At 64.5% G+C, this 57,671-nt stretch carries 48 protein-coding genes and 1 tRNA gene (2 of these 49 cut by a window edge); 24 read left to right on the top strand and 25 right to left on the bottom strand.

Annotation, left to right across the window (positions count from 1 at the left end):
• The 7 genes from GVM20_RS04010 to GVM20_RS03980 all read left to right on the top strand — a co-directional run.
• On the top strand, window positions 1–233 hold the end of the coding sequence (locus GVM20_RS04010) for a helix-turn-helix domain-containing protein (protein WP_166546013.1). 442 nt of this gene lie to the left of the window's left edge; the window shows 233 of its 675 coding nt (coding positions 443–675); its start codon lies off the left edge, out of view; it ends in the stop codon at window positions 231–233.
• A 267-nt stretch (window positions 234–500) separates the two neighbouring features.
• Window positions 501–1,421, top strand: a complete 921-nt coding sequence (locus GVM20_RS04005; protein WP_166546012.1) for a GGDEF domain-containing protein — start codon at window positions 501–503, stop codon at window positions 1,419–1,421.
• A gap of 43 nt (window positions 1,422–1,464) precedes the next feature.
• Window positions 1,465–2,652, top strand: a complete 1,188-nt coding sequence (purT, locus tag GVM20_RS04000; RefSeq protein WP_166546011.1) for a formate-dependent phosphoribosylglycinamide formyltransferase — start codon at window positions 1,465–1,467, stop codon at window positions 2,650–2,652.
• Between the two features lie 10 nt (window positions 2,653–2,662).
• Window positions 2,663–3,670 (top strand): NAD(P)H-dependent flavin oxidoreductase, encoded by a 1,008-nt coding sequence (locus tag GVM20_RS03995; protein WP_166546010.1) that lies wholly within the window; start codon window positions 2,663–2,665, stop codon window positions 3,668–3,670.
• A 1-nt stretch (window position 3,671) separates the two neighbouring features.
• Window positions 3,672–4,538, top strand: a complete 867-nt coding sequence (gene purU, locus GVM20_RS03990) for a formyltetrahydrofolate deformylase (protein ID WP_166546009.1) — start codon at window positions 3,672–3,674, stop codon at window positions 4,536–4,538.
• A gap of 21 nt (window positions 4,539–4,559) precedes the next feature.
• Window positions 4,560–5,828 carry a serine hydrolase domain-containing protein gene (locus GVM20_RS03985; RefSeq protein WP_166546008.1) on the top strand — a complete coding sequence of 423 codons (1,269 nt, stop codon included), beginning with the start codon at window positions 4,560–4,562 and terminating at the stop codon, window positions 5,826–5,828.
• Window positions 5,829–5,878: 50 nt separating this feature from the next.
• Entirely contained in the window at window positions 5,879–6,280 is a 402-nt protein-coding gene (locus GVM20_RS03980) for a VOC family protein (protein WP_166546007.1), read from the top strand.
• 27 nt (window positions 6,281–6,307) lie between these two features.
• Here the strand turns inward: GVM20_RS03980 and GVM20_RS03975 are convergent, their stop codons facing one another.
• Genes GVM20_RS03975 through GVM20_RS03965 form a run of 3 tightly spaced genes read right to left on the bottom strand, consistent with a single transcriptional unit; the run spans window position 6,308 to window position 10,096 of the window.
• A complete protein-coding gene (locus GVM20_RS03975; RefSeq protein WP_166546006.1) occupies window positions 6,308–6,763 on the bottom strand; it encodes a protein tyrosine phosphatase family protein in 456 nt (151 codons plus the stop codon).
• 3 nt (window positions 6,764–6,766) lie between these two features.
• Window positions 6,767–7,876, bottom strand: coding sequence for a WD40/YVTN/BNR-like repeat-containing protein (locus GVM20_RS03970; RefSeq protein WP_166546005.1), 1,110 nt, complete (start codon window positions 7,874–7,876; stop codon window positions 6,767–6,769).
• A 42-nt stretch (window positions 7,877–7,918) separates the two neighbouring features.
• Window positions 7,919–10,096: a PQQ-dependent dehydrogenase, methanol/ethanol family gene (locus GVM20_RS03965; RefSeq protein ID WP_166546004.1), complete on the bottom strand. Its 2,178-nt coding sequence runs from the start codon at window positions 10,094–10,096 to the stop codon at window positions 7,919–7,921.
• 117 nt (window positions 10,097–10,213) lie between these two features.
• Between GVM20_RS03965 and GVM20_RS03960 the strand changes: the two genes are divergently transcribed.
• Window positions 10,214–11,095 carry a dienelactone hydrolase family protein gene (locus tag GVM20_RS03960; protein WP_166546003.1) on the top strand — a complete coding sequence of 294 codons (882 nt, stop codon included), beginning with the start codon at window positions 10,214–10,216 and terminating at the stop codon, window positions 11,093–11,095.
• 55 nt (window positions 11,096–11,150) lie between these two features.
• On the opposite strand, the gene GVM20_RS03955 is transcribed toward GVM20_RS03960, so the two are convergent.
• Window positions 11,151–12,116: a complex I NDUFA9 subunit family protein gene (locus GVM20_RS03955; protein WP_166546002.1), complete on the bottom strand. Its 966-nt coding sequence runs from the start codon at window positions 12,114–12,116 to the stop codon at window positions 11,151–11,153.
• Between the two features lie 261 nt (window positions 12,117–12,377).
• On the opposite strand from GVM20_RS03955, the gene GVM20_RS03950 reads away from it, so the two are divergent.
• A tRNA-Leu gene (locus GVM20_RS03950) sits at window positions 12,378–12,464 on the top strand.
• Between the two features lie 178 nt (window positions 12,465–12,642).
• Here GVM20_RS03950 and GVM20_RS03945 read toward each other — a convergent pair.
• The gene (locus tag GVM20_RS03945; RefSeq protein ID WP_166546001.1) at window positions 12,643–13,416 is read right to left on the bottom strand and encodes a TetR family transcriptional regulator; all 774 of its coding nucleotides are present in this window, start codon (window positions 13,414–13,416) and stop codon (window positions 12,643–12,645) included.
• Between the two features lie 196 nt (window positions 13,417–13,612).
• On the opposite strand from GVM20_RS03945, the gene GVM20_RS03940 reads away from it, so the two are divergent.
• From GVM20_RS03940 to GVM20_RS03905, 8 genes are all read left to right on the top strand, one after another.
• A complete protein-coding gene (locus GVM20_RS03940; RefSeq protein WP_166546000.1) occupies window positions 13,613–15,685 on the top strand; it encodes a TonB-dependent receptor in 2,073 nt (690 codons plus the stop codon).
• Window positions 15,686–15,702: 17 nt separating this feature from the next.
• Window positions 15,703–17,073 (top strand): aromatic ring-hydroxylating oxygenase subunit alpha, encoded by a 1,371-nt coding sequence (locus GVM20_RS03935; protein ID WP_166545999.1) that lies wholly within the window; start codon window positions 15,703–15,705, stop codon window positions 17,071–17,073.
• Window positions 17,074–17,090: 17 nt separating this feature from the next.
• The gene (locus GVM20_RS03930) at window positions 17,091–17,882 is read left to right on the top strand and encodes a ThuA domain-containing protein (protein WP_166545998.1); all 792 of its coding nucleotides are present in this window, start codon (window positions 17,091–17,093) and stop codon (window positions 17,880–17,882) included.
• Window positions 17,879–18,409 carry a VOC family protein gene (locus tag GVM20_RS03925; RefSeq protein ID WP_166545997.1) on the top strand — a complete coding sequence of 177 codons (531 nt, stop codon included), beginning with the start codon at window positions 17,879–17,881 and terminating at the stop codon, window positions 18,407–18,409. Before GVM20_RS03930 ends, GVM20_RS03925 begins: the two co-directional genes overlap by 4 nt.
• Complete coding sequence (locus GVM20_RS03920) at window positions 18,406–19,152, top strand: SDR family NAD(P)-dependent oxidoreductase (protein WP_353653098.1); 747 nt, start codon at window positions 18,406–18,408, stop codon at window positions 19,150–19,152. The genes GVM20_RS03925 and GVM20_RS03920 overlap by 4 nt, the downstream gene beginning before the upstream one ends.
• Window positions 19,153–19,167: 15 nt before the next feature.
• On the top strand, window positions 19,168–19,839 hold the full coding sequence (locus tag GVM20_RS03915) for a glutathione S-transferase family protein (protein WP_166545995.1): 672 nt from the start codon (window positions 19,168–19,170) through the stop codon (window positions 19,837–19,839).
• Entirely contained in the window at window positions 19,832–20,209 is a 378-nt protein-coding gene (locus GVM20_RS03910; RefSeq protein WP_166545994.1) for a Rieske (2Fe-2S) protein, read from the top strand. Before GVM20_RS03915 ends, GVM20_RS03910 begins: the two co-directional genes overlap by 8 nt.
• 228 nt (window positions 20,210–20,437) lie before the next feature.
• Window positions 20,438–20,755, top strand: coding sequence for a ribonuclease HI (locus GVM20_RS03905; RefSeq protein ID WP_234031832.1), 318 nt, complete (start codon window positions 20,438–20,440; stop codon window positions 20,753–20,755).
• A 137-nt stretch (window positions 20,756–20,892) separates the two neighbouring features.
• Here the strand turns inward: GVM20_RS03905 and GVM20_RS03900 are convergent, their stop codons facing one another.
• From GVM20_RS03900 to hisD, 12 genes are all read right to left on the bottom strand, one after another.
• On the bottom strand, window positions 20,893–21,690 hold the full coding sequence (locus GVM20_RS03900; protein WP_166545993.1) for an alpha/beta fold hydrolase: 798 nt from the start codon (window positions 21,688–21,690) through the stop codon (window positions 20,893–20,895).
• Between the two features lie 35 nt (window positions 21,691–21,725).
• On the bottom strand, window positions 21,726–23,201 hold the full coding sequence (locus GVM20_RS03895) for a WS/DGAT/MGAT family O-acyltransferase (protein WP_166545992.1): 1,476 nt from the start codon (window positions 23,199–23,201) through the stop codon (window positions 21,726–21,728).
• A 127-nt stretch (window positions 23,202–23,328) separates the two neighbouring features.
• Window positions 23,329–24,318: a DUF2891 domain-containing protein gene (locus tag GVM20_RS03890; RefSeq protein ID WP_166545991.1), complete on the bottom strand. Its 990-nt coding sequence runs from the start codon at window positions 24,316–24,318 to the stop codon at window positions 23,329–23,331.
• Window positions 24,309–25,259: a DUF979 domain-containing protein gene (locus tag GVM20_RS03885; protein WP_166545990.1), complete on the bottom strand. Its 951-nt coding sequence runs from the start codon at window positions 25,257–25,259 to the stop codon at window positions 24,309–24,311. Before GVM20_RS03885 ends, GVM20_RS03890 begins: the two co-directional genes overlap by 10 nt.
• On the bottom strand, window positions 25,256–25,927 hold the full coding sequence (locus tag GVM20_RS03880; protein ID WP_166545989.1) for a DUF969 domain-containing protein: 672 nt from the start codon (window positions 25,925–25,927) through the stop codon (window positions 25,256–25,258). Before GVM20_RS03880 ends, GVM20_RS03885 begins: the two co-directional genes overlap by 4 nt.
• Entirely contained in the window at window positions 25,924–29,493 is a 3,570-nt protein-coding gene (locus GVM20_RS03875) for a hydantoinase B/oxoprolinase family protein (protein ID WP_166545988.1), read from the bottom strand. The genes GVM20_RS03880 and GVM20_RS03875 overlap by 4 nt, the downstream gene beginning before the upstream one ends.
• A 72-nt stretch (window positions 29,494–29,565) precedes the next feature.
• Window positions 29,566–30,795: an MFS transporter gene (locus tag GVM20_RS03870; RefSeq protein WP_166545987.1), complete on the bottom strand. Its 1,230-nt coding sequence runs from the start codon at window positions 30,793–30,795 to the stop codon at window positions 29,566–29,568.
• Window positions 30,792–31,562, bottom strand: a complete 771-nt coding sequence (locus GVM20_RS03865) for an HpcH/HpaI aldolase family protein (protein ID WP_166545986.1) — start codon at window positions 31,560–31,562, stop codon at window positions 30,792–30,794. The genes GVM20_RS03870 and GVM20_RS03865 overlap by 4 nt, the downstream gene beginning before the upstream one ends.
• Before the next feature lie 4 nt (window positions 31,563–31,566).
• The gene (locus GVM20_RS03860; RefSeq protein ID WP_166545985.1) at window positions 31,567–32,721 is read right to left on the bottom strand and encodes a cobalamin-independent methionine synthase II family protein; all 1,155 of its coding nucleotides are present in this window, start codon (window positions 32,719–32,721) and stop codon (window positions 31,567–31,569) included.
• Window positions 32,703–33,473: an alpha/beta fold hydrolase gene (locus GVM20_RS03855; protein WP_166545984.1), complete on the bottom strand. Its 771-nt coding sequence runs from the start codon at window positions 33,471–33,473 to the stop codon at window positions 32,703–32,705. The genes GVM20_RS03860 and GVM20_RS03855 overlap by 19 nt, the downstream gene beginning before the upstream one ends.
• Window positions 33,470–34,513 carry a LacI family DNA-binding transcriptional regulator gene (locus GVM20_RS03850; RefSeq protein ID WP_166545983.1) on the bottom strand — a complete coding sequence of 348 codons (1,044 nt, stop codon included), beginning with the start codon at window positions 34,511–34,513 and terminating at the stop codon, window positions 33,470–33,472. Before GVM20_RS03850 ends, GVM20_RS03855 begins: the two co-directional genes overlap by 4 nt.
• Window positions 34,491–35,780, bottom strand: coding sequence for a histidinol dehydrogenase (hisD, locus tag GVM20_RS03845; protein ID WP_166545982.1), 1,290 nt, complete (start codon window positions 35,778–35,780; stop codon window positions 34,491–34,493). The genes GVM20_RS03850 and hisD overlap by 23 nt, the downstream gene beginning before the upstream one ends.
• Before the next feature lie 255 nt (window positions 35,781–36,035).
• Here hisD and GVM20_RS03840 point away from each other — a divergent pair, with 255 nt between their 5' ends.
• The gene (locus GVM20_RS03840; protein WP_166545981.1) at window positions 36,036–38,678 is read left to right on the top strand and encodes a TonB-dependent receptor; all 2,643 of its coding nucleotides are present in this window, start codon (window positions 36,036–36,038) and stop codon (window positions 38,676–38,678) included.
• Window positions 38,679–38,750: 72 nt separating this feature from the next.
• Here GVM20_RS03840 and GVM20_RS03835 read toward each other — a convergent pair whose 3' ends face one another.
• The 4 genes from GVM20_RS03835 to GVM20_RS16505 are packed head-to-tail and all read right to left on the bottom strand — an operon-like array spanning window position 38,751 to window position 42,556.
• The gene (locus GVM20_RS03835) at window positions 38,751–39,809 is read right to left on the bottom strand and encodes an ester cyclase (protein ID WP_166545980.1); all 1,059 of its coding nucleotides are present in this window, start codon (window positions 39,807–39,809) and stop codon (window positions 38,751–38,753) included.
• Window positions 39,810–39,833: 24 nt separating this feature from the next.
• Complete coding sequence (locus GVM20_RS03830; protein ID WP_166545979.1) at window positions 39,834–40,559, bottom strand: SDR family NAD(P)-dependent oxidoreductase; 726 nt, start codon at window positions 40,557–40,559, stop codon at window positions 39,834–39,836.
• A gap of 3 nt (window positions 40,560–40,562) precedes the next feature.
• Complete coding sequence (locus GVM20_RS03825; protein ID WP_166545978.1) at window positions 40,563–41,540, bottom strand: cupin domain-containing protein; 978 nt, start codon at window positions 41,538–41,540, stop codon at window positions 40,563–40,565.
• Window positions 41,537–42,556, bottom strand: coding sequence for an ester cyclase (locus GVM20_RS16505; RefSeq protein ID WP_166545977.1), 1,020 nt, complete (start codon window positions 42,554–42,556; stop codon window positions 41,537–41,539). The genes GVM20_RS03825 and GVM20_RS16505 overlap by 4 nt, the downstream gene beginning before the upstream one ends.
• A 228-nt stretch (window positions 42,557–42,784) precedes the next feature.
• Between GVM20_RS16505 and GVM20_RS03815 the strand changes: the two genes are divergently transcribed.
• Window positions 42,785–44,155, top strand: a complete 1,371-nt coding sequence (locus GVM20_RS03815) for an L-serine ammonia-lyase (protein ID WP_166545976.1) — start codon at window positions 42,785–42,787, stop codon at window positions 44,153–44,155.
• Between the two features lie 64 nt (window positions 44,156–44,219).
• Window positions 44,220–44,636: an integron gene (locus tag GVM20_RS03810; RefSeq protein ID WP_166545975.1), complete on the top strand. Its 417-nt coding sequence runs from the start codon at window positions 44,220–44,222 to the stop codon at window positions 44,634–44,636.
• On the opposite strand, the gene gltX is transcribed toward GVM20_RS03810, so the two are convergent.
• From gltX to rpoB, 4 genes are all read right to left on the bottom strand, one after another.
• Window positions 44,633–45,991: a glutamate--tRNA ligase gene (gene gltX, locus GVM20_RS03805; protein WP_166545974.1), complete on the bottom strand. Its 1,359-nt coding sequence runs from the start codon at window positions 45,989–45,991 to the stop codon at window positions 44,633–44,635. The two genes, GVM20_RS03810 and gltX, sit on opposite strands and share 4 nt — an antisense overlap.
• Before the next feature lie 40 nt (window positions 45,992–46,031).
• A complete protein-coding gene (locus GVM20_RS03800; RefSeq protein ID WP_166545973.1) occupies window positions 46,032–46,472 on the bottom strand; it encodes a DNA-directed RNA polymerase subunit beta' in 441 nt (146 codons plus the stop codon).
• A gap of 165 nt (window positions 46,473–46,637) precedes the next feature.
• Window positions 46,638–50,942, bottom strand: coding sequence for a DNA-directed RNA polymerase subunit beta' (gene rpoC / locus GVM20_RS03795; RefSeq protein WP_166545972.1), 4,305 nt, complete (start codon window positions 50,940–50,942; stop codon window positions 46,638–46,640).
• A gap of 76 nt (window positions 50,943–51,018) precedes the next feature.
• Window positions 51,019–55,218, bottom strand: a complete 4,200-nt coding sequence (gene rpoB / locus GVM20_RS03790) for a DNA-directed RNA polymerase subunit beta (RefSeq protein ID WP_166545971.1) — start codon at window positions 55,216–55,218, stop codon at window positions 51,019–51,021.
• A 651-nt stretch (window positions 55,219–55,869) separates the two neighbouring features.
• Between rpoB and GVM20_RS03785 the strand changes: the two genes are divergently transcribed.
• From GVM20_RS03785 to rplJ, 4 genes are all read left to right on the top strand, one after another.
• Window positions 55,870–56,007, top strand: a complete 138-nt coding sequence (locus GVM20_RS03785; RefSeq protein WP_166545970.1) for a hypothetical protein — start codon at window positions 55,870–55,872, stop codon at window positions 56,005–56,007.
• Window positions 56,008–56,030: 23 nt separating this feature from the next.
• On the top strand, window positions 56,031–56,585 hold the full coding sequence (locus tag GVM20_RS03780; protein ID WP_166545969.1) for a DUF2975 domain-containing protein: 555 nt from the start codon (window positions 56,031–56,033) through the stop codon (window positions 56,583–56,585).
• Complete coding sequence (locus tag GVM20_RS03775) at window positions 56,585–56,821, top strand: helix-turn-helix domain-containing protein (RefSeq protein WP_160759531.1); 237 nt, start codon at window positions 56,585–56,587, stop codon at window positions 56,819–56,821. Before GVM20_RS03780 ends, GVM20_RS03775 begins: the two co-directional genes overlap by 1 nt.
• A 407-nt stretch (window positions 56,822–57,228) precedes the next feature.
• Window positions 57,229–57,671, top strand: the 5' portion of a protein-coding gene (gene rplJ / locus GVM20_RS03770; RefSeq protein ID WP_166545968.1) for a 50S ribosomal protein L10. It continues 70 nt past the right edge of the window; 443 of the gene's 513 nt are visible here — the first part of the coding sequence; its start codon is at window positions 57,229–57,231; the stop codon falls past the right edge of the window.

The raw sequence follows: 57,671 nt of genomic DNA, 5'->3' as shown, positions 1-57,671 counted from the left end.
CCGCGCTCGGGGTCAGTAAGCCGACCGTCTGGGCATGGGAGAAGGGCAAGGCCCGCCCCCTGCCCGAACGTCTGGATGCGATTGCCGCCGCGCTCGGCGTCGCGCCCGACATGCTCGCCCCCGGCCCGGGCAGCGATGGTGAGATCGGCGCCGTGATCGCCGAATGCCGCGAGCGGATTGCCACAGCTTGTGGAACCTCCCCCCAATCCGTCAGGATCATGATCGAACTGTAAGCAGTTCCGGGCACCTGAGGCTAGAAGTCGTTACCTACTGCGGCCAATACGTATTGGATAGACTGCCCCAATTGCAAAATATGGTAAACGAAACCCGGAGGTGATTCGTTTTTTAGTCTAGTATACTTACTTAGCTAACAATAATATGAGTCTTTTTCGGGAAAACAGGGGAATGTTTTCACCTAATCGAATCGCGTTAGTTACCAAGTAAATCTGACTAGGAGCGAGTTGGCGAATCTTTCGTTGGACCGCTGGGGCACTGTCGGCATGAAAATTGGTTTGAGTGACGTCGAAGGCCATGTCTTGCATGGCCTGCTGGAGGAAACTTCCGGCGATATTGTTATCCGGCTCGACCGGCACGGGTTCATCATTCACGCATCGGCCAATATTGCCGACCTGGGGCTCGATTTATCCGGCGCGTTGCTGCTGCCGCACATCACTGACCTGGCTGATCGCAATCATGCCGCTTTTCTGGGTGAGCATGTCAACGCGGCGCTCGCCGGACGCACGCAGGCCGGCTGGACGGAGTTTCCAGTGATCGCCTGCCCCGAACGCGACACCTGCCGTGAAGCGCATTGCCAGCGCTGGTATGCTCTCAGCCTCAGGCCGATGTGCGACAACACCGGCACGCCCGATGGTGCAATGTGCCTGATGCGATCCGTCCAGCAGGTGCGGAGCCTCGAAGGCGAATTGCACGCCCGCGCGGTCACCGATCCGCTGACGGGGCTCGCGAACCGGCAGGCGTTTTGCGCCAGCTTGCGGCGGCACCTCGCCAAGGGCGGCGGGCAGATGATCGCGGTCTTCGCGGTCGATGCGATGCGGGCGCTGCTGATGCGTTATGGCCAGCGCACGGCGGATGAAGTGTTGTGGGGCTTTGCCAAGTTCCTCGAAACAATGGCGCTTCCGGGGCATGAACTGGCGCAGCTGGATGGCGAGCGCTTCGCGGTGGTGCTGCCCGAAATGACCTCACGCGGCGCGCGCGAATGGGCGGAGGATGTGGTCACTACCTTCGCCGGCCTCGCCGCTCCCGTCTCGGCCAAGGCGCCGCAATTGACCGCCAGCGCTGGCCTTGCGCGGGTCGAATGCACGGTCGACTGGACCTTGCGGGAAGCGGAGCTGGGCCTTGTGCTGGCGCGCGCCGGAGGCGGAGGGAAGGTGGCTGTGGCAGGGTATCGCCGCGCGGCGTGACGCCCGGCTAGACTCGGGCCGGCGGATGGGTAATGCCTCCCGCATGAGCCACATTGCCACCATCCTGCTGCTCGGTTCGGGCGAGCTGGGCCGCGAATTCGTGATTGCCGCCAAGCGCCTCGGCGCGCGGGTGATCGCCTGTGACAGCTATGACAACGCCCCTGCCATGCAGCTGGCAGACGCGCGCGAGGTGTTCTCCATGCTCGACGGCGCTGCGCTGCGGGCAGCGGCGGAAAAGCACCGGCCCGATCTGATCGTCCCCGAAATCGAGGCGATCCGCACCGAGGTGCTCGCCGATCTGGAGGCAGAGGGCTTCACCATCGTCCCCTCCGCCCGCGCGGCGCAGCTGACCATGAACCGCGATGCGATCCGCGATCTGGCCGCGGGCGAATTGGGGCTGGTAACGTCGCAATATGGCTATGCCGAAAGCTTTGCCGAAGCTGAGGAGGTAGCCGCGCGGATCGGCTACCCGCTGGTGATGAAGCCCGTGATGTCCTCATCGGGCAAGGGTCAGAGCAAGGTCGACACGCCCGAGGCGCTGGAGGCCGCTTGGGACTATGCCGTTGCCAATATGCGCGGTGACCGGGCTCGGGTGATCTTGGAACAGTTCATTGCCTTCGACTATGAAATCACCTTGTTGACCGTCCGCCACGCTGGCGGGATCAGCTTCTGCCCGCCCATCGGCCACCGGCAGGAGCGCGGCGATTACCGCGAAAGCTGGCAGCCAGCCGCGATGAGCCCCACCGCACTGGCCGCCGCACAGGACATGGCGGCCAAGGTCACCACCGCGCTGCAAGGCGGCGGACGCGGCTGGGGGCTCTACGGCGTCGAGTTCTTTGTGAAGGGCGAGGAGGTGATCTTCTCCGAACTGTCCCCGCGCCCGCATGACACCGGGATGGTGACGCTGGCCTCACAGGACTTGAACGAGTTCGACCTCCACGCCCGCGCGATCCTCGGCCTGCCCGTTCCCGGTAGCATCACGGCCCGTCCTGCGGCGTCCGCCGTGATCCTGGCGGACCGCGATTGCGATGACTTCGGCTTCGAGGGGCTGGCCGATGCGCTCGCCCTCTCGCCCGATGTGGACGTGCGGATCTTCGGAAAGCCCGTCACCCGGCCTTACCGCCGGATGGGCGTGGCGCTCGCCCGTGCCGCTGGCGCGCCCGCTGCGGTCGAACTTGCCAAGCAAGCCGCCGCAGCCGTGCGGATTGTCTATTCGCCGACAAGCGACTAGGGCGCGCGCCATGACAACCTATCCCCACACCGCCGCCCTGATGCGGCGCGGCACCGACTTCCTCGGCTGCGAGACCGCGATCATGTGCGGCGCAATGAGCTGGGTGAGCGAGCGCAACCTTGTCGCCGCCATCAGCAACGCAGGCGGCTTCGGCGTGATCGCCTGCGGGGCGATGACGCCCGAACTGCTCGACCGCGAGATTGCCGCGACCAAGGCGCTCACATCGAAGCCCTTCGGCGTCAACCTCATCACCATGCACCCCGGCCTGTTCGATCTGATCGCGGTGTGCCGCAAGCACGGCGTGACCCATGTGGTGCTGGCGGGCGGCATCCCGCCCAAGGGCAGCGTCGAGGCGATCAAGGAGGGCGGCGCCAAGGTCATTTGCTTCGCCCCCACGCTAGCGCTCGCCAAGAAGCTGCTGCGCTCCGGCGCGGATGCGATGGTGATTGAGGGCATGGAAGCGGGTGGCCATATCGGCCCGGTCTCCACCTCCGTGCTGGCGCAGGAAATCCTTCCCGAACTCGCGGCCGAGCATCTGATCTTCGTCGCCGGCGGCATCGGCCGCGGCGAGGCGATTGCCAGCTATCTCGAAATGGGCGCGGCGGGCGTCCAGCTCGGCACCCGCTTCGCCTGCGCCACCGAAAGCATCGCGCATCCCGATTTCAAGAAGGCCTTCTTCCGCGCCTCGGCCCGTGAAGCCGTCGCCAGCGTGCAGGTCGATCCGCGCCTGCCGGTGATCCCCGTGCGCGCGCTGAAGAACAAGGGCACCGAGGAATTCACCGCCAAGCAGCGCGAAGTCGCCGCTCTGCTCGACGCGGGCGAAGTCGACATGGGCGAAGCGCAGCTCCAGATCGAGCATTTCTGGGCCGGTGCCCTGCGCCGCGCGGTGATCGAGGGCGATGTCGAAAACGGCTCTGTCATGGCCGGGCAATCGGTCGGGATGGTCACCAAGGAAGAACCCGCCGCCGACATCATCGCCGAATTGATGAGCCAGTGCGAGGCGGCGCTCGCGCGGTAAGATGGCCCAACCCCTGATCCTCACCCTCGCCTGTCCCGATCGGCCCGGCATCACCGCGCGGGTCACGGGCTTCTTGTTCGAGCGCAATTGCAACATCCTCGACGCGCAACAGTTCAACGATCGCGTCGGGAACGGGGGCGCCGACCGCTTTTTCATGCGCGTGGTGTTCGACCCGGATGGCTCAACCGCCGAGGGGCTGCGCGCCGATTTCGCCGCGCTGGCGGCGGAATTCGCGATGGACTGGAAGATGGCGACGGAAGACCGCCCGCGCCGCACGATCATCCTGGTCAGCAAGTTCGATCACTGCCTCGTCGATCTGCTCTACCGCTGGCGGACCGGCGAATTGCCCATCGACCCGGTGGCGATCGTCTCCAACCACCCGCGCGAGGCCGCGATCCGGGTGGATATCGGCGATATCCCGTTCCACCACATCCCGGTGACCCCCGACACCAAGCCCGCAGCCGAGGCGCAATTCCGCGCGTTGGCGGACGCGACCGACGCCGAGCTGATCGTGCTCGCGCGCTACATGCAGGTGTTCTCGGACGAGCAATCCGCCCATTTCGCGGGGCGCTGCATCAACATCCACCACTCCTTCCTGCCCGGCTTCAAGGGCGCGCGGCCTTACCATCAGGCCCACGAACGCGGCGTGAAGATCATCGGCGCGACCGCCCATTTCGTCACCGCCGACTTGGACGAAGGCCCGATCATCCATCAGGATGTCGAGCGCATCACCCATGCCGACAGCCCCGAAGATCTGGTGCGCAAGGGCCGCGATATCGAACGCCGGGTGCTTGCCGAAGCGGTGCGGCTGTTTGCGCAGGAACGGGTCTTGATGAACGGCACGCGGACGGTGGTGTTCAGGGGCTAAGTCAATCGGGGGGAGCGGCGTATGATCAAGGCAATTGCAGGGGCGGCGCTGGTGCTGCTGTCGGTGCCTGTGGCCGCGCATGAAACTGCCCCGTTTGCACCCGACTGCGCCGCCATCGCCGCCTTCCTTGACCGCGCTGTGACAGAAGGCCGCACGGTCGGCGCTTCTGCGCTGGTGTGGAAAGACGGCACCGAAGCCTGCTTTGCTACCGCGGGCGATGCTGACCGTGAGGCGGCCCGCCCCATCGCGCGTGACACACTCTTCCAGATCTATTCGATGACCAAACCGGTCACCGGCACCGCGCTGATGCAGCTGTGGGAACAGGGCAGGTTCGGGCTCGACGATCCGCTCGAATGGCACCTGCCGGAATATGCGGCGCTCAAGGTGGCCGATGGGACGAGCCCCGATGGCTTGCCGATCCTGCGCGCGCCCTCACGCAAGGTGACGGTGCGCGATGTGCTGCGCCATACGGCGGGCTTCACCTATGGCCCCGAAGGCCCGCCCGAGAACGCCGCCGACCGGGTGTGGGCCGAGCTTCAGCCGCTGTCCTCCACCAACACGCTTGCGGAGTTCTCGCAGAAAATGGCGCAGGTGCCGCTGCTGTTCGATCCCGGCACGCACTGGAATTACAGCGCGGGCGTGGATGTGCAGGCGCGGCTGGTCGAGGTGCTGTCGGGCCAGCCCTTCGCCGACTATGTCGCGCAGCATGTCTTCCAGCCGCTCGGCATGGCGGACAGCGGGTGGCAGCGCACCGCTGCCGACCGCCAGCGGCTCGCCCGCATCTATGAAGGCGAGAACGGCGCGCTGGCCCCGTGGCCGGATGACAGACTGCTCAACGCCAGTTTCATGGGCCAGCCGATGACGATGGGCGGATCGGGGATCGTCACGACGGTCGATGATTACATGACATTCGCGCGGATGCTGCTGGGCGAAGGCGCGCTGAACGGGGTCCGCATCCTCAAGCCCTCGACCGTCCGGCTGATGGCGAGTGACCAGCTCGATCCGCGCATTGCGCCCGCGAACCGTTCATGGCTGGTGGGCAAGGGCGGCGGCGGGTTCGGCTTCGATGTCTTCGTGCGCACCGCACCGCCGGCAACGCCCGAGGAAAACCGCGGCAGTGTCGGCGAGTTCTATTGGGATGGTTACCCCTCGATGCTGTTCTGGGTCGATCCGGCGCAGAACATGGCGGTGGTCTTCGCGACCCAGAAGCTGCCGTTCGATACCGATCTGCATCGCGATTTCCGGATCGCGGTCTACGGCGCGGACTATACCGGGCCTGCGCGCGACTAGCCCATTTTTCGCAGTGGTCAGCCGCGGGCGGCGCGCGCAATCTGGCGCCCATGATCGTTGAACGCCTTGACCATGTGAACATCATCACCGACCGGCTCGCCGAGACCGCGCGGTTCTATGCCGAGCTGCTCGATTTGGAAGAACGCGACGGCCCGCCGCCGCTCCCGCCGCATCAGGTGCGCTGGATGTACGACGCGAGCGGGCAGGCGATCCTGCACATCAATTCGGTCGATTGCCCGCGCGCCTTTGACCGCGCCGTGATGCCCGGCGCCGAGACCGGGGCGATCCACCATGTCGCGCTGCGCTGCGGGGCGTTTGATGTGGTGAAGGCGCGGCTGGATGCGCGCGGGGCGGAATACCGGGTGAATGATATCCCCTCGATTGGCCTCAGGCAGATTTTTACCGCTGACCCGAACAATGTGCTGCTGGAGTTGAATTTTTTCACCACGTAACTCCCCTCCCCTTGCGGGAGAGGGAGATCACGCCCCGCCCGTCACCAGCGCCCGCCACACCGCAGGCGCTTGCTCGTCCTCCAACGGGTTCCACACCAGTGCCATCCGCGCGCGGGCCTCGGGTTCAGGTACACCCGCCGCGCAGTCGAGCAAATAGAAGAACGCCGTCACCCGCCAGTTCATGATGCAATGCACATGATGCGGGCCGGACTGAGCGGCGAGCGCTTCGGTCAGTGCCGCGACATGGGCAGGCGTCGGCGCGTCGAAGGGCACCGGGATGTGGGTGTAAGCGATCCCCGCAGCCGCCAACAGCGCCGCCTCATCCGCCAGTGCTTCGGGGTGCTCGGCCAGTGCGAGGTTCACCACATGCCGCACGCCAATGGCCGCGAGGCGCGCCGGATCATGCGCTTCAAGCTTGCCCGAGGTGGTGACCCCGTCGGCGCGGCGCTGCCAGTTGCGAATATCCTCGGGATCGCCGCTCATGGCCTAGCCCTTGGGCGGGGCAGGCAGGTCAATCGCCTGCACTTCCGTGCCAATGGCATAGACGCGCACGCCCTTGTCGGTGCTGACGGTCTGGAACTTGTTGGCCGCCCGCGCGATGGGTGCGCGCTCCCAGGTTGTGCCGCCGTCTATCGTGGCAAAGCCCCCCGCGGCCGTGCCGACAAAGCCCCGCTCGGAATCGACGAAGCCGATGCCGAACTGCCGCGCGGCCTTGTCCTGCGCGATTTCGATCTCGCGCCATGTCCGCCCGCGATCATCGCTGCGGATCACCAGCTGGGTGGCGCGTTCGGGATCGTAGCTCTGCACCGTGGCGTAGCCGGTGTCGCCGCCCTCGGGAAAGCTCGCCTTCCAGATCAGCTCATAGGCACGGCCGGAGCGATAGACTTCCTTCCACGTCTGGCCGCCATCTTCGGTGCGCAGCACCAGCCCTTCGGCCTGAACGGGATCGGCATTGGTTGCGGCGAAGACGAGGCCGGTGTTCTCATCGAAGAACTTCACGTCGAGGATCATGCCTGCGTGCGCGCCCATGTCGATCACACTCCACGTGTCGCCCCCGTCGACCGAACGCAGTATCCCCGTCGGCCCGCCCACACGCCCGGCGGCGTGGATAATGGTGCGGGGCCGCAATTCGCCCTGATAGATGCGCTTCACCGGCAGGATGTCGATCGCACAGACGCCCTTGATTGTGGCGTCCCCGGTATCGATCGCTTCCCACGTCACCCCACCATCGCGGGTGCGATAGAGCGGCGTGTCGTCGATGACGCCGGGGTAATAGTCCGTGCCGATATTGCCGATGAAGCCGTTCTGGCGATCCACAAAGCCGACCGCGCGGATGAAGGTCCCGGGGCGGCTGGCGATCTTCTGCCACGTCGCGCCGCCGTCCGTGGTGGCGAACAGATCGCCCGCGCCGGTGCCGTACCAGCCGTGTTCGGCATCGACAAAGCTGACAGAATCGCGCTTCCCGCGATAGGCTTCGGTGGCGAACGTGCGCCATTCGCCCGCAGCCGGAGCAGCAGCGACAGGCGCGGCGTCCTCGGCGGCGAGCGGCATGGCACAGGCAAGTGCGGCGATTGCCGCGGCAGTAAGCAGCTTCATATGGTGCGACCCCTTGTTTGGCTGAGTTTGACTGAGTTTGGCTTAGCGGCGAGCGACCTTTCTTCCCGCTTCTATGGCTTTGTCTGCGTTGGCCCGGCTGATGACATAGGCACGGATCGCTTCGATCTCCTCTTTCGACAAAGAGCCTTTGAAGCTCGCCATACCGTTGTTTTTCAGCACGCCGTCATGCACCACTGCGCTCCACGCGGCCGCGCTTTCGAGCGAGCCGGCGCGGCGCAGGTCGGGCAAGACGGTTGAGCCCACGGCGCCCGGTGCATGGCACACCGCGCAGTAACGGCCATACTTCACTTGACCGACTGCGATCACCTCGGGCGAAGCGGTGCTCGGCGGCGGGTCGAGCGGCAGGTCAGCCAGCGCCGGTTCGGGCGGCAGTTTCGCCGTCCCGCCGATCTTGAACACCAGCAGGCGCGAGATGTTGCGCACCGGAGCCTTGCGGTTGATCAGATCGCCATCGACCGACAGGGCATAGGCCCCGCCCCAACCCGCCAGCACCGCGACATATTGCTCGCCATTGACGGTGTAGGTCACCGGCGGCGCGACCACACCGGTCTGCGCGGCGAAACTCCACAGCTTCTTGCCATTGGCGGCGTCATAGGCGTTGAACTCGCTGCCCGTGGTGCCCTGGAACACAAGGCCGCCGCCGGTCGCCAGCAAGCCGCCGTTCCACGGCCCCGGATGCTCGACCGTCCAGCGCGCCTTCTGCGCCACCGGGTCCCACGCCACCAGCCGACCCTTGAGCGTACCGGCGACCTCCTTCCTGAAGCCCCCGTCAGACGGCAGTTCCCCTGCCAAGCTGAAGCCGACATTGAAGCCACGCGCGCGATCAGGCTTCCAGTTGGCCTCGGGCGCATACATCATCCCCGCTTCGAAGGCCGGAATGTAAACCAGATTCTCGGTCGGGCTATAGGCCATCGGGTGCCAATTGTGCCCGCCCAGCGGCCCCGGCAGCACCAGCGCGGGCTTGCCGGTCTTGTCGATCCGGGTCTCGGGGTTCTCGATCGGGCGGCCGGTCTTGGGATCAATCCCCGTCGCCCAGTTGAGGCCGACATAGGGCTTGGCCGAGATGAACTGCCCCGTCTCGCGGTCGATCACATAGAAGAACCCGTTCTTGGGCGCCTGCATCAGCACTTTGCGGGGCTTCCCGTCGATCTCCATGTCGGCGAGCATGATGTGCTGCGTGGCGGTGAAGTCCCACGTCTCACCCGGCGTGGTCTGGTAGTGCCAGACGTACTCGCCCGTCTTGGGCCGGATCGCGACGATGCTGGAGAGGTAGAGATTGTCCCCCTCCCCCGTCCCGTCCTTGCCGGGGCTGCGATAGGCGCGGTTCCACGGGCTGCCATTGCCGACCCCGATATAGAGGAGATCAAGCTCGGGATCGTAGGCCATCGAATCCCACACCGTCCCACCGCCGCCAATCGCGTCATTGGCGCCGAGCACGTCCATGTTCCACGTTTCCGCGGCCTTCTGGAGATAGGCGGGCTGATCCTTCGCATCCCCGCCTTCGGGCACGGTATAGAACTTCCACAACTGCTCGCCGCTGCCCGCGTCATAGGCCGCGACGAACCCGCGCACGCCGAACTCGGCCCCGCCATTGCCGATGATCACCTTGCCATCGATCACGCGCGGCGCGCCGGTGATGGTGTAGCTCTTGGACTGATCGACCGTGACCTTCTCCCACGCGACCTTGCCCGTCTCGCGGTCGAGCGCGATCAGACGGCCATCCAGCGTGCCGAAGAACAGCTTGTCGCCCCATGCGGCCAGCCCGCGGTTCACGACATCGCAGCAGGCCTTTACGGCGGTTTCGCCCGGAACCTGCGGGTCATACTCCCACAGCTTGGCGCCGGTGGTCGCGTCAAACGCCTTCACCTTGCTCCACGCGGTGGTGAGGTAGAGCTTGCCGTCGATTACCAGCGGGGTCGACTCCTGCCCGCGACCGGTGTCCATATCGGCATACCAGGCAAGACCAAGCTGGCCGACATTCTCGCGGTTCACCCCATCCAGCGGCGAGAAGCGCTGTTCGGAATAGGTGCGCCCATGGCTCACCCAGTTGGCCGAATCGCCATCCGCCCCGATCAGCACAGCGGACGTGATGCGCCCCTCCTCGCCTCCGTCAGCGCCTCCGAAAATCTGGCTGCAATTGGCCAGCGTGCCAGTCGACAGCAATAATGCCGCGCCCAGCGTCCACCGCTTCAGGTCCATCGATCCCACTCTCCCTGTTTTCTTTTGCCACCTATGTTGCCCCCACAATCAGCGCTTGTCCATGCCCGCCGCTCCTGCCTATCTGTCGCCATGGCGGGGGCCGCAGGAGAGAATGCAATGTGCGAAGAAAGCAAGCTGGCCGAATGGGCCAAAGCCACCATCAGCCGCCGCCAGTTCGGCGCTTTGACCGGAGCTGCGGCGCTGGCCGCCTGCGCCTCGGGTGAAGCCGAAAGCGTAGCGCAAAACCCGCTCCCCGGCCTCAAGGAGCGCGGAGTCAATTTCGCCACCGCCGATGGCACGCTGGACGGGTTCTTCGTCCAGCCCGAAAGCGGCAATCACCCCGCGGTCATCCTGTGGCCCGACATTGCCAGCATCCGAGAAGCGAAGCGCAATATCGCCCGCAAGCTGGCGCAGGCAGGCTACGCCGTGCTGGTGGTGAACCCCTATTACCGTGACGTCACCGGCGAACAGTTCGCCGATTTCGCCACCTTCATCGCTGACGGCGGCTTCCAGAAGGTCGGCCCGTGGCGCAAGAAACTGGATGCCGCCGCGATCATGCGGGATGCCACCGCCATCGTTGACTGGCTCGACCGGCAGGAAGGCGTCGATCAGGCGCACGGAATCGGCACGCAGGGCTATTGCATGGGCGGGCCGTTCACGATCTGGAGCGCGGCGGCAGTGCCAGCGCGGATCAAGGCCGCAGCCAGCTTCCACGGCGGCGGGCTGGTGCGGCCTGACAATCCCATGAGCCCGCACAAGCTGCTCGACAAGGTCGATGCCAGCCTGCTGATCGCCGTAGCGCAGGATGATGACGCCGAAGCCCCCGCCGACAAGACCACCTTCGCCGAAGCAGCCGAGGCAGCCAAGGTCGGAGCGGTGGTGACCGTCTATCCGGGCGATCACGGCTGGATGGTGGCCGACAGCCCGGCCTATGACGCCACCGCCGCCGCGCGCGGGGAGGCTGACCTCAAGGCGCTTTACGCCGCCGCGCTGGCCTGAGCCTTTTTGACGGCAGGCGGGAGGGTAACGCCTCCCGCAGCTGCCGCTACTGCCCTCAGCCGGCCTTGCGCACCTTCGCGCGCTCATTGGCCGCGCCGAACCGGCCATGCTTGCGGTAACGCAGCATCCACTTGTCGAGGAACAGGCCAAGCGGCTTGGGTTCGATCCCGAGCTCGGCAAACCCGCGCGCACCCGGCGCGACCGTGCTGCCGGGCTTGAGCAGCGCCCACTGGTCGCGGCTCATCGGCGTGCCAGGCAACGCAGCGAAGGTCGCGCTGAGGCCATCGGGCACGGCGAGGAAAGTCCGCTTGCGCCCTTGGGCTTCGGCAATCCGCTCGTGGATTTCCATCATGCTGAGCTGCTCCGGCCCGCCCAGTTCATAGGTGTAGCCGCCGTGCAGCTCGGGGTGTTCCAGCGCGACCGCAACCGCCTCGGCCACGTCATCGGCATAGACCAGCTGCAATTTTGCCTCCGGCCCGAACACCGGGAGCACCGGCAGCATCTCGATCATCCCGCCGAACAGGTTGAGGAAGTTGTCGTCCTTGCCGAACACGATCGAGGGTCGCAGGATCGTGGCGGTGGGGAATGCAGCGCGCACGCGTTGCTCGCCCAGCGCCTTGCCGCGCGCGTAAGCGGTGGGCGAATTGGCGTCTGCGCCGATCGCGCTGATCTGGACCAAGGCCTTGGCCCCGTTCGCTGCCGCCAGCCGGGCGATGGTGCCAGGCGCCTCACCCATCAGCTTTTCGAGATCGCCGGTGAATGCTCCGACAAGGTTGACCACATGGCTCGCCCCATCGAGCGCGGCGGCGAGATGCTCCTCGCGGGTGATATCACAGGGCATCAACTGCAATTGGCCGAGATTGGCGAGCGGTTTGAGATCCTGCGCCTTGCCGGGTGCGCGGCTGGCGAGCCGGACCCGGGCGCCGCGCGCGAGCAGCGCCTGCGCGACATAATTGCCGATATAGCCGGTGCCGCCGAAAATCGTGACCAGCTGGCCGGAAAGCGGGGAGGAGGTAGGCATGGTTTGGTTGCTCTTCGTGGCCTGAGACAGTGCAGGGCGTTGTGCTGGCCGCGCTTTGCTTCAACGAAGCGGGCGAGGCAAGGGTTCCGGTGACGGGAATCGCCGGAATGGCCAAGCCGCTTTGCGTGCGTTCCGGCAGGCCGAAGCCGCCGGTCAGGCATCGCCAGCACGGCGGGCAAGGTTTGCATTGACAGCACCCCCACCCCCCCGCTAATGGCCCGCGCCTACCCAGCTTCCGGCAGCGATGACCGGATGCACCGTGCCCAGATGGCGGAATTGGTAGACGCACCAGCTTCAGGTGCTGGCGCTCGCAAGGGCGTGGAGGTTCGAGTCCTCTTCTGGGCACCAAAACTCCTGCGGGAGTGGCATCAAGACCTTGAAAAAACCCCAGAAATCTGCCATTTTTGGCTGGATTTTGATGCCGCGTGTTTCACGCTGTTTCAGGCCGTGCCCCGAAGGCGAAGACCCTGCTTTGGCGCCACAGTCGATCCGGAAAAGCTAGACGGTCTGCTGGATAGTTCTCTCGTTACGTGTCGCTATCATTCACCATTCTGGCCGTCTCGGTTTCGCGAGAGGCGGCCCGCATGGTCTGCTTGGCAAATTCCTTGATCTCGTCGATCTCGTCATCGCGGAGCTGCCCACCAAGTCGGCCGTAGGCCATGCCTTCGAGGAGGTAATGCGCAACGTTACCCGCACGCGCCGCGGCAGGGTTTTCAGCATCCCAACCGATCAGCTCACGCGCGATGCTGTGCCATTCTTCGAGAAAGCTGCGGTAGCTGGACATCAGCAGGTCCGCCAACTGCCGCTCTGACCGCGCTGCCAATACCAGCTCTTGATAGGCCTTGAACTCCAGTTCGTTGAGATGCTGCCAGTGAAGGTCGATCATCGTCCCAATCAGATCGCTGTGGTCACGGATGGCCAGCAAGTCTTTCCGGAAAATCTCGAGGCGGCGCGAATGCAGATGCGCCACGACCGAACGCAAAAGGTCGAGTCGCGTCGGGAAATAATACTGCATGCCGCCGCGAGAAATCTTGGCCCGTTCGGCTATGAGCGTCGTCGAAACCTCAGAGTAAGGCATGGCGGCCAGACATTCGATCGCAGAGTTCAAAGCAGCCCTGCGCAAAAGCTCACCCTTCTCCGCCTGCCTTTCGCTACTTCCGCGAACACCCCGTCCCGAGCGCACCTTGCGCACTGGGTTCGGATCGACAGTCATCGAGTTGCTCATCGCGCTCTTGTACTTTGCAAAGATCATCCGGCTCAAGCTGATCGCAACCATCTCGACGGCGATTGCAAGCCCCACCGATGTGTCCTGTCAAAAGCGCTAAAATAAAGCAACGCTGCTTGACACTTCGCAGGACGAGGCAGACAAAAAAGCAGAGCTGCTTAAAAGTGGCCACTGGGGAGGAAAATTCATGATGTCTTCAATGCAACGCATCGCGCGTCTGTGTGCCGCGACCTCACTCGCATCCGCCGTCGTTCTGTCCGCTGCCCCAGCTGTGGCTCAGCAGGCAGCGACGGATGATCAAGCGCAGTCGGAGGACGCGGGGGCGATCGTGGTCACAGCGCAGCGCCGCGAACAAGCGATCAGCGATGTCCCGCAAGCCGTTCAGGCCATCAGCGGTGGGCGGCTTCAAGCTCTCGGGATCGAGCAGATCGATGACGTGATCGCACTTGTTCCAAGTGCGACGATCGGCTCGACCATCTCTGTCGGCTCAAACGTGTTCCAGATCCGCGGCGTTGCCGCAGCCGAGACGGACGGCGATCCGACCATCGGCTTCTATCTCGATAACTTCGCCTTCTCCCTGCCGGGCCGGCCCTACGCGCCCGCGGCCGACTTCTATGACCTGCAACGTGTCGAAGTGCTGCGCGGGCCTTCAGGCACCCTGTACGGTCTTGGCTCGCTTGGCGGCACAATCAAAGTCCTGACCAACGACCCCGAGCTTTACGCGGTCGAAGGCGCTGCGCGCCTGACGGGCAACATCACCGACGGCGGCGATCCTGGTGGAAGCGGCGATGCCATGATCAATATCCCGATTTCGGAAGGCAAAGTCGCACTCCGCGCCGTGGTATCCTATCGCGAAATCGGTGGCTTTGCCGACAATGCCGCGACCGGCGAAGACAATGCGAACGGCGCCAGTTCCTTCAATGGGCGCGTCAAGCTGCGGATGGAGCCGACTGAACGCCTGATGATCCAGCTGGCAGCGTGGCACAATCGCTCCAAGCAGGACTTTTCCAACCGGATCACGACTGCTGATCCGCCGATCCTCGATCAGACCTTCGGCATTGCGGATTCGCGCTACACGCTTCTCACTGCGGACATCGCATATGATCTCGACTTCGCGACCCTGCTGTCGACCACAGGCTGGATCGACAACAATGTCATCGTCAACAATGGCGGCTTTATCCCGGGGATCGGCGATTTCGCCAGTTTCTGGCCGCTACGGACCAAGAATTTCAACGAGGATCTGCGCCTTTCATCCAATGGCTCCGGGCCGCTGACGTGGATCGTGGGCCTCTTTTACCAGAACGGCGAGACAAAGGGCGGACAGAGCGTCAATCTCGACGATTTCCCTGTGGCCGGACAGACAGGGCTTGCGACCTTCAATGACAACCTCCTCGAAAGTGAGGCCTGGGCTGTCTACGGAGAATTCACGTACAGCCTCGCCGACGGTGTCATCGATCTTACCGCAGGGGGACGCTATTTCGAGGAAGAGCGGACCTTCACCGAGAACAGCTCGATCACCTTTATCGAAGGCAATCTGACAATACCCACGGTCGGCATCGACCGCGCCAAGAACAACACCTTCAATCCGCGGTTCAACGTATCGATCAAACCCAACGACGATCTGATGATCTACGGCGAAGTCGCCAAGGGCTTCCGGTCCGGTGCGATCACTTCGAGCTCGATCATTGCGGGCGCGAACGGCGCGCTCGGGACCAACTTCGAGAACAGCTCCCCGCCTGACACGCTCTGGAACTATGAAGCAGGCATCAAGTGGGGGCTGGGCGACGTCGACGTCGCGGTCTCGGCTTACATCTTCGACTGGAACGACGCACAAATCGAGCTGTCGCCCACGCTCCAGTCGATTGTGGTGCCGGTTGGCGATGTGCGCGGCAAAGGGATCGATGCCGAGGTGGCCTGGCGCACACCCCTTCCCGGCCTTTCGCTTCAGGCTTCCGGAAATATCAACGCGACCAAAATCCGCGATGTGATTCCCGAGGTTGGTACGGCCCTGCCATGGCTATCGGAAGGCAATCAGCTGCCCGGCACGTCGAAGCATACCTTCACCCTCTCGGGCAATTATGCCGGAACAATTGGTGACGGCTGGGACCTGATGCTGAGCGGCCGCTATTCCTATCGCTCTCAGCAGCAAAGCGTCTTCAACGGCGTCTTCGCTCCCTGGTTCGGCCTCGGTTTCGCCCGCATTGCAGTCGAGAAGAACGGGCTCGAGATCGGTCTCTTTTCCGACAACATCGGAAACGCCCAGCGACCGATCACCCGGCCCGGCGGGCAAAACCAGGTCCCCTATCCGCGCACCATCGGAATCTCTGTCGAGAAGCGGTTCTGAACCTTCGGGAAGCGAAAATGGCCAAGATTGAAAACGACCTCACCAACGCCTCAAGCGCCGAAGCGCGGGAATGGAAGGCGACCCCTTTTCTTCCGCGCAAGCCGATTGCCGACATCGGTCAGCAACGCATCGACGGCGAACGCTTCCATTCGCGCGAGTTCATGCAGCGCGAATGGGACATGATCTGGACGCGGACCTGGAACATCGGCTGTCATGTGAGCGAACTCGAGGAGCCGGGTGATTTTCGCGTGCACTCGCTGGGCAAAGAGTCGCTGCTCTTTGTGATGGGCCAGGACGAGGTCATCCGGGGCTTTTTCAACGTGTGCCAGCATCGCGGCAACATCCTGTGCCAGACGCGGGAAGGCTTTGTCGATCGCTTCAAGTGCCCGTTCCATGGATGGGAATGGAACCTCGACGGAAGCCTGAAACAGGTCATGCACCCACACCTGTTTGCGCAATTCCGCGATGGCATTCCCGTCGAGGAGCTCGCACTCCCGCAGCTCAAGGTCGATACCTGGGGTGGCTGGGTCTGGTTCAATATGGACGAGAACGCCGGTCCCTTGCGCGAATTTCTGGGGGAAGCGGGGCGCCATCTCGAAAGCTTCCAGCTCGAGCGCTACAACCTCATCGACTACAAGAGCTTTGAGTGGGCCGGAAACTGGAAGCACGCGCACGATGCTTTCAACGAAAGCTACCATTTCGAAGCACTGCATCCGGAATTCCTGGATTTTGCCGAAGGCTTCGACGTGCCGATCGAACTGCTCGGCATCCACAGCCGGATGCTGAACTTCAATCACACAGTCAGCGAACTGCGTCACGAGCGCGACGAAATCACACCGATCCGCAAGGCCATGCTAGGCTTGCCGGAGGGATATGAGGGCCCCGCTCACAAAGCGCATCTTGCGGTGATTGCGGAAAAGCGCGCGCTCGAGGGAAAATCCCATATCGCCTACGAGGCGCTCAATGACGAACAGCTAGCGCATCAGTATCATTACACCTTTTTCCCGGGCACCACGATCACTTCGACCCCGGAAATGTCGATCGTTTTCCGGTACCGGCCCCACGAAACCGACCCCACCTATTGCTACTATGATTTCCTGATCACGCGGCATGACCCGCCCGGTGAGCCGCGGCCTGACTACGAGTATCGACTGTATCGGCACGACGAGCTGCCGCGCTATGCTGATGCCTTTGACGGCACGTTCGATCCGGTGCTTGCCAATGTGCTGCAGCAAGATGGGACGAATATGCCGACCATGCAGCAAGGCACGGCTTCGCGCGGCTTCCGGGGCATGATCCTGGGCGACCAAGAGGTGAGGATCCGGCACTTTCACCAGACCATCGACCGCTACCTGATGGGCAATTTCCCGCGCCACGGCGACCGATGAGCGAAGGGCGACCAAGCATGCGACGCCGAATTCACGTCATCACTGGCGGCAAGTATCACGATTTCGATCTGGCACGGTTCAAACTCTTGCAGCTTATGATGCAGGATGAGCGCGTGCGGGCGAGCTGCGCGGAGGACTTCAGCGGGCTTGAAAGGCTCGATGAATGCTGCGGCGTGATCCTCTACACCTGTGACTTGATGCCGTCAGAAGAACAGGCGCAGGCCCTTGACGCTTTTGTCCGGGATGGCGGGCGGCTGTTGGCGCTTCACGCGGTGAACGCCCACCTCGAATTCACTGATGGTCCCGAAATCGTCACCAGCGGCGTGCGGATTCCTGGCCTGGTCAAATCGACCCCCGAACACGTCGCTCCGACATTCATGGCGCTTTTGGGCAGCCGGTTCGTGACGCATCTCGCTGCGCAAGAGATACATGTCCATGTCGAGGATGACGATCATCCCGTTACCGCCGGGATGAAAGACTTCGTCATCACGGACGAACCCTATGTCGCCATCCCCATCGGTGACATCCGAACCCTTCTGTCGGCGCGCTACAAAGGCCCGACACCAGGCTACGTCACGGAGTTTGTCCCCGATGACCCACCTCGCCCGCAGCTCTATGTGAAGGAACACGGCGAAGGCGCTGTGCTCTATTCTCCGCTGGGCCATGCCTGCGGCAAATATGACATGGTTCCGCTCATGGACGAGGCGCCGAAGGTGACAGGCCCGTGGGAAGACGAGGTCTATCTCGGCATTTTGGAGCGAAGCATCGCATGGCTGTGTGATGCTCCCCGGCACAGCGGTCGGCCATGATCACCGCACCGGGCAATATTCGCCAGCTGGGCTTCGTTGTGCGTGATCTTGATGAGGCGGTCGCGCATTGGCTGGCGCACACCAGTGCGGGGCCCTTCGTTGTGATGCGCGGCCAACGCTTTGAGGGTTGGACGTATCTGGGTGAGCCTCAGGATCAGATACTCGATATCGCCTTTGCGCAGGCGGGACCGATGATGATCGAGTTGATCCAAGCCAAAGGCCCGTGGCCCAATGTCTATGGTGATGCACCACCCACCGAAACATCTGTGCTGCACCACTTCGGTCTGCTGGTCGGTGATATTGATGCAGCCAGTGCGGCCCTCGATGCGCCGATGGTGACGACCGCGCAGATCGATGCCACAGCCGAGCTTCGCTACTTTGACTGCCGGGAGCGCTTTGGCGTGCGCCTTGAGCTGATTTCGGACACGCCATCCGTACAAGCCTTCTTCGAGCTTTCGGAAAGTCTGGCCCGCTCCTGGGACGGGAGCAGCGCGCCAGTGCGCACCTTCGAGGAGGTCGCTGCATGATGAAAGATTCGGAGCACAGCGGCAAAGTTTATGTGGTCACGGGCGCAGCATCCGGGATCGGCGCGGCCACATTGGCCCGGCTCCACGATTGCGGCGCGCAGGTGGTCGCAATTGACCGCAGCCCTGTGAGCGCCCCGGCAAGTCTCGCGCTTTCGTTCGACGTGGCAAGTGAAGATGGATGGCGCGATGCCGCCGCACAGGTGTTGCAGAAATTTGGCCGGATCGACGGACTGATCAACTGCGCCGGCGTTATCAGGATGGGGCCGATCACCAGCATGACCCTCGCAGATTTTCAACTCGTGATGCGGGTCAATGTCGAAGGGACTTTCCTTGGCCTCAAGCATATCATGCCTGTCATGCTCGCTGCCGGGACGGGTTCGATCGTCAATATCTCGTCAACAGCAGGGATAGCCGGTGCTGCCGGGGCCGGTGCCTATTGCGCCAGCAAAGGGGCGGTCAGGATGCTGACGAAATCCGCTGCGCTGGAGGCAATTGCCTACCCTTCGTCCGTACGCGTCAACTCGGTCCATCCGGCAATGACCGAGACACCGATGGTCCAGGACATTGTGCAGCAGTTGGGCGGTGCAGCAGAAATCGAAGATCAGATGCGTAGCCTCCAGCCGTCGGGCGCCTTCATTCCCGTTAAAGCCGTGGTCGATGGGATTGTCTTCCTGCTGTCTGACGCCGCCGCCTTCGTAAACGGCAGTGAATTTGTGATCGACAACGGCTTCACCGCCGCCTGATCCTGAGGAGCCTTCATGATTTTCTATGATTTCGACCTGTTCGCTCCGAGCCCGTGGATCGTCTGGATCTTTGCGAAAGAGAAGGGCGTCACAATGGAACGGCGCATTGTCGATCTGTTCAGCCGGGAGAACCGCCGCGAGCCGTTCCTGTCGCAGGTAAATCCCTTTGGAGAGCTTCCGGCGATCGTGATCGAGGACGGCACAGCGATCACCGAGATTACTCCGATCTGTGAGTACATAGAGGAGCTCCACCCCAACCCCCCGCTTATCGGCGCTACGCCGGTTGAACGCGCTCAGACAAGGATGTGGGTCCGCAGGATCGAACAGAAGATCGCCGAGCCGATGGGCGAAGGCTTTTCGGCTGAGGAGGGGCGCGAATTCTTCGAAAAGGACAAAGCCCTCGAAGGGGTCTTCACCAAGACAGTTCTCCCGCTGGAAGCAGCGGCCGTGCTCAAACGGCGCGCCCACGAAAAAATGATCTGGTTCGACCGCCTGTTTGCGGATGACGGCTGGGTTTGCGGATCCCGTTTCACGCTCGCCGACATCTACCTCTATTGCTTCCTGCAATTTGGCGAAAACCATGATCAGCCCATACCGCCCGAGGCACCTGCGCTACGGCGGTTTTTCGACAGGATGAAAGCAAGGCCGACAGCATGGGTCGGCGTACCGGGTAGCCTGGATGGCTGATCCGGTGATTCAGGATCGGGATCAGGACTGGGCTACAGTCTGCGCGTCGGCGGAACTTGCCGATGAAAAGATGCTGACAGCTCGCATAGGCGAATGGCAGGTTCTTGTCGTGCGATCTGGGGCTGGGCTCAGTGCATTCAATGACTGCTGCCCCCACCAATCGGCGCGCTTGTCAGGGGGGCGGCTGAGGCGGGGTGCCCTTATGTGTCCGCTTCACGGGGCCCGCTTCGATATAACCTCGGGTCGATGTGTGGGTGCAGGCTATGCCCCGCTTCTCAGAATGCCGATCCGCGAACGCGATGGCTATATCGAGGTGGCACCGCCGCAACGATCTCCTGCACCTGATGAAATCCCCAAAGATTCCCAATAAGCAAATGCTTTCCTGATATTTCCGCGACATCTCTCCCGCAATTCGCGGAATACCTTGAGGGATCTGGTCAATCAGATCCCTCTTTTTGTCTTGTTTATGGGTCGGCCAATGGCGCAGTTAGCCAGATGTCTCCGCATGGCGACGATGCCGGTCGGACCGGCAAGCATTTGACCCTTCAGCCCATCTCAGAAGGCTGCCACGAGGTAACGTCGCGTGTCCCAGCGCAGATTGCTCAAGATTTACTTCGACGGCGGCTGCCGACCCAATCCTGGCGCCATGGAGGCGGCCGTTGTCGCGCGCGGCGTAACCCACTTCTACGACGATTTGGGATACGGCACGAACAGTGACGCCGAATGGCTCGCCCTCCGGCTGGCCCTTCAACTCGCGCATTCCCTGGGCGAACCTGAATTTGATCTGGTTGGCGACTCGTTGGAAGTCATCCGGCAGGCAAGTGGTTTATTCCGGTGTCGTTCGATGGCAGCCGCGGACCACCGCGCCAGATATGAGGAATGCGCGGCTGCCGGGCGACCGAGACGTCTGATCTGAACCCCTCGTCAGCAAAATCTGGCAGGTATTGCCCTCGCGAAACGCAATACCCTGCGATGAGGCGTCTGGGACGGCGATGACGTCGCGAAAGCGTGGCAGAATTCTGCCGCTTTCAGCCTTCAGGCAGTCAGGATGGCCTAATCCAGGCTTGTCTTCGGAAACATCCATTGGACCGCCAGCGATGGCGCGAACGGGGTCCAGGCGTTTTCGGGCTGGGCGAGGCGATCGGCAATCGCGATCATCACGCTGGGGTTGACCCCGAGCCCGCAATGGCTGGCGTGGACTTCGATGTTCTCGCTCGGCGTGCGGGTGGGTTTCTGGACCGATCCGCGCCAGTGCACGATCCCGTCGGTCTTGGTGAGGATCGACGTGGTCGGCACCGGCGGCGCCTCATCAAGACGGCGAAAGCGCCCGCCACGCATCGGTTCGGGGTCCTTGCCGTTCAGGAGCTCGAACAATCGCGCGGCGCTGGTGTGATTGCGGTCATCGGAAATCGGGCTGCCGAGGCTGATCACCAGCCGCACGCGATCAGGGTGCAACTTGGCAAGCTCGCGCGCCAGCACCCCGCCAAGGCTCCACCCGACCAGAGACACCTTGCGCCCGCTGTCGTCATTCAGCCGCTTGAGCTGGTTCTCCAGCCGCGTGATCAGCGCATTGTCGACCCGGACATTGCGCCCGCTGTCCCAGCCGTGGGCGTCATAGCCCAGCCCCTTGAGCAGGCGCCGCATCGGCACGGTCGAGGAATTGGACGCCATGAAGCCCGGCAGAACCTGCACCGCGTGCCCATCCCCCTTGGGCAGGTGCGACAGGAGCGGGCGGGTCATGTAGAAGGCACCGAGCTCGAACACGGCGCGGCCTTCGATGAAGGTCCAGATCCGGCTCGGCGGGCGCGGCCGAGGGGCGAATTGTGCGCCGGCCGATGCTGTTGCGGTCATAGTGTTTTCCTTCGCTGTTCGGGACTTTCGGCCAGTCATGCCCGCTTGGCCTTGCCTGCGGCGCGCTTGCGCTTGGCGGGGGCTGCTTCCGGTTTCGGAGCGGCTTTCGCTTGCTGTGTAGCAGCCAGCAGCTCGGCAAAACTATCCTCGATGCATTTCACGTAAAAATCGGGATCGGGCAGCAGCTCGCGGTCAGCAGTGAAGGCGATGGTCGCCTCGTCGCAATAGGATTGCACCACATGACCGAGGCCGAGACCGTCGGTGAGGCACAGCAGGCCCATCATGCTTTCGAGCCGCGCGCCGGCAAAGTGGATCGGCACTGGCGGGCCGGGCACATTGGTCACCACCGTGGTGAACGGCGGCGCCACGCCGCGATTGGCGAGGCCGAGGCGGGTATAAAGCTGCGCGCCCAGCGCCATGAACAGAGCGGGCGAGACCTTGCTCATCTCGGTCATGTTGCGCGCGCCGATGGCGTCCGACATCGCCTTGGAGTTGGCGGTCTGCGAGAAGACGAAGGCGAGGCGCTCAGCCGGGTCTGCGATATGCGTGCCGAGCGGCGCGATCATCGCGGCGACCTGATTGCCCATATCGCCCTTTTCGCCGCCCGAACGGACCGAGATCGGGGCCATCGCGGTCAGGGTCTTCTTGGGCAGATCGTCCTTGGCGAGCAGATATTTGCGCATCGCCCCGCCGATGATCGCGAGGAACACGTCATTGACCTTCGCGCCTTCGGCCAGCGCGCGGATCGCCTTGATATCGGCGAGCTTGAAGCTGCGCCCCTCGACCACCCGGTGTGGGCTGATCTTGCGGTTGAAGCGTGACTTGGGGGCGAGCATGTCGGCGCTGACGGTGAAGTCCTTGACCACCAGTCCCTTGATCGCCTTGGCCAGCCCCGGCGCGGCCTTGGCGGCGACCTCCAGCTGCTTCCATGGGTTGGTGACGGCGTTGAAGTAGCTTTTGCCGAGCAGTTCGATGGGGTTCGGGATGCGCTCGGGCTTCCAGGTATCGGCCTTGTTGGGGGGCGGATCGCCGGGGCGCAGGGTGTGGAGCGCCTCCATCAGATCGATCCCGCTCATCCCGTCAATCGCGGCATGGTGGACCTTGGTCACCATCGCGAAACTGCCGGGCGTGACGCCGGGGACATTGTCGAGCCCCTCGATCACGGTGAATTCCCACGGCGGCCGGTCGAGATCGAGCGGCCGGGCAAAAATCCGCGCGGCCTGGATGCACAGCTGCCGCCAGTCGCCGGGCCTCGGCAGCGCAACATGGCGTACGTGATATTCGAGATCGAAGTCCGGGTCCTCGACCCAGTAGGGGTAATCGAGATCGAACGGCACCCGCACCAGCCGCTGGCGCATCGTGCGGCTCAGCTGCGCACGCGCGCCGATGAATTGCAGGATATCCTTGAAGCGCACGAAGCTGCCGGGCGCGGTCTCCGGATTGTAGACCAGGATCGAACCGATATGCATCGGCGAATTGCGCGTTTCCAGCGCGACGAAGGACGCATCCATCCCCTGCAATTGTCGCAAGGCCCTCTCCCCCTGTTGCCCCCTTATGGCGGGGCTTGTGAGAGAGAGGCTAACAGACGGCAGGCAGCGGTCAACTTGCCGCCCCCGTTAAGACCTTCCGCTACGGGCGTCACCCACCGGGCAGCAGCGCGAGCAAGGCAAAGCTCGCGAGCCAGTGTTCGCCCATGTAGTCGCCCTCGACATGGGGGAGCGCGGCGGCAAGGTGCTGGTCGGCCAGCTGATGGAGCGCCGCGCGCTCCGCCTCTCCCCCCAGCCGAGCGGCAATCGCCGTGAGGCACCAGGCGCGGCTGAGGTTGAGCCCGTCGAGATGCGCGATCTTGCCGTCGCTTCGGTCGGAGACAGTGACCGGGCGGCATTCGCGCGCCAGCCAGCCATTGGTGACCACCAGCGCGTCGAACCACGGAGCAAAGGCGAGATGCGGGCGGACTTCCGCCATCAGCAGCGCGGCGGTGAGGACGGGGGAGAGGAATTCGTCACCCCCCGGCTCCCACCCCGCATAATCGCGGCGATGGCCGAAGGCGCGCTCCGCCCAGTCGTCAATCAGCATGACCAGTTCGGGATCGCGCCCGGTCGCCCAACGCCGCGCAAGCACCAGCGCGAAGGCGGTGTTGAAGTGCGTGCCGACGGTGATCGGATAGGTGAGAATGGCGAGATAATCGCGAAACCGTGCTGCAATAGCGCGCGCCAAAGGCTCAAGCCGCGCGCCCCAATGGTGGCCCTCATGCCGCGCGGCTTCATGATGGAGATATATCAGCCAGCCCCAGCCATAGGGGCGCTCGAACCCGCGCGATGCCGGACGGTCCAGATAGGCAAGTTCCGCCGCCAGTTTCTCCGCGGTGAAAGTAGTGTCTGCCAACGCCTCGATGGCAGTAGCCTCGGGCATATCGGGATAAAGCCGCCGCACAGTCAGCAGCGTCCACCACCCGTGGACGCAGGAATGCCAGTCGAAGCTGCCGAAGAACACCGGATGGGCCGCTTGCGGCAGGCGCAGGTCGTCCGGCCCGGTGAAGACATGATCGTCCTTGTAAGGGAAGGCCCGCGCCACATGGCCCAGCGCCACGCGGGCGAAACGGCGGGCGGTGTCCTCGGTCAGCGCCACAGCCAGAACGCCCCCACATAGATGATCACGATATTGCACAGGAGCAGCGGCACGGCGGTGCCGACCTGCTGGCGGATGACGGCGTTCTGGTCCTTCAGTTCGAGCAGCGCGGCGGGCACGATGTTGAAGTTCGCCGCCATAGGTGTGAGCAGCGTGCCGCAGAACCCGGCCAGCATCCCCACCGCGCCGATCACCGCCGGGTTGCCGCCATATTGCCCGATCAGCAGCGGAATGCCGATCGCGGCGGCCATGACCGGGAAGGCGGCAAAGGCGTTGCCCATGATCATGGTGAAGCCCGCCATGCCGAGCGCAAAGACCACCACGGTCAGGAACACGCTGCCCTCAGGAATGATGCCGCCCGCGATCCCGCCAATGATCTCGCCCACCCCGGCGAGCGCGAACACCGCGCCGAGCGCTGCTAGCATCTGCGGCAGGATCGCCGCCCAGCCGATGGAATCGAGCAGCCGTCGGCCTTCCTCAGCCGGGGCCATGAGCGGCGGTCGCAGCCACACCATCGCTCCCACCAACGCGGCGACGACGCCGATACCGAACAGGATCAGCGTCTCGCGCCGCGCCTCGAACACCCCGGTCTCACCCAGCGGGGTGTAGTTGTAGAGCAGCGTGCCTGCGACCGCCGTCAGCGGCACCACCAGCGCAGGAAGAAACAGCCGGTTGCCAAGTCGCGCGGCATGAGCCTCGCGTTCCTGCGGCGAGGTGGTCGGCGGATCGCTGCGCTTGAGGCCGCCGAGCCCGGCAATGGCCACGAGCGCCAGCACCAGCACGCCGTTGGCAAGATCGGAGAGATGGCTGCCGAGCAAGAAGCTCGCAGAAAGCAGCGCCCAGAAGGCGGCATTGCCCCAGCGCCCGTCCTTGGCGGAAAGCGCCGCCCACACCGCAAAACCCGCGCCTGCCAGCACATAGAGCCACTCGTAAGTGATCACCTCGCCGCCCTCCCCAACCGCCGGTCAAAGGCGAGGATGCGGCCCGCGTGGATCACGAAGGCGCAAATTGCGGTGGGGATCGCCCAGACCGAGAGTTGCAAGGGCGTCAGCGGATAGCCCGCCGCCTCGAACACGCCCTGGATCAGCAGGATCGAGGCAATCGCGAAGAAGATGTCCTCGCCGAAGAACAGCCCGACATTGTCGGTCGCGGCGGCCATGGCTTTCACCTCGTCGCGGGCGTCTTCGGTGAGGTCGCCGTGGGTCTTGACCGCCGCCGCCTCGGCCATCGGCGCGACCAGCGGGCGCACCGCCTGCGGGTGCCCGCCGATGTCCTTCATGCCCAATGCCGAAGCGAGCTGGCGGAAGGCGAGGTAGGCCACCAGCAGCTTGCCCATGGTCGCCCCGCGCATCCCCTCGATCACCGCGCGGGCGCGTTGCTGCAACCCGTAGCGTTCGAGCAACCCGATCACTGGCAGGATGATCCACGTGACCGAGATATAGCGGTTGTCGTTGAAGGCCTTGCCCAGCGCCTCGACAACCGCGACGGGATCGAGCCCCGCCAGCACGCCGGTTGCGAGCGCGGCGCTGACCACCACCAGCAGCGGGTTGAAGCGCAGCGCAAAGCCCAGAACGACGATGGCGATGCCCGCCAGCGGCCAGTAGTTCATTCCTCTGCCCCTCCAAAGCCGCCGCCACCGGGCGTCAGGATCACGAAACTGTCGCCCGGCTGCATTTCCGCCGAGCCGGTGGCACCGAGACTTTCGATGCTGCCGTCAGCGCGCTCGACCCAGTTCTGTCCGGGGAGCGCATCGCCTCCGCCCGCCAGCCCGCGCGGTGCGACCTTGCGGCGGTTGGCCAGCATGTTGGCGCGCATCGGCTCAAGGAAGGTCAGACGCCGCACCACCCCGTCGCCGCCGCGATGCCGCCCTGCCCCGCCCGACCCACGCCGGATCGCGAATTCCTCTAGCCGCACCGGCAGCCGCGTTTCGAGGATTTCGGGATCGGTCAGGCGCGAATTGGTCATGTGGGTCTGCACCGCACTGGTGCCGGGATGGTCCGGCCCCGCGCCCGAACCGCCGCAGATCGTCTCGTAATACTGGTGCGCTTCGTTGCCGAAGGTGAAGTTGTTCATCGTCCCCTGGCTCGGCGCGAGGCGGCCCGTGGCGGCGAACAGCGCGTCGGTGACCACTTGGCTGGTCTCGACATTCCCCGCCACCACCGCCGCACCCGGGCGCGGGTTCAGCATCGAGCCTTCGGGCACGATCAGCGTCACCGGGCGCAGGCACCCGTCATTCATCGGGATCGCGTCGTCGATCAGCGTGCGGAGCACATAGAGCGCGGCGGCGCGGGTGATGGAGCGCGGGGCGTTGAAGTTATCGGGGAGCTGCGCGCTCGTCCCGGTGAAGTCGAACACGGCTGATCGCGCCGCGCGGTCGATGCGGATCGCGACCTTCACCACCGCGCCATTGTCCATCGGATAGGCGAACGCCCCGTCCTCAAGCCCGCCCAGCAAGCGGCGCACGCTTTCCTCGGCATTGCCGAGGACGTGGTCCATGTAAGCGGCCAGCACATCGGCCCCATGCTCGCGCGCCGCAGCCGCCAGCAATTCGGCCCCGCGCGTGCAGGCCGCAAGCTGCGCGCGCAGATCGGAGAGGTTGCGGTCCGGGTTGCGTGCGGGATATTCCGCTGCGGCCAGAATGCGGCGCAGTTCGGCCTCCTGAAAGCGGCCTGCGTCCACCATCAGCAGATTGTCGATCAGCACGCCCTCTTCGGCGATGGTGCGGCTTTCGGGCGGCATGGAGCCGGGCGCGATGCCGCCGATGTCCGCATGGTGGCCTCGCGCGGCGACGAAGGCGTCAGGTTCCGCCCCGTCCTCGCAGTAGAACACCGGCACGATCACCGTGATGTCAGGCAGGTGCGTGCCGCCGCGATAGGGATCGTTGAGCACATAGGCATCCCCGCGCTGGAACCCGCGACCATCCCGCGCTGCGCCTCGGGCCTCGATCACCCGCGCGATGGAATCGCCCATGCTCCCCAGATGCACCGGGATATGCGGCGCATTGGCGATCAGCGCGCCCCCAGCGTCGAATAGCGCGCAGGAGAAATCGAGCCGTTCCTTGATGTTCACCGAGGTCGCGGTCGATTGCAGCACCACGCCCATTTCCTCGGCGATCGCCATGAAGAGGTTGTTGAAGATTTCGAGCCGCACCGGATCGGCCGCAGTCCCGGCGGCGCGGGTGCGGGTGAGCGGGACGCTGCGGGTGAGGATCAGGCTGCCCTCGTGCGCCAGCTGCGCCTGCCAGCCCTCCTCCACCACTGTGGTCGAACCGGGGTCGATGATCAGCAGCGGGCCTTGCGCGACCTCGCCTGCCGCCAAGGCGGTGCGGGCCATGACCGGCCAGTCTCCGGGCCGCAGCGGCGCTGTGGCGGCGGTGGTTTCGGGGATGCCGGAAGCAGCGGCCAGCCCGCCCGCCTGCCCCAGCGCCTCGACACTCAGCGCCTCGACGATGATCGTGCCATCCGCGTCGGAATAGCCGAAGCGCTGGCGGTGGAGCTGGCGGAAGGCGGCATCCATCTGCGCAGGGGCCTCGCAGGGGATTGCGAGCAGGCTGTCGCTCCCGGCAAAGCGCAGGCGTGCGCGGGGCTCCGTGATTATCGCCGCGGCGGCGATACCCTGATCCAGCAGCGCGTGCCGTGCCTCTGCCTCAAGCGCGGCCAGTTCCTCCGCAAAGCTCTCGCCCAAGGGCCGCATCAGGCTGATCTCGCGGATCGCTTTCACCGGCGCCAGACCGATCCCATAGGCTGACAGCATCCCGGCGAGCGGGTGGACCAGCACCGTCTCCATCCCCAACGCGTCAGCCACGCGGCAGGCATGCTGCCCGCCCGCCCCGCCGAAGCAGGCGAGTGCATAGGTCGTCACATCATGCCCGCGCGCGACCGAGATCTTGCGGATCGCGCCAGCCATGTTGTGAACCGCGATGGCGAGGAAACCCTCGGCAATAGCCTCCGGCGAAGTGGGTTCGGGCAGCGTGGCGGCGACCTCCTCCAGCCTTGAGCGGGCGGCCTCAGGGTCGAGCGGTTCATCGCCGCCCGGGCCGAACACCGCGGGGAAAAAGGCGGGGTCGATCCGCCCGAGGAACAGGTTGCAGTCAGTGACCGTCAGCGGCCCGCCCTTGCGGTAGCAGGCAGGGCCGGGGTCTGCGCCCGCGCTCTCGGGGCCGACGCGGAAGCGCGCGCCATCAAAGCGGCAGATCGAACCGCCACCGGCCGCGACCGTATGGATCTGCATCATCGGCGCGGCCACCCTGACGCCCGCGACCACGCTGTCGCCGGTCAGCTCCACCTCGCCCGCGTAATGCGCGACATCGGTGCTGGTGCCGCCCATGTCGAAGCCGATCAGCCGCGTATGGCCGATTGGCGCACAGGCCGCGACCATTCCGACCACGCCGCCCGCCGGGCCGGACAGGATCGCATCCTTCCCCCGAAATGCGCCAACCTCGGCAAGCCCGCCGTTCGATTGCATGAACCGGAGCGCCCCAGCCGCAGGCAGGCTCGCCGCCAGCGCATCGGTGTAGCGCCGCAGCACGGGCGAGAGATAGGCATCGACCACCGTAGTATCTCCGCGCGGGATCAGCCGGATCAGCGGTGCGACCTCGTGGCTGACGCTGACCTGCGCAAAGCCGATTGCGCGAGCAATCTCAGCCAGCCGGGCCTCGTGCGCACGGTGCTGCCAGCCGTGCATCAGCACAATGGCGATCGCATCGAAGCCCTCCGCGCGCAGTTGTGCGAAGGATGCGCGCGCCGCCGCTTCGTCCAGCGGGCGCAGCACGGTGCCATCGACCGCCACGCGCTCGTCGATCTCCACGACCTTGGCGGGGAGCTGCTCGGGCAGCACGATGTGGCGCGCGAAGATGTGGGGCCGCGCCTGCGTGCCGATCCGCAGCGCGTCGGCAAAGCCCTTCGTGATCGCCAGCGCCAGCCGCTCGCCCTTTCGCTCCAGCAGCGCGTTGGTGGCGACCGTGGTGCCGATCCGAAGCTCGGCAATCGCCGCCTCGCCATAACGCGCCATCAACCGCCGCACCGCCTCGCTCGCGGCGTCGGCATAGTGGCCCGGATTTTCCGACAGCAGCTTTGCGGTCACCAGCCGCCCATCGGGCGTGGTGGCAACCACATCGGTAAAGGTGCCGCCACGATCAACGGCGAAGCGCCATGCTGGGGGTTGTGCCAGATTCATGCATCGCTGTGTTGTCCAGCGCTCACGACAAAGCAACTGCGGCGAAGGATTGTGCAGCCCGGCGTGAGGCCGCTAGGTGACCGATCGGCCTGCCGTCTCCGGCAGAACCAGCCAGATCCACGCCGCGAGCAGGAAGCTGACCGAGGCCAACGCCATGACCGGTCCAAGCCCGAAGGCCTCGGCCAGCGGGGCGGTGATGAGCGGCGCGGTCATGCTGATCACGCGGCCCCAATTGTAGATCGAGGCGGCGGTCGAGCGCAGGTGCGGCGGGTAAAGCTCCGACAGCCACGGCCCCCAGATCGCCGAGGCGCTGAGCATCACGCCATAGGCAAAGCCCAGCATCTCCAGCAGCGTGAGTGGCAGCGGCACGAAGAGGTAAACCGGGATGATGGCGGCAGCGAGCACAAAGCCCGCCGCGCCGCTGCGCCGCCCGAGCCGGTCACTGATCCAGCCCCAGATGAGCCCGCCCAGCGCCGCGCCGATGAATTGCCAGCCCAGCACATCGCCAATCACGGTGTCGGGGATGCCGCGTTCGGTCTTGAGATAGGTGCTCGCCCAGCCGGTGAATGCTTGATAGGCAAAGAAATTGAGGCCCGACATGGTCGCCAGCAGCAGTGTCTGGCGGGCGACGCCGGGGCGGAACAGCTCGGCAATGGGGAGCTTCGAAGCGGCGGTCGTGCTTGCGCCGACAGGGCCGCCGAAGGGGAGCAGCTTGCGGTCGTCCGGCACCACCACGAAGGCGAACAACGCCAGAGCGACCGGCACCGCGCCTGCCCACAGCAGCACCTTCCAGTCGGCCCCCGCCCGGAACGCCGCCGCCGAAAGGAAACCGAGCGCCGAGACCGCAACATTGTAGGTGCCCAGCACAAAACCGGCGATCAGCCCGCGCATACTCGCCGGAAACAGGCCCGAATAGATGCCGACCGCAATCGGATACATCGCGCCCATGAAAAAGCCCATCAGCACCCGCTGCCCGACCAGCGTGGCAAAATCGGCCACCACCAGACCCGACAGCAGCATCCCGCCATATCCGATCATCGCAATCACCAGCGCGTTGCGCCGGCCGATGATGTCGGCAACCTGCCCCATGACGACGGCGCCGATGATCGCGCCGATCGCCTGCACCGTGTAGAGCGATCCCGACTGGGTCAGGGTGAGACCCAGATCCTCCTTGATATAGGGCCGCAGAATATCGACGGTGTTCCACGACCAGGCGTAGAAGAAATAGCCGATCAGGAGGAACACCAGCGCGGCGATCCGGCGCGATTGGCTGAGATCCTCGGCGCGTTGCACCACGGTCATGGCGCGAAGCCTGCCGTGCGGGCGAGATTCGCTGCACCTTCGCGCATGAAGCCGTGATCCGATCCCAGCAGGAACAGGCTCGCCCCTTGCGCTTGCCAGTGCGGGACATCGGCAGGCCGGGGCGTGAACATCCCGCAGGCGCGATTTGCGGCACGGCAAGCGGCAAGAATGTGCTCCACAGCCGCGATCACCTTGGGATCGTCGGGCGAGGTGCAGCCGAGCGCAATGGTGAGGTCGATGCGCCCGATGAACAGCGCATCGATGCCGGGGACGGCGGCGATGGCGTCGATGGCATCCAGCGCTTCGAGATCCTCGATCTGGGCGATCACGACGCTGCGCGCGGCGCTGGCGGCAAGGTGATCGGGGATGGTCCGCGTGCCATAGCCAGCCGCGCGGCTCGATCCGGCATAGCCGCGCCGGGCGGGACCGCCGCCGGGGCCATAGTGTACGCTCGCCGCCACCGCCTCGGCCTCCTCGGCCGAGCGGATATGCGGCACCAGCACGCCGTCCGCCCCGCAATCGAGCGCGTTGAGGATTTCGTGCGCGGCGGCGGAGGCGGGGCGCATCAGCACCGGCATTCCGCCCGCCCGCGCGGCCAGAATGCAGGCATCGAGATCGCGGCGGTCAAACGGCGCGTGTTCGGCATCGAGGCACAGGCAATCGAGTCCTGTCCCCGTCAGCACCTCGACCACATGCGGGTGCGGGGTCTTGATGAAGGTGCCCAGCAAAGGCGCGCCGCTGGCGAGGCGGGATTTGAAGCTGTCCATCCGCTTACGCCGCCACGCCGCGCCACAGCCGCTCGCTCGCCAGCGCCGCGCCTTCGGCCAGGGTCTTGAGCTTGGCCCAGACGATGGTGGGATCGACCACGCCGAAGCCTGCGAAGGTCGAAAAGCCGCAGTCCGTCCCTGCGATTACCCGCTCGCGCCCGATGATGTTGGCATAGCGCTCGATCCGCTCGGCGACGACGCGGGGGTGTTCGATGAAGTTGGTGGTGCTGTCGATCACGCCGGGGATAAGGATTTTGTCCTCGGGGATGAGGGCGGCCATTTCGGCGAAATAGGTCCAGTCGGCCTGATGGCGCGGGTTGCTGGTTTCGAACAGCAGACCTGCGGGCTTGGCCTGCATCAGGGTGGGCAGGATCACCCCCATTTCGACATCGCAGCAATGCGGGCCTTCGTAATTGCCCCAGCACACATGCATCCGCACGCGGTCTGCGGGCACATTGCGCAGGGCGTGGTTCAGCGCCTCCACATGGCCGCCGATGAGGCGCAGATATTCCGCGTCCGAGCGATCCTTGTACATCATGTGTCGCCCGAGCCCGAGGTCGGGGCTGTCGAGTTGCAGCAACAGACCCGCTGCGACGATGGCCTCATATTCGGGCCGCATCGCCTCGGCCAATGCCTCAAGATAGGCGTCTTGCGTGGGGTAGTGCTCGTTCGGCTGGAACAGCGCGATCACGCCGGGCGAAGCGCTGTTCATGAAGCCGCCGACGGGCTGGTGCGCTGCCATAGCGGCGGCCATGTGAGCGAGGTCAGCCTCCAGCGGCTCCATCGATTTGACCGTGATTGGCCCCACGCATTTGGGGCGGCGATAGGTGGGCGTGCCGCCGCCCTTGGCCTGCCGTTCGAGGAAGCTCGGGAACATCTCCAAGTCCTTGGGCGGCGTGCGCGGGCTGTCGCCATCAAAGCCGGTGATGCGGTCCTTGATGTAGGTGGCATAGCTGATCTTCGACATCTCGCCGTCCGAAACGAGGTCGATCCCTGCCGCGACCTGCCGCGCCACCACCTCGTCCACCGCCGCACCGATCACCGCATCGAACTGCGCAAGGTCGACGGCCTCACCACGTTCCTGCGCGAAGACGAGGTCGGTGACGTCAGCCGATCGCGGGAGCGAGCCGACATGCGTGGTCAGGATACGGTCGGACATGGCGCGGGGCGTTCCTCTGATGGGGCTGCGGTCAGCGTGGCAAGCCACGGCTTGAGCTTGTGGGCGAGCGCCAGGGGCGCTTCGAGCGGGACCATGTGGCCGGCTGGTTCGATATGCAGTTGGGCATCGGGTATCAGCCCTTGCCAGCGGTGATGCCATGCGGGCGGGCACAGCGCGTCTTCGCTGCCGCCCATCAGGAACACCGGGCAGGTGATCCGGGTCAGGGCTGCGACCCGATCAGCCCGCAGCCGCAACGCCTCGCTCTGGCGGATGAAGACGTCCGATCCCAGGGTCATCCCCATGTCGTAGAGCAGTCGTAGCAGGGTCGTGTCCGTGCGGTTGGCGGGCGCGAGGTAGTTGGGCTTGAGCTCCTCGGTCAGCACCCGCTCCAGCCCGCCGCCGCGCACTTCCGCCTGCTGGACGGGACGATGCGCCGCGCGCTCCGGAAGATCGGCGGTGGCGTTGTACCCGATCAGGGCGAGGCCCGCGATCCGCTCGGGGGCTTGGACCGCCATCTCCACCGCAACAATCGCACCCATCGAAAAGCCGACAGGGACGAGCGGCCCGTCAGTCGCCGCCAGCGCCCGGGCGGCCATGGCGGCGATGGTGTCGTCCTGCGTGGTATCGGCATCCGCCGCCGCACGCCCCGTCGCCGCAGCAAGCGCTGTGCGGATCGCCCCGTCAGCCCCGTCCCACAGCCGCGCATCGCACATGTTGCCGGGGATCAGCAGCGGGAGCGGCGCGACTGTCATCCCAACCGCGCCGAGCGGCCGGGCAGCAATTCTCCGCCGAACAAGCGCTGTTCGGGGATCATGCCGGGCTGCTCGATCCGTTCGATCAGCATGTCGACCGCCGCCTGCGCCATGCGCCGCACCGGCTGGCGAATGGTGGTGAGCTGGTATCCACCCCAGGTTGCCGGACCGACGCCGTCGAAGCCGACGATCGAGATCTGGCCGGGGATTGCTAGATCATAGGTGCTGCGCGCGCAATCGATCGCGCCCATCGCCATCGCGTCATTGGTGGCGATCACCGCGTCGAGTGTCCCGCCCGCTTGCTCCATCAGTGCCCGCAGACCCTCTTCGCCCGAGCGATAATCGAACCCGCCGCGATACAGGAACGGTTCGATCCCTGCCGCTGCCAGATGCCGCCGCGCGGATTCGAGGCGTTCCTCGCCGACATAGCTGTCTTCCGGCCCGGCGATGATGCCGAACCGCTGGTGCCCGGCAGCAAGCAGTCCCTTGATGAGCTCGCGCGTTCCCGCCGCACTGTCGCAGGCGACGCTGGCGGCAGGCTCGGCCTCGCCGACGCGGTTGTAGAGGATGATCGGGATGCCGCGATCATTGAACTGGCGGATCTGATCGTCCTTAAGCCGCGCGGCGATGATCGCGCCGTCAACCCGGTAGGGCCAGATAAGGCCCAGCATCTCGTCGATGTCAGATTCGGAGGCGAGGCTGAACAACAGCACACGGTGCCCGACGGCGGAGAGACGCTGGGTCAGCTCGGCCAGCACTTCGGGGTAATAGAGGTTGGTGAGGTTGGAGATTACCACCGCCACCAGATTGGTGCGCCGGGTGATGAGCCCGCGCGCGAAGGCGTTGGGCTGATAGCCCAATTGCTTGGCCGCGCGCATGATCTTCTCGCGGGTCTTGGGCGCGATGGATGCGCCCTTGCGGAACGCACGGCTGACCGCCGATTGCGATACTCCGGCCAGCTCGGCGACATCATAGGACGTTGCGCCCGAGCCGCCTGGCCCACCTCCCGGCACAGCCTCAGACAGCTTCTTCTTTGGCATATCGTCTCACCCGGATGTCGGCCTGTTCCTTGTGCCCGGCAAAGCCTTCGATGGCGCACAGGCGCGAACAATATTCCCCCACCATCGCGCTCGCCGCGTCGGTCAGCACGCGTTGATAGGTACACGTCTTGATGAACTTGCCAACCCACAGGCCCCCGGTGAAGCGGGCATTGCCGCGCGTGGGCAGGGTGTGGTTGGTGCCGATCACCTTGTCGCCGTAAGACACGTTGGTCCGCTCACCGAGGAACAGCGCGCCGTAATTGGTCATGTGCTGGAGGAAGTAATCGGGATCGCGGGTCATCACCTGCACATGTTCGGACGCGATCTGGTCGGCGATTTCGACCATTTCCTCATAGCTGTCGGCGACGATCACCTGCCCGTAATCGGCCCAGGCCTTGGCAGCGATCGGCGCGGTGGGGAGGATGGTGAGCTGACGCTCGATTTCGGCCATGGTTTCGCGGGCGAGGGTCTCGGAATTGGTGAGCAGCACCGCCGGAGAATTGGGCCCGTGTTCGGCCTGCCCCAGCAGGTCGGCGGCGCAGAGTTCGCCATCAACGGTGTCATCAGCGATCACTAGCGTCTCGGTCGGTCCGGCGAGCAGATCGATCCCGATCTTGCCGAACAGCTGGCGCTTGGCTTCGGCGACATAGGCATTGCCCGGGCCGACGATCATGTCGACCGGCGCGATGGTCTCTGTGCCAAGCGCCATGGCGGCCACCGCCTGCACCCCGCCGACGCAATAGATCTCGTCCGCGCCCGCCATGTGCATGGCCACGACAATCGCGGGGTTGGGCTTGCCCTGATACGGCGGAGCGACCGAAACGATGCGCTTCACGCCCGCAACCTTGGCGGTGACCACGCTCATATGCGCCGAAGCGACCAGCGGATATTTGCCGCCGGGGACATAGCAGCCGACCGAATTGACCGGAATGTTGCGATGGCCCAGCACCACGCCGGGCAGCGTTTCGACCTCGACATCCTTCAGGGCGTCGCGCTGGATCTGGGCGAAATTGCGCACCTGCGCCTGCGCGAAGCGGATATCCTCGATCACCTGCGGGGCCAGTTCGGCATAGGCGGCCTCGATGTCGGCATCGGACAGGCGGAAGTCGGCAGGGTTCCAATTGTCGAACTTGGCCGACCAGTCGCGCATCGCGTCATCGCCCCGCGCCTTGATGTCAGCAATGATCACCTCGACCGTTGCGCGGACCTGCGTATCGGCTTCGGCGGCAGCATCTTCGGTGATGCCGGTCTTGAGGTATCGTGCCACGTCACTCTCTCCCACACGCAGGGCGCCGGGCCGCTGCGATTTCACGCGATGGTATAAGGATGTGACTTCGGATGCAATAAGGTCACGACATCAAAAGGTGCGATTTTCGTTCACTAAGGCAGGGTTTGCATGGCATTTCTGCAACAATGCGAAATTGATGTACGTCAACTTCCCCAGCCGTGTACGATTCATGTTGCATCCGAAGTCAAAAATGGCATTTCTGGAGTCTGCACCGCAATTTCAGGGGGAAACCACATGGCCGGTCAGTTCAAATCCGCCTTTGCCGTCGGCGTCAGCATCATCGCGATGGGAGTCGCGTTGCCGGCTCATGCGCAGGATAGCGGCGCTGGCGCGGAACCCGCTGCAGATACGGGCGGCATCAACGAAATCATCGTCACTTCGCAACGCCGCGAAGAGAACCTGCAGGATGTGCCGATTTCGGTCTCGGCCTTCACCGCGGATCAGGTGCTGGCACGCGGCATCACCGATGTGGGCCGCCTGGAAGGGATTGTCCCCGGCTTCACGTTCGGCCGTTCGGGCCAGGACGCGCGCCCCTCTATCCGCGGGGTCCGCACCGAAAACGTCGGCGTGAACGGCGACACCACGATCGGCTTCTTCATTGACGGGGTCTACCAGTCACGCGCCACGCAGGCGACCGCCGGCTTTGTCGATGTGGAGCGGGTGGAAGTCCAGCGCGGGCCGCAGGGCACGCTGTACGGGCGCAACACCTTCGGCGGCAACATTGCCATCTCCACGGCCCAGCCCGTGCTCGGCGAAATGCTCGGCGGGCTGGATGTCACGGTGGGCGAATATGGCCGCTTCCGCACGGATGCCTTCGTCAACCTGCCGGTCAGCGATACGCTCGCCGTCCGCGTCGCCGGTTCGCTGGAAAAGTCCGACGGGTGGGTGAAAAACGTCAATCCGCTTGGCAACAATCTGTTCGACGATGACAGCAAATATCTGCGCGCCACCGTGCTGTGGGAGCCGAACGACCAGTTCTCCGCCGCGATCAAGCTCGATTACTCGACCCGCGGCGGCGCAGGCGGTTCGGCCTTCGGCTACAAGATTATCGGCAGCTACTTCGATGTCGGCTCGCGCCAGCAGCTGTACAACGGCACGCCGGTGCTCAATCTCAACACCCGCGGCGGGAACCGGGACGGGGTGAATGATGCGCTGCCGGGCGGAACTGCGACCAGCGACCTCGGCGTGCCGGTGTTCGCGCCGGGTGACGGCTACACGATCGACACCGATCAGAAGACGATCCTTGATCTGGAAAACAAGGCGATCACCGCCAATCTCGCCTATGACTTCGGCGGCATCACGCTGCGGTCGATCACCGGCTACACCGATTTCGGTGCGATCCGGACGCAGGATTCCGACTTCTCCGGCAACCAGATCGCGATCGACTATCAGGACACCCGCGCCGAGACCTTCAGCCAGGAAATCCAGCTGCTTTCGAGCGACACGACCAGCCGGCTCGATTGGGTGGTGGGCGCCTACTACTTCCATGACGAGCTGACCGGCGTCTTCATCAACCAGCAGCTGCCGCGCATCATCCGCAATGTGACGCCCAACCTCACCCTGCCGCAAAACGGCGGCGGGTTCTTCGATGAACAGCGCGCCACGACCGAAAGCCTCGCCTTCTACGGGCAGGCAACCTACGAGGTGGTCGACAATCTGCGGGTCACGGCCGGGATCCGCTGGACCGAGGACACCAAGGATTTCGCCTTCGCCAACGCCAACGCGGTGCTGCCTACCGCGGGCACGCCGCCGGTGCCGCAGGGGACGCAGATCACGCTCAACACCGGGCCGATCCCGGACAGCGCCTTCGGGGCGCAGGGTGCTGCCACCAATTGCACCTACACCTCCTTCCCGCCGCCGCGCCCGGGCTTCCAGTGCCTTGCCGCCAACACCACCGTGCTGACCGGGGCGACCTACGATACGGCCAAGTTCGACAAGGTGACGTGGCGGCTCGCGGTCGATTACGATGTGACGCCCGACAACCTGCTCTATGCCAGCGTTTCGACCGGCTTCCGGTCAGGCGGATTCAACTCGGGCCAGGGGCCGGCGGCGTTGCAGCCAACCTTCGATCCGGAAGAGGTGACGGCGTACGAAATCGGCTCGAAGAACCGCTTCTTTGACAACACCGTGCAGCTCAACCTTGCCGCCTTCTACAACCGTTACAGTGGCTTGCAGGAACAGCGGCAAGTGCCGCAGGGTGGCACCACGCTGTCGATCATCGAAAACAGCGGCCGCGCCCGTGCCTACGGGGCCGAGGCTGAGCTGCTCTGGCGCCCGGTCACGGGGCTCGAGATCGGCGCTAACGTGGCCTATCTCAACGCAAAGTACACTGAATATGATCAAGTGCCCGCCCCGTTCGGCACCAGCATTCTGGTCACTGACGCGACGCAAACCGCGCCGACCATCGTCAACGGCGTGCAGATCGCAGCCGCAGGCCAGCGCCGGGTGTTTGCGCCGGGTTATGACTGCGGGCTGATCCCCGGCACGGGCGGCACCGGCCAGCCTGCTGCGGCCTTCGGCTGTGATATCAGCGGCAATTCGATCCCGCACTCGCCCGATTGGACCGGCGCGGTGTTCGCCGGGTACGATATCGACCTCGGCTCGCTCGGCACCCTGACGCCGTTTGCGATCATGACCTTCTCGTCCAGCTTCTTCGGCCAGCCGTTCAACTCGGTGCTCGAACAGCAACCGTCGTTCCAGAAGGTCGATCTGCGGCTGACCTATGCGCCGACCGACTTCATTTCGATCCAGGCCTTCGTGAACAACGTCACCGACGAACGGACCATCAACCGCTTCGTATGGGGCGGCGGTGGAGCGCTTCAGGCGAGCTTTGCACCCCCGCGCCAGTGGGGCGCGCTGCTCAGTATCCGGTTCTGAGCGAAAGCCACCCCATCAGGGTCGCAAGAGGGGCGGGGTCACTCCCGCCCCTTTTTTGTCGACCCAAGGCGATCAACCGGCCGAGTGGCCGGCAATCTGCCGCAGCACGGCGACATCGTCCCAGATGGTGACTTCCTCACGGACGCGGTCACCGATCACCCGGAAGTGGCTCACCGCCATGATCAGCAGAGGCGCGCCGGTGGGGGTGCCATAGCGCCCCTCGCCCTCGTGCCAGCCCACTAGCGACCAGCGCACCGCGACATCGCGCGCTTCGCCCAGATAGGGCACTTCGGCGATATGCTCGATCCTGAGCCGCGCACGGGGGCCAAAGGCGGCGCGGATCGGAGCGCCAAATTCGGCCATCTGATCGGGGCCGTACAGGAACCGCCCGCCCGGCACCCAGGCATTCAGCCGGAAATCGGAGAGCGCGCGCGCCTTCCCATCATCTCCCTCCTGCCAGACAGCGCGAAGCAACCCCACCGCGACCTGCGCCGCATCAGACTGCGGCACGGCGTCGGGCGCGGCGAGCGCCGCGGCATGATAGGGCGCCAGCACTGCAACCAGCGAGCGCCCACGCGCCGCATCCGCCGCCGCCTGCCGCTCCGCCACGGCCTGCGGATCGAAGCCGAGCTGCTCCACCAGCGCCAGATTGTCGCGCACCAGCCATTCTTCGACGATGCGGTTTTCCCGGCACAGGCAATCGGCGATGGTGCGCACCAGCACCCGCTTGCCGGTGGCAGGGCCAAAATCACTGTCCCCAAGGTTGGTCATCTTGGACGTGATGAGATGCGAGGAGAGGAAGCTGCCCTCCCCCTCATCCGACCAGATCACGTTGTCACCGTCGAGCCGCCGGTCAGGAAAGGCGGCGAGCGTCGCCCGGGTGTTGTCGACCACCGTCTGCGCGCCAGTGATCGGCCCGGCCAGCGTATGGATCGCGCAGTCTTCCGAATACCATTGCAGGCACAGATCAACGTCACGGTCGTGCCAGATGCGTTCGGTGATGCGGATAATGTAGTGCGGGAAATCGACGAATTCGTCAGCGAAGCCCGGCAGCGCCATACGTCGCTCCGAGCCGGGCGCCATCATCGCCGTGATATCGGTCGTGGCCACTCGCATGACAGGTTCGGGCATTGTCGGGCTCCTGCGGGATCGGGTCTATTGCGCGGTCCAGCCGCCGTCGATCACCAGGCTATGCCCGGTGATCATCGCCGCCGCTGGCGACGCGAGATAGACGACGGCGGCCGCAATGTGATCGGGCGTGGCAAGTTCGCCCATCGGGATCATCCGGTCAACGAAGGCAGCAAAGGCGGGATCAGCGAAGAAGCTCTCCGTCAGCGGCGTTTTCACGAAGGTCGGCGCGATGCAGTTGACCCGGATGCCAGCGGGCGCGAGTTCCACGGCCATCGCCTTGGACAGCCCTTCGAGCGCGTGCTTGGTCATGCAATAGACCGTCCGGCCCGGCGATCCGACATGGCCCATCTGGCTGGTCATGTGAATGATGCTCGCCCCGCGCTCCATCTTTCGCGCCGCCGCGCGGGCGATGCGGAAAGCGCTGCGGACATTGAGGTCGAGCATCAGATCGAGCGCCTCGTCCGTGACCTCGACAAAGGGCTGCGGGCGATTGGTCCCGGCATTGTTGACGAGGAGATCGAAGGCAGGCGCTGCGGCAATGCGGGCGAGCACTTCCTCGCCGGTGACGTCATAGGGCCAGGGTTCGAACGCATCACCGAGTTCCGCGCTCAGGCTGCCCAATTCGGTCGAGGGGCGGGCAATGCCGGTCACATGGGCGCCCTCGCCCACCAGCGCATGACAGATTGCGCGGCCCAGACCCTTGCTCGCCCCGGTCACCAGCGCGCGTTTTCCTGCGAGCACTCCGGTCATGGCTCAGACCGGTTCGGGCACGGGGAGCGTATCGCCGCCGCGCACCTGCACCACGCGCGCCTCTGCCGCACCGCGATTGCTGATGGCCCGCGGCGCGCCTTGCGGGATGGTGATGGTATCGCCCGGGCCGCAGGTGGTCGCTTCGTCGCCGATGGTGACGACGACATTGCCGTCCTGCACGAACCACACATCGGCCACCGAGAGTCGGTGCGGAGCAATCGCGGCGCGCGGGGCGATGGCGACTTCGGCGACGGTGAAACCATGCGGCCAATCGATCGGCGCAGCGCCGATCAGCAACCGCTCGGCAACGCCCGGCGTGTCAGCATGCAACGCTGTGGGTCGCGCCATGGCGGCCGGAATGACGCATTGCGCGAGCGCGGCGGAATCCACCTGCGCGAGCGCTGCGACCTGCTGCGCCGTGGTCTCGGGCATGGGCCGCGCATGGGGCGGCATGGTCTCACCCTTGGCGGTATCGACAAGCGTGCCGTCTTCCAGCAGCACCAGCCCGTAATCGCGCGCCATGTCGAACACATAGGGCGCCCACATCACATGCCCGGCATCATCGCCGCCCAGCACCGCCCACAGGAAGCCGGTGTCCTCACCGACATTCTCGAACCCGCGGAACAGGCGCGTGGGGATCGAGATCAGATCGCCCGGCCCCATGAACACTTCCCCATCCGTCCCGCGCTCGCCGGTCATGAAGCGCCAGCGGCCCGAGTGGACGTAGAACACCTCCACCGTCTCGTGGCTGTGCTGTGAATTGAGGCAACGCGGCGGCTGGCGCGCGCCGCCGATGTTGAAGCCGTGGGGTTCGCTGATGTGGACGTGTTGGTTCGGGTTCTCGGCAACACCGGGGCCGATGATGGTGAAGTTTTCTTTCTGATCCGATCCGGGCGAACGGGTGTCGATGAAGGCATCGCGGCAGGGCACCAGATCGCCGTAGCGCACGATCCTGCGTTCGATGGGAGCGGGGCCGGTCATAGCGACGTCCGCGGGTTGCCACGCAGATGGGCGATCCTGCCGAACACATCGTAGCCCATCTGAAGCAACAGGTGGGTGATATCGAGCGGCACCCAGTTTTCGGCGATAAGGCCATTTTCACAGCGATAGAAGTCCATCACCCGCATCCCCACCGGGCGGCCCGTTGCCGGCATGCCGAGCCAGCCATCGCCGGTGTGGGTGGCAGTCACACTCGGCCAACCCCCGGTGACGACAAACGCGCCATCGCCGATCCGCCCGACATGCTGCCCGCCGCGCCGGTCCGGGAAGGCAGTCAGGAAGGGGATCTGGTGGACCGTGCGAAACCCGTCGAGCCCGAGACTGGTGCCAATCCCGGCGGGACCATACCAGGCAAAGTCCGGCGTCCAGTACGGCGCAAGATCCATCGAATCGAGCGTGTGTCCGTCAAAGGTCCCCAGCGCTGCATGCATGGCGAGCACGAGGTCAAAGCTCGCACGCCCCGCCTCGGCATCGCAGGGGCTCAACGCGCGGGCATTGCCGCCCGGTGCGGGCCACATGCCCTCCGCGCCGAGGCTGGGCGCCAGCGGCCAGATGCCTGCCTGCCGGATCAGATCGAGCATATCGGGCAGCATCCAGCTTTCGGCAATCCGCCCGCCCTCGATCCGATGGATCTCGCCAAAGCGCAGCCACACCGGCTTGTGGTTCGCCGGGATGCCCGCGAGGTCTTGCGTGAACGTGCCGCGGTAATGCCCCATCACCGCCACCATCACCGCGCCTGCGAACTCGCCCGCAACGACAATCGCATGGGTACGGCTGCAGTGATGGAACGCGTGCTTGAGCGGGGCGAAGAAGCTTGCGATCCCGGCGTCGAGCCCATCGAGGTCATTGAACGGGTGCGCGATGTGGAAACGGCAATCAGGCGCGAAGATCTCGGCCGCTACTGCAGCCAGATCAGCCGCCTCGCACGCCGCGAGCCGGGCGAGCCCGGCATCAACCTTGCGCTTGGCCGCGTCGCAATCCACGCTCTGAAATGCCACGGAACTTTCTCCTCCAGTCACCGCGATAAAGGGCTATTTTGCATTCGCAGTCAATCAAAAACCGGTGGCCTGGCGATTTTGCGTGTGAGGTGCACAGGGCTGGACAAGCCTTCAAATTGCGACGTTCAATCGATGACTTGAGGCGCGCAGCCGAAGCGCCTATCTTCAGCTCGCCGCGCCGTTTTCCCGGCCAAGTATTGCATTCGCATTCAAAACCGGACCTGCCCCATGCTCTCCATCCTCAACCTGTTCCGCATCGGCATTGGTCCATCAAGCTCGCACACCGTGGGGCCGATGCGGATCGCCCGGCGCTTTGTCGTCGCTTTGGCTGAAGCGCGCAAGCTAGGCGAAGTGCGCCGCGTGGCCATCGAATTGCAAGGCTCGTTGGCGCTGACCGGGGTCGGCCATGGCTCGGTCGATGCCTGTGTGCTGGGGCTGATGGGGTGGGAGCCGGACGCGGTCGATCCTGATGCCGTGCCCACGTTGCTGGCATCGGCGGGTTCGGGGCAAATCAGCCTGGTGGGGCGACATCCGATCGCCTTCGCAATATCCCGCGACATCACGCTCGCCTGCGACATCGTCCCCGCACTCCACCCCAACGGGATGCGGCTGCGCGCCTACGGAGAGGGTGAGGCTGAAATCGCGGACGAGACATGGTATTCCACTGGCGGCGGCTTCATCGCCTCGGCGCGGCAATTGTCGGCCAGCAGCGCCGACGATCTTGTCACAAGCCCGGTGCGCACCGCCCATCCCTATGCCTCCGGCGCAGAACTGCTGGCGCTGTGCGAGAGCCACGGGCTGGACATCGCGGCTCTGGTGCTTGCCAACGAAAGTGCGTGGCGGAGCGAGGGTGAGACCCTCGCCGGGATTGACCGGCTGGTGGACGCGATGATTGCCTGTATCGAACGCGGCCTGGCCCACGACGGCATTCTCCCCGGCGGCCTTCAGGTGCGCCGCCGCGCCCCGGAACTGTGGCGCAAGCTGATCGCCAGCCCCACCAACGAGACCGAGGTGCTGCTCGACCGGCTCAACCTCTTTGCGATGGCGGTGAACGAGGAGAACGCTGCAGGGGGCCGGGTGGTTACCGCCCCCACCAATGGCGCGGCGGGGATCATCCCGGCCGTGCTGCGGCAATATTGCCACGAGGGACCGCAGGCCCGCGAACAGGCGCGGCGGTTCCTGCTGACCGCGGGCGGCATCGGCCTGCTCTACAAGCAGCGTGCTTCGATCTCGGGAGCGGAGATGGGCTGTCAGGGCGAGGTCGGGGTGGCCTGTTCGATGGCAGCGGCTGGCCTTGCCGCGGTGTGGGGCGGCACGCCGCAGCAAGTCGCCGCCGCGGCAGAGATCGGGATGGAGCACAATCTCGGACTCACCTGCGATCCGGTTGGCGGGTTGGTGCAGATTCCCTGCATCGAGCGCAATGCGATTGGCGCAGTGAAGGCGGTCAATGCGGCGCGCCTCGCGCTGCACAGCCATGAAGTGCCCAAGGTCTCGCTCGATCAGGTAATCGAGACGATGCGCCAGACCGGGATCGACATGTCCTCCAAGTACAAGGAGACCAGCCTCGGCGGGCTGGCTGTGAACGTGGCGGCTTGCTGACCTGCCGTCGCCAAGCCGTGCGGCGATTGCAAGAGCTGGGGCTGCTGGGTTAGGTAAAACCGGAATGACGCGCCCTGCCCTTCTCGCCTGTGCCGCTCTGACGCTGGCCCTGCCGGTCCGCGCCGAAGCGCCGCCGGCCCGTCCGGTATTGGTCGGCGGGTATGGCGATCTCGACGCCTGCCCAAGCATGGGCGCGATCATCCCGCTGCGCAAAGGCGGTGACGGCTATGTCGCCGTGCGCGCCGCGCCGAGCCGCAAGGCGCGCGAGCTTGACCGGCTAAAGTCGGGCCGCGAATTGCTATTGTGCCAAGCGAGCGAGGACGGCGCATGGGTGGGCGTGATCTACCCCGAGCCCTTCGGCGGCGCGGGCCCGGGCGACTGCGGCGTGTCGCAAAGCGCCGAAGGTCCGCCCCGGCCCTATGACGGGGTGTGCCTGTCCGGCTGGGTCGCGCGCCGCTACGTGGTGGTCACAGCGGGCTAGGCCGCCGCTTGAGCCAGTCTCGCGCGGGCTTCTTCCTCGCCGATCAGCGGTAGGAGCTCGCCCATATCGGGGCCATGATCCATGCCGGTGAGCGCCTGTCGCAGCGGCAGGAACAACCCCTTGCCCTTGCGTCCGGTGGCCTCCTTGAGCGCCGTGGTGAGCGCGCCCCACGGGTTATCGCCCCACGCCAGCAGCCGTCCGGCCTCGGCCAGAAACGCCTTGTCCTCGGCACTGAATTCGGGCTGCACAATCGGCCCGGTGACCAGCAGCCACCAGTCCGCCGCCTCGCCGATATGGGCAAGGTTCGGGCGGATCGCGTGCCACCCGGCCTCATCCATTCCGTCCGGCAGGCGAGCGGCGATCGCAGCAAACGGCAGCTGGTGGACGATCCCGGCGTTGAGCCGCTCCAGATCCTCCTCGTCAAACTTCGCCGGAGCGCGGCCGAAGGTGGCGAGATCAAAGCTTGCGACCAGTGCGGCGCGGTCTGCAATCGGCTCGACGGGCAGCGACGTGCCCAGCCGTGCGAGCAGCGCGATGATCGCCTCGGGCTCAATGCCGCGCTCCCGGAACGCATCGCAGCCAAGCGATCCGAGGCGCTTCGAAAGCTTGCCCTCACGCCCCACCAACAGCGCTTCATGCGCAAAGGCGGGCAGCGTTTTTGCTGCACTTTCTCCCGCAGCAAAGCCTGCAGCAAAAAGTGCGGTAAAGATCTGAATTTGCACGGCAGTATTGGACACATGATCCTCACCGCGCAGCACTTGCGTGACGCCCATGTCAATGTCGTCGACCGCGCTCGGCATCATGTAGAGCCACGAGCCATCGGCGCGGCGGATCACCGGATCGGAAAGCTGCGCCGCATCGAATTTCTGCGGGCCGCGGATACCGTCATCCCACTGGATCGGCTCGGCGTGATCGAGCAGGAAGCGCCAATGCGCAGGCGTGCCCTCGGCTTCCTTCGCGGCACGCTCGGCATCGGTGAGCTTGAGCGCGGCACGGTCGTAGATCGGCGGCAGGCCGCGACCCAAGGCGATCTTGCGTTTGACCTCAAGCTCCTGCGCGCTTTCGTAGCAGGGGTAGATCCGCCCCGCCGCGTGCAGCGCCGCAAAGGCCGCCTCGTAGCGGTCGAGCCTCGCGGATTGCCGCTCCTCGGCGTCCCAGCTGAGACCCAGCCAAGTCAGATCGGCGCGGATCGCATCGACATAGTCCTCACGGCTGCGCTCGGCATCGGTGTCGTCGATCCGCAGGATGAAGCGCCCGCCGCCTTGCCGCGCTAGCATCCAGTTATGGAGCGCGGTGCGGATATTGCCGACATGGAGGCGGCCGGTGGGCGAAGGGGCGAAGCGGGTGGTGATCATGCGGCGTGCGGTAGAACGCGAGCGCCCCGCCCGCAAGCGCTCACACGGCGCGCAGTTCCGCTGCGGCAAGCGCCAGTGCGCCTTCCCACAGCCGGTGCGTGCGGTCGGTGCGGATCAGGCCGGCCAGCGCCGCTTCGAACGCCGCGCGCTCGCCATGCGCCGCCGCATCGACAAAGGCGCCGATGGTCGCCTCGTCATGGCTGAGCAGTCCGCAGCAAAAGCGTGAGACGTGGATGTTCTCGGGCCAGCTGGCGGAGATCGTCTGGGCAAGGATCAGTGCCCGGGCCGCCACCTCGACGCTGCCGAGCCGCGTCGCAAGCTCCGGCACCGGATCCCGCCCCATGCGCTCATGCAGCGCGATCAGGCGCAGGGCATGGATAAAGCGACCGGCAATCGGCCCCAATGTCTGGAGACGCGGGGGTGCGGCGAGGGACGCGATGATGTTCTGGATCGTGGCGGAGGGGGGGTGGTGCCGGGACATGAAACCTCGCGTGTGCGTGCCGTGGGGACAGACTCACGTCTAGTTTAATTGCGAGTGATTTGCAATAGCGTCATTGGCCGCTCGTCCCGATGCGGCCTTAAAGAAAAGCCCCGCCAGAGCCAAAGCTCGGGCGGGGCGATTTTCTACCGCGCGGGCGGGAGAGGATTACTCCTCGCCAGCGTCATCCGCATCGGGGGCGGAAGCCGCAGCAGCCGCCATGGCTGCCATGGCCGCCTTCATCTTCTCTTCCGAGCCGACTGCGTCCGGGGCCGGTTCAGCTTCGCGCTGGCCGGTCGCGGCGAGCGTTTCCTGCTGCTTCTTCCACGCCGCCTTCAGGGCCGCATCGCGGCTGTTGGCGGTGACGCGCAGACGGTTCATGCCCGCGCCGGTACCGGCGGGGATGAGACGGCCGACGATCACGTTTTCCTTCAGACCGATCAGGGTGTCCTTCTTCCCTTCAACCGCCGCCTGCGTCAGCACGCGGGTGGTTTCCTGGAACGAAGCCGCCGAGATGAAGCTGCGGGTTTGCAGCGACGCCTTGGTGATGCCGAGCAGTACCGGATTGCCCGAAGCGCCCTGCTTGCCCTTGGCCAGCTTGCCGTTGATTTCCAGCATTTCAGCCAGATCGACCTGCTCGCCCGGCAGCAGGGTGGTGTCCCCGCCATCGGTGATTTCAACCTTCTGCAGCATCTGGCGAACGATCACCTCGATGTGCTTGTCGTTGATCTTCACGCCCTGCAAACGATAGACTTCCTGAATCTCGTCAACGAGATACTCGGCCAGCGCTTCGACGCCCATGACTTCGAGGATGTCGTGCGGGTTGGGCGAACCGGAAACAAGGGTGTCACCCTTCTTCACGTAATCGCCTTCCTGCACGTCGATCACCTTGGTCTTGGCGATCAGGTATTCTACCGGTTCGCCTTCCTCGGGAATGATCGCGATCTTGCGCTTCGCCTTGTATTCGCGGACGAATTCGATCCGGCCGGAAATCTTGGCAATGACCGAGACGTCCTTGGGCATACGCGCCTCGAACAGTTCGGCCACACGCGGCAGACCGCCGGTGATGTCGCGGGTCTTGGCGGCTTCACGGCTGGCACGGGCGAGAATGTCACCCGCCTGCACCGTGTCACCATCCGTCACCGACAGGGTCGTGCCCGGAGCGAGCATGTAACGTGCCGCTTCGATTTCCCCGCTGCCTTCGGCCAGAAGGGTCATGCGCGGACGCAGGTCTTCCTTCTTCTTGCGGCCGGTCGCACGGTTCTCCGTGACGACGCGCTGGGCAATGCCGGTCGCATCATCGACCTGTTCTTCGAGCGTGATGCCCTCGATCAAGTCCTGATACTTCACCACACCCGATTGCTCGGTGATGATCGGCAGCGTGAACGGATCCCACTCGGCGATACGGTCGCCGATCTTGACGTGATCGCCATCCTTGAACTTGATGACGGTCCCGTAAGGCACCTTGTGCATTTCACGCTCGCGCCCTTCGGCGTCGATCACGGCGATTTCGCCGTTGCGTGCAAGGCTGAGGATGCGGCCCTGCTTGTCCGAGATGGTCGGCATGTCGCGCAGTTCGATGCGGCCTTCCGAAATCGCCTCGAGGTGCGAGGTTTCGTTGAGCTGCGCCGCGCCGCCGATGTGGAAGGTCCGCATCGTCAGCTGGGTGCCGGGCTCGCCGATCGACTGCGCAGCGATAACGCCCACAGCTTCACCGATGTTCACCGGCGTCCCGCGGGCCAGATCGCGGCCGTAGCAGGTCGCACACACGCCCTGCTCAGCTTCGCAGACCAGCGGGCTGCGGATCTTCGCCGACTGCACTTCGGCCGCTTCGATGGCCTTGACCATCGCTTCGTCGAGCAGAGTGAGCTTGGGAACGATGACCTCACCCGTCGTGGCGTTGACGATATCCTCCATGGTCGTGCGACCAAGGATACGCTCACCAAGCGACGCGATGACACTACCACCCTGAACGATGGCGCGCATTTCGAGGTAGTTCTCGGTGCCGCAATCTTCCTCGACGATGACGCAATCTTGCGACACGTCGACCAGACGGCGGGTGAGGTAACCCGAGTTGGCGGTCTTCAGCGCGGTATCCGCGAGGCCCTTACGGGCGCCGTGGGTCGAGTTGAAGTATTCAAGAACGGTCAGACCTTCCTTGAAGTTCGAGATGATCGGGGTCTCGATGATTTCGCCCGAAGGCTTGGCCATCAGACCGCGCATCCCGCCGAGCTGCTTCATCTGCGCCGGGCTACCACGGGCACCCGAGTGGCTCATCATGTAGATCGAGTTGATCTGGGCTTCCTTGCCCGTTTCAGGATCGATCGGAGTCGCCTTGATGCGCTCCATCATGGCGTCGGCCACAAGGTCACCGCACTTCGACCAGGCATCGACCACGCGGTTGTACTTTTCCTGCTGCGTGATCAGACCGTCCTGATACTGCTGCTCGTACTCGGCCACCAGCGACTTGGTGCTTTCGACCAGTTCGATCTTGGCATCGGGGATGATCATGTCATCCTTGCCGAAGCTGATCCCCGCCTTGAACGCGTGACGGAAACCGAGGCTCATGATCGCGTCGGCGAACAGCACCGTGTCCTTCTGGCCGGTGTGACGATAGACCTGATCGATCACGTCGCCGATTTCACGCTTGGTGAGCAGGCGGTTGATGATGTCGAACGGAACCTTGTGGTTCTTGGGCAGGCATTCGCCGATCAGCATCCGGCCCGGGGTCGTCTCGAACCGCTTCATCACCACATTGCCATCTTCATCGGCCTGCGGAACGCGGGCGAGAATGCGGGTGTGGAGCGTGACAGCCTTGGCTTCCAGCGCCTGATGCACTTCGGCCATGTCGGAGAAGCGCGCGAGACGCTCGACCTTGGTGCCATCGGCGTTTTCGAGGTATTCCGGGAACTTCTCCTGCCGCTCCATCGAGAGGTAGTAGATCCCCAGCACCATGTCCTGCGAAGGTACGATGATCGGCTTGCCGTTGGCGGGCGAGAGGATGTTGTTGGTCGACATCATCAGCACGCGCGCTTCGAGCTGGGCTTCCAGTGACAGCGGCACGTGGACCGCCATCTGGTCACCGTCGAAGTCGGCGTTGAAGGCCGAGCAGACCAGCGGGTGCAGCTGGATCGCCTTGCCTTCGATCAGCACGGGCTCGAACGCCTGGATGCCCAAGCGGTGCAGCGTCGGCGCGCGGTTCAGCAGCACCGGGTGCTCGCGGATCACCTCGTCAAGGATGTCCCAGACTTCCTTGCGCTCCTTCTCGACCCACTTCTTGGCCTGCTTCAGGGTCATGGAGAGACCCTTGGCATCCAGACGGGCGTAGATGAACGGCTTGAACAGTTCGAGCGCCATCTTCTTGGGCAGGCCGCACTGGTGCAGCTTGAGTTCGGGACCGGTCACGATCACCGAACGGCCCGAATAGTCGACGCGCTTGCCGAGCAAGTTCTGACGGAAGCGGCCCTGCTTGCCCTTGAGCATGTCGGACAGCGACTTCAGCGGACGCTTGTTGGCGCCGGTGATGACACGGCCGCGGCGGCCATTGTCGAACAGGGCGTCAACGGCTTCCTGCAACATGCGCTTTTCGTTGCGGACGATGATGTCCGGTGCGCGCAGTTCAATGAGGCGCTTCAGGCGGTTGTTACGGTTGATCACGCGGCGATAGAGATCGTTGAGATCCGACGTCGCGAAGCGACCGCCATCGAGCGGCACCAGCGGGCGCAGTTCGGGCGGGATCACGGGAATCACTTCGAGGATCATCCATTCCGGACGGTTGCCCGAATCGATGAAGCTTTCGACGACCTTCAGACGCTTGATGATCTTCTTGGGCTTGAGCGCCGACTTGGTGGTCGCCAGCTCTTCCATCAGCGCGTCACGCTCGGCCTCAAGGTCGAGCTGCATCAGCATGGTGCGCACGGCTTCCGCGCCGATATCGGCGGTGAAGGCGTCCTCGCCATATTCGTCCTGCGCTTCGAGCAGTTCGTCTTCAGTCATCAGCTGGAACTTCTCCAACGGGGTCAGACCGGGTTCGGTGACGATGTAGCTTTCGAAGTAGAGCACGCGCTCGAGCTGCTTCAGCTGCATGTCGAGCAGCAGGCCGATGCGCGACGGCAGCGACTTCAGGAACCAGATGTGCGCGACCGGCGCGGCCAGTTCGATGTGGCCCATGCGCTCACGGCGCACCTTGGTCACGGTGACTTCGACGCCGCACTTTTCGCAGACGACGCCCTTGTACTTCATGCGCTTGTACTTGCCGCACAGGCACTCGTAGTCCTTCACGGGGCCGAAGATGCGCGCGCAGAACAGGCCGTCACGCTCGGGCTTGAACGTGCGGTAGTTGATGGTCTCCGGCTTCTTGATCTCGCCATAGGACCACGAGCGGATACGCTCCGGCGAAGCGATGCCGATCTGGATCTGGTCGAAGGTTTCGGGCTTCGCCAGCTGGTTGCTGAATTTGCTCAGTTCATTCATGACTGTGTTCCCTAAGGGGGATGAAACTCTCAGGCGGAGGGGGACGGGGCCGAGGTGTTACCCCCGGCCCTGCGCCTTATTCCGCTGCAATCGCGCTGTAGTCGGTCTGGTCGGCGTCCTCGTCATCGAGGATCGACTTCAGTTCGACGTTCAGACCCAGCGAGCGCATTTCCTTGACGAGCACGTTGAAGCTCTCAGGGATGCCGGCCTCGAAGGTGTCGTCACCCTTGACGATCGCTTCGTAGACCTTGGTGCGGCCGACCACGTCATCGGACTTCACCGTCAGCATTTCCTGCAAGGTGTAGGCGGCGCCGTAGGCCTGGAGCGCCCAGACCTCCATTTCGCCGAAGCGCTGGCCGCCGAACTGCGCCTTACCGCCCAGCGGCTGCTGGGTGACGAGGCTGTACGGCCCGATCGAACGCGCGTGGATCTTGTCGTCGACCAAGTGGTGCAGCTTGAGCATGTAGATGATGCCCACGGTGACCTTGCGGTCGAACGCTTCGCCGGTGCGGCCGTCATAGAGCGTGGACTGACCCGAAGAGTCGATCCCGGCCTTGATCAGCATTTCCGACACGTCCGGTTCGCGTGCGCCATCGAACACCGGGGTCCCCATCGGCACGCCAGCCGCAAGGTTGCCCGCCAGTTCGACGATATCGGCCGTGGTGCGGCTGTCGAGATCCTCGAAATACTGGTCGCCGTAGATGTCCTTCAGACGATCGACCACCGCTTCGGGGGGCTTCACGCCGGCGTAATCTTCGGCAGCATTCGGGTTGGCAGCGCGCCAGGCGTCCAGCATGTCCTTGATCTCGTGGCCGAGGGCACGCGCGGCAAAGCCGAGGTGCGTCTCGAAGATCTGACCGACATTCATACGCGACGGCACGCCCAGCGGGTTGAGCACGAGATCGACCGGGGTCCCGTCTTCGAGGAACGGCATGTCCTCGATCGGCAGGATGCGGCTGATCACGCCCTTGTTCCCGTGGCGACCGGCCATCTTGTCGCCCGGTTGCAGCTTGCGCTTCACCGCGACAAACACCTTGACCATCTTGAGCACGCCCGGAGCGAGTTCATCGCCGCGTTCCAGCTTTTCCTTGCGGTCATGGAACTTGGCATCGATCACCGCGACGGCTTCGTCGTACTGGGTCTTCACCGCTTCGATCTGCGCCTGTCGGCCATCATCCGCGACGGCGAACTTGAACCATTCGAAGCGCTCGAGCTCGTCGAGCATCTCGGCGGTGATCTCCACGCCCTTCTTCGCACCCTTGGGGGCAGCCGATGCGGTCTGGCCGATCAGCATGTCCCGCAGGCGGTTGTAGGTCGCACGGTTGAGGATGTTGCGTTCGTCGGCCGCGTCCTTGCGGAGGCGTTCGATTTCCTCGTTCTGGATCGCACGGGTACGGTCATCGATCTCGATCCCGTGGCGGTTGAACACCCGGACTTCGACGATGGTGCCCGCAACGCCCGGCGGCAGACGCAGCGAGGTGTCACGCACGTCGCTCGCCTTTTCGCCGAAGATCGCGCGCAGCAGCTTTTCTTCCGGGGTCATCGGCGATTCGCCCTTGGGCGTGATCTTGCCGACGAGGATATCGCCCGGATGCACTTCCGCACCGATATAGACAATGCCCGCTTCGTCGAGGTTGCGCAGCGCTTCCTCGCCGACATTGGGAATGTCGCGGGTGATGTCTTCCGGCCCGAGCTTCGTGTCACGCGCCATGACTTCGAACTCCTCGATGTGGATCGAGGTGAAGACGTCATCCTTCACGATGCGTTCGCTGATCAGGATCGAGTCTTCGTAGTTGTAGCCATTCCAGGGCATGAACGCGACGAGGCTGTTCTTGCCCAACGCCAGCTCACCCAGATCGGTCGAGGGACCGTCAGCGATGATGTCGCCCTGTTCGATCACATCGCCCACCTTCACCAACGGACGCTGGTTGATGCAGGTGTTCTGGTTCGAACGCTGGAACTTCTGGAGCGTGTAGATGTCGACGCCCGACTGGCCGGGTTCGACATCGCCGATCGCACGGATCACGATACGGGTCGCGTCGACCTGGTCGACGATCCCGCCGCGCTTGGCCGCAATCGCCGCGCCCGAGTCGCGCGCCACGGTTTCTTCCATGCCGGTGCCGACCCACGGTGCTTCGGCCTTCACAAGCGGCACCGCCTGGCGCTGCATGTTCGAGCCCATCAGCGCGCGGTTGGCGTCATCGTTTTCCAGGAACGGAATGAGCGAGGCCGCGACCGAAACCAGCTGCTTCGGCGACACGTCCATCAGCGTGACGTGCTCGCGCATCGCCATCAGGTTGTCGCCGTTGTGACGCGCCGAGACCAGTTCTTCGACGAACGAGCCGTCTTCGTTCAGCTCAGCCGAGGCCTGCGCCACGGTGTGCTTCTGCTCTTCCATCGCGGAAAGGTAGATCACGTCGGCGGTCACCTTGCCGTCGATCACCTTGCGGTACGGCGTTTCGATGAAGCCATACTTGTTGACGCGGCTGAACGACGCGAGTGAGTTGATCAGACCGATGTTCGGGCCTTCCGGCGTTTCAATCGGGCAGATGCGGCCATAGTGGGTCGGGTGAACGTCGCGGACTTCGAAGCCTGCGCGCTCACGGGTGAGACCACCCGGGCCCAAGGCCGAAACGCGGCGCTTGTGGGTGACTTCCGACAGCGGGTTGGTCTGGTCCATGAACTGCGACAGCTGCGAGGAGCCGAAGAATTCGCGCACCGCCGCCACAGCGGGCTTGGCGTTGATGAGGTCGTTCGGCATCACCGTCGACACATCGACCGAGCTCATACGCTCCTTCACGGCGCGTTCCATGCGCAGCAGGCCGACGCGGTACTGGTTTTCCAGCAGCTCGCCCACCGAACGCACGCGGCGGTTGCCGAGGTTGTCGATGTCATCGACTTCGCCCTTGCCGTCCTTGAGGCCGACAAGCTCCTTCACCACCGCGAGGATATCTTCCTTGCGCAGCGTGGTGATGGTGTCTTCGCACTCGAGGCCGAGACGCATGTTGAGCTTCACGCGGCCAACAGCCGAGAGGTCGTAACGCTCGGCATCGAAGAACAGGCCTTCGAACAGCGCTTCGGCGGTTTCCTTCGTCGGCGGTTCGCCCGGACGCATGACCTTGTAGATCGCTTCCAGACCTTCGTCGCGGTTCTCGGCCTTGTCGGCCTTCAGCGTGTTGCGGATCCACGGGCCGGTGTTGATTTCATCGATGTCGAGCAGCGGCAGGGTATCGATCCCGGCCTTGTCGAGCGTCTCGATATGCTCGAGCGTCACTTCGTCGCCAGCTTCGATGTAGATGCGACCCGTGCTCTCGTCGATCATGTCGCCCGCAGCGTAGCGGCTGACGACTTCCTCGGTGGGGAGCAGCAGTTCCTTCAGGCCATCCTTGGCGGCCTTGTTGGCTGCGCGCGGCGAGATCTTGAGACCGGCGGGGAACACTTCCTCACCGGTGGCCGCATCGACCAGCGCGAAGGTCGGCTTGGCATTGCGCCAGGCTTCGGCCTGGAACGGAATCTTCCAGCCATCCTTGGCGCGCTCCCACACCACGGTGTTGTAGAAGTGATGCAGGATATCCTCGGCATCGAGGCCGAGCGAATAGAGCAGCGCCGTGACCGGCAGCTTGCGCTTGCGGTCGATACGGACGTTGACGATGTCCTTGGCGTCGAATTCGAAATCGAGCCACGAACCGCGATAGGGGATCACGCGGGCCGCAAACAGCAGCTTGCCCGACGAGTGGGTCTTGCCGCGATCGTGATCGAACAGCACGCCCGGCGAACGGTGCATCTGCGAGACGATCACACGCTCGGTGCCGTTGATGATGAAGGTGCCGTTGTCCGTCATCAGGGGCATGTCGCCCATGTAGACGTCCTGCTCCTTGATATCGAGGACCGAGCGGGTTTCGGTCTCGCTATCCACCTCGAACACGATCAGGCGCAGCGTCACCTTCATCGGGGCGGCATAGGTGATGCCGCGCTGACGGCACTCGGTGGTGTCGTACTTGGGCTCTTCGAGTTCGTAATGCACGAAATCAAGCTCGGCGGTGCCGGCGAAATCGCGGATCGGGAACACCGAACGCAGGGTCTTTTCGAGGCCCGAGACGTAGCCTGTCGCCTTGTCCGACCGCAGGAACTGCTCGTAGCTTTCGCGCTGAACCTCAATCAGGTTCGGCATCTGCACCACTTCGTGGATGTCGCCGAAGATCTTGCGGATGCGCTTCTTAGCGGTGCCCTGCGCCTTGCGGCTGCGAGTGACGGGCGGCTTCGCCTTGGTTGCCATGGAGGAGTAGGCCTCTTTGATTGGGCCACGCGAGAGAGGCTCGCGCGGACGGGAAAAATCGCTGTCGTTCCACGCGAAAATCCGGCCATTCCAACGCACAAACGCCGCATGGCCAACCCCGACTATCCGGTCGGTGCTGGCAGCAGCATTCTGTTTTGCGTCGCGAAATGGCCTGCGCCGCTTCCATCCTGAGGCCGATTCCCGCGCATGAATCAGCCTTGCTCGAAGCGGTCGAGAGCGCGCGATGTAGGAGCGCGCCCGGCCGATGTCAACGCCGTGCCGGGGCGAATCGGGACGGACGACAGCAGGTCTTTCCTACCACCCCTTCGCAGGCGCAGGCTGTCTTGATGTTCGTTCGTCCGGTTCTTTCTCAAGGTTCACCGCCCGCTCCTCCAGCCACACCCCGCGCTTTCGCGCCGCACATATCTGTCTGTCCGCTTCGCAAAGCGCCTCTTAATGCACTGATTAAACACGATAGATTGGCATGTTGGGAAGGTGACACGGTGTCACCTTTGTCCGCATGTTGACGCAGGGTTTGCCGAAATTCAACGCGAACAATATCGTTTTTCAATATTATTGATTGACGATATGTCGCGAATCGGATTAGAGAAGTTTTATCGAATCACGATGTGCCCAACCAAGGAAATCGATATGAACAGCATTGCCAACACCGCACTGGCCGCCTGCGCTGCCCTTGTCCTCTCGCTCGCGTCGATCGGCGCGATCGTCACCGTGCCCCCGGCAGAGGCCGCTGCGCCTGCCGCGCTCAACCTGCCCGATCTGGCCTGACGCCCGCCAACAGGAGCTGTCCCATGACCAAGCCCGATAGAACCTCCGATCTCCTGCTGCTCGCCGGCAAGGTCGTTACCGTTATGATGCAAGGCGCCATGGTGATCGGCGCCGCCGCGCTGGTCATCGCCCTCGGCGCCATTGCCTTCTTCCAGGACACCATCCAGGCCGAGATGCTGGCCGACCCGGACTTCAAAGGTGTCGTCTTCCCGACGCTCACCATCTTCGGCATCATGCTGATCGGCCTCGCGATCGTCGCCACGCTGTTCGTTTTCTTCGGCCGGCTGCGCGCGATCATCAACACCGTGGGCGAAGGCGATCCCTTCGTGCCGGTCAACGCCGAAAGGCTGAGCCTGATGGCATGGCTGATGCTGGGCGTGCAGTTGCTGGTGCTGGCCGCGATCCCACTGGCGCTCAATCTGGTCGAGCTTGCGGATGATCTGGGCGAAAGCTCCCATATCGAAGTCAGCAGCGGGATCGACCTTAGCGGGATCCTCCTCGTCATCATCCTGTTCATCCTCGCCCGCGTGTTCCGCCACGGCGCAGCGATGCGCGAAGACCTCGAAGGGACCGTGTGATGCCCCCCATCAACGATGATCTCGAAGGAACCCGCATCATGGTGAAGCTTGACGACCTGCTCTACGCCCGCCGCATGACGCTGACCGAATTGGCCGAGCGGGTCGATCTGACGCTGGCCAACCTGTCGATCCTCAAGACCGGCAAGGCCAAGGCAATCCGCTTCTCCACCCTCGCCGCGATCTGCCGCGAGCTGGAGTGCCAGCCGGGCGACCTGCTCGCTTACGAAGCGGAGTAGAGCATGATGCGAGTCCCCGCGCAGGCAGGGACCTCAGGATGGCTTGCGCCACTCCGACTGGGGCCTCCGCCTGCGCGGGGGCTCACAGCATTGAAGGCGGAGACTCGCTGCTTTTGCTTGACCCACGCTGGCAAATCCTTATTGGCCGCCGCGATCCCTTCGGGGGTCATCCGTCCGAGACCGTTGGTGAAGGCAATTGGGCCTTCTTAATTTCCAGCCTAGACGGGGAAACGAGATTTCGCAGGCAGCCCTATGCTGTTTGCTCGCGTGCCTGCCATGATGCCGGCGCACACCCTCCTTCCCTTTCGACGGACTCGCCCGTGTTCGGAGCTTCGGCCCCGTGCGCGGACAAACGTAGCCGATCGTGCAGGAGCCATCCTGCCCGATCATTTGTGAAGGAGTATGGCATGGATCGTTCGCAGAAAGCCGACGCGGTTGCCCAGCTCAATGCGGTCTTCAACGAGGTTGCCGTGGTGGTCGTCACCCGCAACCTCGGCATGACGGTGGCTCAGTCCACCGCCCTGCGTCTGAAGATGCGCGATGCTGGCGCTACCTACAAGGTTGCGAAGAACCGTCTCGCCAATCTCGCTCTTGAAAACACCGACTATGTCGGGATCAGTGACATGCTCACTGGCCCGGTCGGGCTGGCCTGGTCGACTGACCCGGTCGCGGCTGCCAAGGCCGCTGTCGAATTCGCCAAGACGAATGACAAGCTCGAAATCGTCGGCGGTTCGATGGGTTCGGTCGTTCTCGACGAAGCCGGGATCAAGGCACTCGCCTCGATGCCCAGCCTCGACGAACTGCGCGCCAAGCTCATCGGTCTGGTCAACGCACCTGCGACGAAGATCGC

It is taken from the genome of Porphyrobacter sp. SLTP (assembly GCF_009905735.1).
Taxonomy (GTDB): Bacteria; Pseudomonadota; Alphaproteobacteria; order Sphingomonadales; family Sphingomonadaceae; genus Erythrobacter.
The sequence above is the reverse complement of the archived record's forward strand: the minus strand, read 5'-3'. Positions and strand labels throughout refer to the sequence as shown.

Coding starts and splice junctions, on each gene's coding strand:
- GVM20_RS04005 (WP_166546012.1), top strand. CDS start 501: ATGAAAATTGGTTTGAGTGACGTCGAAGGCCATGTCTTGCATGGCCTG.
- purT (WP_166546011.1), top strand. CDS start 1,465: ATGAGCCACATTGCCACCATCCTGCTGCTCGGTTCGGGCGAGCTGGGC.
- GVM20_RS03995 (WP_166546010.1), top strand. CDS start 2,663: ATGACAACCTATCCCCACACCGCCGCCCTGATGCGGCGCGGCACCGAC.
- purU (WP_166546009.1), top strand. CDS start 3,672: ATGGCCCAACCCCTGATCCTCACCCTCGCCTGTCCCGATCGGCCCGGC.
- GVM20_RS03985 (WP_166546008.1), top strand. CDS start 4,560: ATGATCAAGGCAATTGCAGGGGCGGCGCTGGTGCTGCTGTCGGTGCCT.
- GVM20_RS03980 (WP_166546007.1), top strand. CDS start 5,879: ATGATCGTTGAACGCCTTGACCATGTGAACATCATCACCGACCGGCTC.
- GVM20_RS03975 (WP_166546006.1), bottom strand. CDS start 6,763: ATGAGCGGCGATCCCGAGGATATTCGCAACTGGCAGCGCCGCGCCGAC.
- GVM20_RS03970 (WP_166546005.1), bottom strand. CDS start 7,876: ATGAAGCTGCTTACTGCCGCGGCAATCGCCGCACTTGCCTGTGCCATG.
- GVM20_RS03965 (WP_166546004.1), bottom strand. CDS start 10,096: ATGGACCTGAAGCGGTGGACGCTGGGCGCGGCATTATTGCTGTCGACT.
- GVM20_RS03960 (WP_166546003.1), top strand. CDS start 10,214: ATGTGCGAAGAAAGCAAGCTGGCCGAATGGGCCAAAGCCACCATCAGC.
- GVM20_RS03955 (WP_166546002.1), bottom strand. CDS start 12,116: ATGCCTACCTCCTCCCCGCTTTCCGGCCAGCTGGTCACGATTTTCGGC.
- GVM20_RS03935 (WP_166545999.1), top strand. CDS start 15,703: ATGGCCAAGATTGAAAACGACCTCACCAACGCCTCAAGCGCCGAAGCG.
- GVM20_RS03930 (WP_166545998.1), top strand. CDS start 17,091: ATGCGACGCCGAATTCACGTCATCACTGGCGGCAAGTATCACGATTTC.
- GVM20_RS03925 (WP_166545997.1), top strand. CDS start 17,879: ATGATCACCGCACCGGGCAATATTCGCCAGCTGGGCTTCGTTGTGCGT.
- GVM20_RS03920 (WP_353653098.1), top strand. CDS start 18,406: ATGATGAAAGATTCGGAGCACAGCGGCAAAGTTTATGTGGTCACGGGC.
- GVM20_RS03915 (WP_166545995.1), top strand. CDS start 19,168: ATGATTTTCTATGATTTCGACCTGTTCGCTCCGAGCCCGTGGATCGTC.
- GVM20_RS03910 (WP_166545994.1), top strand. CDS start 19,832: ATGGCTGATCCGGTGATTCAGGATCGGGATCAGGACTGGGCTACAGTC.
- GVM20_RS03900 (WP_166545993.1), bottom strand. CDS start 21,690: ATGACCGCAACAGCATCGGCCGGCGCACAATTCGCCCCTCGGCCGCGC.
- GVM20_RS03895 (WP_166545992.1), bottom strand. CDS start 23,201: ATGGATGCGTCCTTCGTCGCGCTGGAAACGCGCAATTCGCCGATGCAT.
- GVM20_RS03880 (WP_166545989.1), bottom strand. CDS start 25,927: ATGAACTACTGGCCGCTGGCGGGCATCGCCATCGTCGTTCTGGGCTTT.
- GVM20_RS03875 (WP_166545988.1), bottom strand. CDS start 29,493: ATGAATCTGGCACAACCCCCAGCATGGCGCTTCGCCGTTGATCGTGGC.
- GVM20_RS03870 (WP_166545987.1), bottom strand. CDS start 30,795: ATGACCGTGGTGCAACGCGCCGAGGATCTCAGCCAATCGCGCCGGATC.
- GVM20_RS03865 (WP_166545986.1), bottom strand. CDS start 31,562: ATGGACAGCTTCAAATCCCGCCTCGCCAGCGGCGCGCCTTTGCTGGGC.
- GVM20_RS03860 (WP_166545985.1), bottom strand. CDS start 32,721: ATGTCCGACCGTATCCTGACCACGCATGTCGGCTCGCTCCCGCGATCG.
- GVM20_RS03855 (WP_166545984.1), bottom strand. CDS start 33,473: ATGACAGTCGCGCCGCTCCCGCTGCTGATCCCCGGCAACATGTGCGAT.
- GVM20_RS03850 (WP_166545983.1), bottom strand. CDS start 34,513: ATGCCAAAGAAGAAGCTGTCTGAGGCTGTGCCGGGAGGTGGGCCAGGC.
- GVM20_RS03840 (WP_166545981.1), top strand. CDS start 36,036: ATGGCCGGTCAGTTCAAATCCGCCTTTGCCGTCGGCGTCAGCATCATC.
- GVM20_RS03835 (WP_166545980.1), bottom strand. CDS start 39,809: ATGCCCGAACCTGTCATGCGAGTGGCCACGACCGATATCACGGCGATG.
- GVM20_RS03830 (WP_166545979.1), bottom strand. CDS start 40,559: ATGACCGGAGTGCTCGCAGGAAAACGCGCGCTGGTGACCGGGGCGAGC.
- GVM20_RS03825 (WP_166545978.1), bottom strand. CDS start 41,540: ATGACCGGCCCCGCTCCCATCGAACGCAGGATCGTGCGCTACGGCGAT.
- GVM20_RS03815 (WP_166545976.1), top strand. CDS start 42,785: ATGCTCTCCATCCTCAACCTGTTCCGCATCGGCATTGGTCCATCAAGC.
- GVM20_RS03810 (WP_166545975.1), top strand. CDS start 44,220: ATGACGCGCCCTGCCCTTCTCGCCTGTGCCGCTCTGACGCTGGCCCTG.
- gltX (WP_166545974.1), bottom strand. CDS start 45,991: ATGATCACCACCCGCTTCGCCCCTTCGCCCACCGGCCGCCTCCATGTC.
- GVM20_RS03800 (WP_166545973.1), bottom strand. CDS start 46,472: ATGTCCCGGCACCACCCCCCCTCCGCCACGATCCAGAACATCATCGCG.
- rpoC (WP_166545972.1), bottom strand. CDS start 50,942: ATGAATGAACTGAGCAAATTCAGCAACCAGCTGGCGAAGCCCGAAACC.
- rpoB (WP_166545971.1), bottom strand. CDS start 55,218: ATGGCAACCAAGGCGAAGCCGCCCGTCACTCGCAGCCGCAAGGCGCAG.
- GVM20_RS03785 (WP_166545970.1), top strand. CDS start 55,870: ATGAACAGCATTGCCAACACCGCACTGGCCGCCTGCGCTGCCCTTGTC.
- GVM20_RS03780 (WP_166545969.1), top strand. CDS start 56,031: ATGACCAAGCCCGATAGAACCTCCGATCTCCTGCTGCTCGCCGGCAAG.
- GVM20_RS03775 (WP_160759531.1), top strand. CDS start 56,585: ATGCCCCCCATCAACGATGATCTCGAAGGAACCCGCATCATGGTGAAG.